Raw genomic sequence first — 57671 nt, 5'->3', positions numbered from 1 at the left:
CTCAGTACCATCAGGCGTAATATATTTACTTCCTAGAAATTGATAGCCACCACAAATTGTCAAACCAGGCATACCGTCTTCAATTACTTCTTTTAATGTCGTTTTGATTTTGCTTAATTCTTTAGTAGCTAGTGCCTGTTCCCTATCACTACCGCCACCAATAAAGAAAATATCACATTGATCAAAAGTAACACCCTCTGTTTCATTTATATCTACAACATTTAATTTAATATCACGCATTTTTGCACGTTGTCTTAGCGCGATAATATTCCCAATATCACTGTATAAATTTAATTTATCAGGCATAAAATGATAAACAGTTAATTCATTCATCTAGCTTTGTCCTCCTCAAAAGAGTGATTTAATTGTTCTAACATAGGTGCTAGAGAAGTATAGTTAGGAATAGCTACTGTAAAGCTTTCCTTATAGTCCATCGTTTTTGCTGTCGCTTTATATATGTCTCTCTCTAAAATGATTGGTGCTTCTACACCTGCTAATTTTAATCTTAACTGCAATTCTTCTGCACGTAGCCCTGTAACAATAATTACTTCGACTTGTTGTTTGGCTAATTTTTCAAAATCAGCATCATAAATCCACGAAGTATCTCTACCGTCAGCTGCATTATCATTCAACCCTAAAACATAAACTTTACTACCTTCTAGTTGTTCTCCTATAGAAAGGCTAGCATTCATTCCGGCAGGGTTTTTGGCAAGGTTAATCATTGCTTCTTTACTGTCTTGTTTAAAGTACTGCATACGTCCATTATTCGACGTATATGTTTCAAATCCACGTTTTATACCTTCATCATTGAGTCCTAATTCTTTTAGTACTGTATAAGCTGCAATCGCATTATAAGCATTAAAGTCTCCCGCAATTTTCATATTGAATGTGGCAGTTCCTACATTTAAATTAATGAAGGGATTTAAATTAAATTCAGACACTTCATATTTAGTATCTTCGCGTTTAAATCCACATTCACAATGATAATGCCCAATTTGATTATACTGAATATAATCATAATGTAATAAACGACCGCAATTTGGACAATAGCGACTCTCGTTCATTGTACTTTGTTCAAATTCATGTGCATGTGCTTTCATCCCATAATATACAACTGTATCACTAGCTATCTTCAATCTACTCACAAATGGATCGTCCGCATTTAACAATAACTTAATCCCTTTATTATTAATTGCATTTGCAATATTATTTACCATAATATCTATTTCCCCAAAACGGTCCATCTGATCACGGAAGAAATTAGTAACCACCATCATTGTTGGTGTTACTTCATTGAGTACTCTTGGAATCGAGCCTTCATCAATTTCAATGACTGCAATTTTTGTACTTTGTTTAATTTGCAAAATAAATGCTGAAGTAATACCTGCAGCCATATTTGCGCCTTCATTATTATGTATGATGTCGACATCATTTACTTTTAATGTATGACCAATTAAATTTGAAGTGGTTGTTTTCCCATTTGTGCCACTTATAAAGACAATTTCATCAACTTGTGATGCTAATTTTCTTAAAATATTTTTATCCACTTTTCTAGCAACTTGACCTGGCAAGTCTGTGCCCTTTTTCCCAGCAGCTTTACTTGCTTGTTTAGCCAATTTTGCTAAGTGGGTTGCAGTCCAATGTCTCATGTACTTCCTCCTTCACTCTTCACTCAAATATTATAACATGATTAAGTTGTATTCCAAACAATTCTCAATTGAAATAATCATGTCTTTTTCCTAGATTATAATTATTATTATTTACTAATGAGAATAGATTTGCTATACTGAAAAAAAACATACATGGAGGCTATTACTTATGTTAAACAAAGAATTGTTAAATGCATTAAATGAACAAATGAACCATGAATATTTTGCAGCACATGCGTATATGGCAATGGCCGCTTTTTGCGACAAAGAATCATACGAAGGTTTTGCAAATTTCTATGTTCAACAAGCAAAAGAAGAAAGATTCCATGGTAAAAAAATATATGATTATATCAATGATCGTGGAGAACACGCTTTATTTGCAACGATTCCTGCGCCAAAATCAGACTTCTCAAGTATCTTGGAAACATTTCAAGATGGCTTAGCGCAAGAACAAGATGTTACACGTAGATTTTATAATTTATCAGATCTAGCTAATCAAGCGAAAGATTATGCCACTATTTCATTCTTGAATTGGTTCTTAGATGAACAAGTAGAAGAAGAAGCGATGTTTGAGACACACCTTGATTACCTAAAACGTATCGGTGATGACAGCAATACACTTTACCTATACGAGAAAGAATTAGCTGCACGTTCATTTGACGAAGAGTAATCTTCATATTAAAACTTAAGTTTATTGTCTCAAAAAACTCATCCCAATATAAATCTGGGATGAGTTTTTATGTTTATTATATGCTTGTAATTTGGCTTGTTAAAGTCTGATTAACTTGACTCTAAGCACATATTTATATAAAGTCATATCATATTCACACATGAGAAAGGAACCTTGCTTAATGAATTCTGACGCATTTATTGCCCTTGATTTTGAAACTGCCAATGGTAAACGTACTAGTATCTGTTCAGTCGGTATGGTCAAAGTTGTTAATCACCAAATCACTGAATCATTTTACACATTAGTCAATCCAAACGATTACTTTTCACAACAAAATATTGCTGTACATGGTATACAACCGAATGAGGTCCATGATGCACCTACGTTTGAAAAAGTATACCCTTTTATGATGCAATTCATTGACGACCTACCAGTTGTCGCACATAATGCTGCTTTTGATATGAGTGTCCTGCATGAAAGTATTAAAGCTATAGGTAGTGATACGCCAAATATGAAATACTTCTGTTCATTACAACTATCAAGAAGAACAATAGAGAACCACCGCTACGGCTTGAATTATATGATGCAATATTATAATTTAGATTTTCATGGTCATCATGATGCATTAAATGATGCAAAAGCTTGTGCAATGATCACATTTCGCCTTTTAAAACACTATGATGATTTAAGTAGTATGCTTAATATTTATGGCAAAGATTTAAAGGATAAAGATTAATAAACTTAGCTTCAAATTTGAACTCACTTTTTAAATATAATCATAAATTGTCATGTTTTCATAAGATGCTTTTTCTAAATTACCTACTGTTACACCTACTAGTCTAATGGGTACATCTGGATCTTTTAATTCTGTATATAAAGTATAAGCTATATTATAAATATCCGTTTCATCTCTGACAGAGTCTCTTAAGCTTCGCTGTTTCGATAATGATTCAAATTTGTGCGTCTTTATTTTTACTGTAACTGTCTTACCGGATTTTTGTAATTTAGCTAAACGTTCTGCTGTTTTATGACTCAATTCCCATATTTTTTGTAATATTTGATCATCATCATTCATATCCGTCGCAAAAGTACGCTCTGTACCAACTGATTTCCTTATTCTTGTTGGTTTAACAGGATTATAATCTATACCTCTCGCTTTGTTATATAGCCCATGGCCTCGTTTACCAAAAAGTCTTATTAATTCTCTTTCGCTTTGTTCGTATAAATCTTTACCATTGTATATTGCGTTATCGTGCATTTTCTGTTTAGAGGCTTTACCCACGCCAGGGAAATCGCCTATATCTAATCCCATTAATATCTCGTGTACATTACGATAATCAATTACTGTTAACCCATTCGACTTGTTCATTCCGCTCGCCAATTTAGCTAAAAATTTATTATAAGATACCCCAGCTGAAGAAGTTAGTTGTGTAGCTTCAAAAATATCTTTACGTATATATTGAGCAATACTTGATGCGGGTAAATCTGCTCTAACTAGATGTGTAATGTCTAAATACGCTTCATCTAATGATAATGGTTCTACAACATCAGTATAACTTTTGAATATCTTCATAATCTTTTCTGAAGCTGCTTTATATGCTTCAAATCTTGGAGTAACATAAAAACCATTTGGGCATAACTTATGCGCTTGTGCAGTGGGCATTGCAGAATGTACACCATATTTTCTAGCTTCATATGAGGCTGTTGAAACTACGCCCCTACCGCTTGCTTTTCCACCTACAATCACAGGCTTCCCTTTTAACTTTGGATTATCTCTCATTTCTACTTGCGCAAAAAAATAGTCCATATCAATATGGATAATACGTCTTTCTGACAATGCACTCACCTCCTTCATCGTCTATATACAATGAATAATATTAGTTTAATCTTACCTTTTAAAATATGTATTTTCTTTAAATTTGCTCAAGTAACACGAAAAAAGAGTCAGTCATCTCTTATCAGAACAAACGACTGCTAAACGCAATCATCAGCATCTCTCTGTAAGTAAACAACTAACTCAGTTTTTAAAATTTATAAATTCAATTATTTCACTTCGTTTTGAGTCTGAATTTGTGGCACTGGACTATCTGAATAAAATATAATACCTTCTTCTGTATCTTCAATATATTGCACTTTGTTATTAAGTGCGCCTGTTAAGAAATACATGTCCATTACACAATATCCAATATGAAGACTCGCAATAAATATCATAGATGAATATGCAAAAAATGAGAATAATATAATCAACACTGTTGTAATAACGACTAAGGGAGCTAACATGATAGTGATATATTGCCATTTTTTAAAATATACATTTGGCATATGGGTAGTAATTAAACCTTGGCGGATTCGGAAAGTAGGTTTGTTGCCTTTTGACAAAAAGCGGAACATTATATTATGAATAAATTCATGTAAGAAATAAACAACTGCAAATCCTAATATACCGTATACTAAATTTAATATAATATTTTGTTCTATAATGTGTGTAAATGAATAAGCAAATTTATAAGATAATAATATACTAACCATCACTATTGTAAATTGAAAAAGTATAAATCCTTCTAACATTTTCTTGCTAGAGAACAAATCAATCTTGAACATGTGTCAACCCTCCGTGTCATCGTCATCGTTATTACCTAGACTATACAACGATTGTAACCACTAATGATGGGCTTTTCAAGTAAGTTAGTTGCTTGTAATTGAATTTTAACAAACTTACTTGTTCTGCAATATTTTGCAATAATTAGTAAACAACTTATTAATTAAATTCACACAAATCCTATATTCACGTATAATCACCTAAATATAAAATATTATAATTTAGCGTCTTTCAAATTGTGCTACTGTTTCAACATGCGTGGTATGTGGAAACATATCTACTGGTGTAATTTGTGTTAATTTATATCGTTGTGCTAATTGTTGCGCATCACGTTGTTGCGTTGATGGATTGCAAGAAATATAGACAATCTTTCTTGGGTTCAATTCTAAAAGTGTTTCCAAGAAAGTTTCGTCACAGCCTTTTCGAGGTGGATCAACCATTACTACATCTGGTTTAATGCCTTGTGCTTTCCATTTTAGAATAACCTCTTCAGCTTTACCACAGACAAAAGTTGTATTTTCGAACTGGTTTAAGGTCGCATTTTGCTTTGCGTCTGCAATCGCTTCTGGGACAATCTCAACACCATAGACATGTTGCGCTTTCGGTGCCATGTATAATCCAATCGTACCTATACCGCAATAAGTATCTAGTATTGTTTCTTCACCTTTAAGTTCAGCATATTCAATTGCACGTTGATATAATTTTTCAGTTTGAATAGAATTGATTTGATAAAAAGATTGATCACTGATTTTGAATGTTACATCTGAAAGTGTGTCTTGAATTTCATCTTTGCCATATAGCGTATATGACGTTTCACCCATGATGACATTCGAATGTGTATCATTCACGTTATGTTTGACACTTACTATTTCTGGAAATGCTGCTACTAATTTTTCTGTAAGTACATCACTTTGTTTGAATTTCTTCCCATTTGTAACAAATACAACCATCAGTTCTCTAGAATGGTGTCCTGTTCTAATAACGACATGACGCATAAGACCTTGCTTTTTACGCTCATTATATATACTGATATTTAATTCATTGAACCATAATTTGAGTTGATTTAGCACGTCTTGATGCATATTGTCTTGTATTAAACATTCATCCATATCTATAATGTCATGACTTCTTTGACGATAAAATCCTGTAATCACTTTATTTTCATTGTTCTTACCTACTGGTACTTGAGATTTATTACGATAAAACCACGGATTATCCATACCAATCGTATCGTGGATAATCGTATCCTTAAAATCTGCTTTACGGTGGAACAAATTGACAACTTGCTCTTTTTTCATATTCAACTGTGCTTGATAGGTCATATGTTGTAGCTGACATCCACCACATTTATGGTAATAAACACATGGTGGTTCTACACGTTCTTCACTCTCTTTTTTAATTTCAAGTAACTTACCTATTGCAAAATTTTTCTTAACTTTTATCACTTTGAATTCTATTGTTTCATTTATCAACGCATTTGGTACAAATATAGGATAGCGATCTAATTTAACAACACCATGCCCTTCATGTGTTAAATCTATAACTTTTCCTTCTATGACCTCATTTTTTTGAATTGCATCCATAACTTCACCCCACACTAAAAGAGGTTAGGATATTTGATGTCTTTACCTAACCTCTCAGTTTATTCTGTATCTTTAATTTTTTCGACTATTCATTTTAACTTGAAATGCTTAAGTTCTTCAAGCTGAATTTGTAATATTATACGAAGCGTACTTTTACTGTTCGACTATTTCATCATTATTAACATCACTTGGCGTAAATACTTCGATATGTTGTTTTAAATTCAAGAAATTACCTGGTAATTTACCACCATATTCACCATCTACGTTTAACTGCATATCTACAAATGATGATACACTAATAGATTTAGCTTTCTTATAATGAATCTTGGGATGCTTTATATGTTCTCCTCTAGAAGCTAGTGTCATTATATGTCCTAATTCAGCAAGGTTTGCTTTTTCAACGATAATCAATGTAAAATAACCATCATCTAATTTAGCATCTGGCACTAATTTTTCAAAACCAGCCATTGAATTCGTTAAACCTAATAAGAACAACAATGCTTCCCCTTGAAAAACTTCATTGTCATATTCTACACGAATATCAACAGCTTTCATTTGGGGTAACATTTCAAAGCCTTTTATATAATAGGCAAACGGTCCAACAATGGATTTCAATTTACTTGGCGTCTCATAAGAAACCTGTGTTAATTGACCACCGGCTGCTAAATTTATGAAATAACGACTATTCATCTTGCCAATATCAACCCGAGTTGTATGGCCTTCTATAATCACATCAATTGCACTCATAATGTCATTTGGTAAATGTAGCGCACGTCCAAAATCATTTACTGTACCCATAGGTATAATGCCTATACTTGGTCTGTTCGGCTGCTCTGCAATACCATTTACGACTTCATTAAGCGTACCGTCACCACCGGCAGCAATTAATACATCATAGTTTTGTTCTAAACTGCGTTCTGCTTCAGAAGTTGCGTCTCCAACTTTTTCAGTTGCATATGCACTTGTCTCAAACCCTGCTTTTTCTAATTTAATTAAAACATCTGGCAAGGTACGTTTAAACAATTCTTTACCAGATGTTGGATTATAAATGATTCTAGCTCGTTTTCTCATATTTTATCCCTCGACTTCTTATACTCAATATCTATATTATATGATTTAGATAAATGATAAAAGCATTTAGGCCAAATTTTACAGAATATATATAATATCGTATGAATAGTAAAAGAACCTGTAGACAAAAACGTTCTACAGGTTCTGCTATATCTATTGATGTAATGCATTATCTAATCCTTACATTACACTAAAATCCAACGCGGTTTTAATTATCTTTTATCTAATTCTTGTTTTAACAATTGATTTACTAATTGAGGATTGGCTTGGCCTTTTGAAGCTTTCATAATTTGACCGACTAAGAAGCCCATTGCTTTACCTTTACCATTTTTATAATCTTCAACTGATTGTGCATTATTATCTAACGCTTCATTTACGAATTTTAAAAGTGTAGCTTCGTCAGAAATTTGAACTAAACCTTTATCTTCCATAATTTGTTTGGCGTCCCCACCATTCTCAGCGAGTTCTGGGAATACTTTTTTAGCGATTTTACTGCTCATTGTACCGTCTTCAATTAACTTAATCATTCCAGCTAAGTTTTCAGGCGTTAATTTTGTATCTAATAAATCAATTTGATTTTTATTAAGATACTCATTCACGCCGCCCATTAACCAGTTAGAAGTTAATTTAGCATCTGCACCTTCAGCAATAGCACTTTCAAAGAAATCAGACATCTCTTTTGTAAGTGTTAAAACATGTGCATCATAAGCAGGTAAGCCAAAGTTGTTCACATATTTTTCTTTTCTTTCGTCTGGTAATTCTGGGATTGTTTGACGCACACGCTCTTTCCAAGCTTCATCCACATATAATGGCACAATGTCTGGTTCTGGGAAGTAACGATAGTCATCAGAGCCTTCTTTAACACGCATTAAAATTGTTTTACCAGTTGACTCATCATATCTACGTGTTTCTTGTAGGATTTCCCCACCATTTAACAGTTCTTCTTCTTGACGTTTTTCTTCATATTCAAGACCTTTACGTACAAAACTAAATGAGTTTAAGTTTTTCAACTCTGCTTTTGTACCAAACTCTTCTTGACCATATGGACGTAATGAGATGTTAGCATCACAACGTAGTGAGCCTTCTTCCATCTTACAGTCAGAAACACCAGTATATTGAATAATAGAACGTAGTTTTTCTAAGTATGCATATGCTTCTTCTGGTGAACGAATGTCTGGTTCAGAAACAATTTCAATCAATGGTGTACCTTGTCTATTTAAATCTACTAAAGAGTATCCATCTTTATGCGTTGATTTACCAGCATCTTCTTCCATGTGAAGACGTGTAATGCCTATACGTTTTGTCTTACCGTCAACTTCAATATCAATATAACCATTTTCACCAATAGGTTGATCAAATTGTGAAATTTGATATGCTTTTGGATTATCTGGATAGAAATAGTTTTTACGGTCAAATTTAGATTCTGTTGCAATATCCATATTGATTGCCATTGAAGCTCTCATAGCCCAATCAACAGCGCGTCTATTTACAACCGGTAACACACCAGGATATGCAAGATCAATTACGCTTGTGTTTGAGTTAGGTTTTGCTCCAAAATGTGCTGGTGATGCAGAGAACATTTTAGATTCTGTTTTTAACTCAACATGGACTTCTAGTCCAATAACTGTTTCAAAATGCATGATTTCCACTCCTTATAATTTTTCGTATTCATTATGAAAATTGAATTTTGTTTCATATTGATAAGCGACACGATATAACGTCTTTTCATCAAATGGTTTTCCAATAAATTGTAAACCAATTGGACGTCCGTTTGATTTACCACAAGGAACAGAAATACCTGGTAATCCAGCTAAGTTTACTGGTGTTGTTAATAAATCATTCGCATACATTGTAAGCGGATCATCAATTTCTTCACCTATATTAAACGCTGGTGTTGGTGTCGTTGGTCCTACAATAACATCGTAGTTTTCAAATATGCGGTCAAAATCATTTTTAATCAATGTTCTTACTTTTTGTGATTTTTTATAAAATGCATCATAATAACCAGAACTCAATGCAAAAGTACCTAAGAAAATACGACGTTTAACTTCGTCACCAAAGCCTTCACTTCTAGACATTTTGTATAAGTCTTCTAATGAGTTCGCTTCAGGTGAATGGTAACCATATCTAATACCATCAAAGCGAGATAAGTTTGATGAAGCTTCTGATGAAGCAATAACGTAATAAGAAGGGATACCATATTTAGTGTTTGGTAATGACACTTCTTCAACTGTTGCACCTAATTCTTTTAGTGTTTCAACAGCTTGTTTAACAGAAGCTTTAACATCTTCTGATACACCTTCACCAAGGTATTCTGTTGGTAACGCAACTTTAAGACCTTGAATATCTTTACCGATATCAGTAGTGAAATCTGACTCTTCAACTGGTGCACTTGTAGAGTCATTTTCATCTAAACCAGTAATTGTTTCTAATACTAAAGCATTATCTTTAACATTACGTGTAAGTGGTCCGATTTGGTCTAATGATGATGCAAACGCAACTAATCCAAAACGTGATACGCGGCCATATGTAGGTTTCATACCTACGATGCCACAGTAAGCCGCTGGTTGACGAATTGAACCACCAGTATCTGTACCTAAACTGAACGGAACTAATCCTGCTGCTACGGCTGCTGCTGAACCACCTGATGAACCTCCAGGTACTGCAGTGTGATCAAATGGATTAACTGTCTTTTTAAAGTATGAAGTTTCAGTTGAACCACCCATAGCGAATTCATCTAAGTTTAGTTTACCAATAAGTATTGCTTGTTCATTTCGTAATTTATTCATTACTGTTGATTCATAAATAGGCACAAATCCTTCTAACATTTTACTTGCGCAAGTTGTTTCAACGCCTTCAGTAATAATGTTGTCTTTTATACCCATAGGAATACCAAAAAGTTGACCTTCCATTTGGTCTTTAGCTTGTAATTCATCCAATTCTTGCGCTTGTTTAACTGCATTTTCTTTATCTAATGCAAGAAATGATTTGATTGTTGGATCAGTTTCTTCTATTGCATCATAAATATCATTCACAATTTGTGAAGGCTTAATTTCTTTGTTTTTTATTAAGTTGATCAAATTTTCCACAGATTCATAACGGATGGTCATCTTAAGCGTCCTCCTCATTCATGATAGATGGGACTTTAAATTGTCCATCTTCCGTCTCTTTAGCATTTTTTAATGCAAGCTCTTGAGGAATACCCTCATCTGCTTTGTCTTCACGTAATACGTTTTGTAAATCTAATACGTGATATGTTGGTTCTACTTCACTTGTATCTGCTGAATCTATATGATTAGCAAAGTTTAAAATACTTTCTAATGTTTCTTGCATCTCTGCAGTTGCATCTTCAGTAATTTCAAGTCTAGCTAAATTTGCTATATGCTCTACTTCTTCACGTGTAACTTTAGCCATTAAATAAAAGCCTCCTTTTTACTCATTCATTACAAAATTGTACCAAAATTCCGCCCAAAAATCTAAGCTTTTCGATAATAACAGTAAATTACAGTGATTTATTTTTAAACTTTTTCAAAAACTATATATTTTCACAACCCTTTTATAGCTATGTTTTCAATATGGATATAAGTATTTATCACTTTTATATGTATAATAATTCTATTATTTCTAAAAAAAGAACTTAGTCTATAAAAATTGTAAGCGTTTAACACTTAGCAAATATCGAGTGAAATCATAAAATTACTTAATATTTATCTTTACGCTATTATGAATCCTCTTGTATAACCATTCATGTTTCAAAAAAAGAGCGGGATAGAAATCAAAATATAACCCTTCATTGTTAGTGATTAGTATCTCAGTTCCAATGATAGTATCTATTGAGTCAGATTATAATTCTAAAACATAAGCCATCTCGTTTTAAAGATATGTTAAGGTAACTTCTCTATACTAAAATTTTTTGTATAAATTTATGTAATAAACCGATTTTGTAAAGGGCTTACGCCTAGGGGAATAGTATGAGCGAGAGACTACAGGCTCGATCCATACCTCAGGCAAACATGCACTTTCAAAATCGGAAAGCTTTAAAATAAAAAGAGCAGGACAGAAATCAAAATTTTAAATTTGATTTCGTAGTCCCACCCTCACAAAGATGACTAATTGTTGTTTTTATAAATATGAACTTGTGGTTCTTTATCTTCTTTTGTTTTACTGATTAGTGCTTTAGGGTTATTACCATCTTTAATGTGAATTTCATACTCATCTATATCATCGAAATATTTTCTTGCTTGTTCAGTGACATATTGCGTAATACCTATAGTTTCGGCTTTACCATAATAATCAATTGGTACATCTACAGATAATTGCTTAGCTTCTTTATTATCGAATTTAACAGTACCTACTGCTTGAGTGAAATTATTAAAATATGTTTGGAGATTATCATTAAACTGTTTGAAATCAGAGTTTAAATTTTCATCTAAATCTGCAGCCTCTCCAGATGGTAATAAAGCAGTTTTCTGTTGAATATCTTTCCATTCATTAATACGTGTTTTATCACCTTCAACTGTCGTACCAGCGATAAACTCGCCAGGTATAATTGAGTTTTCTCCAGATTGTTTATAAACAGCAAAATGAATTGGAATATCCTTCAGTTCTTTATTTTCGCGTAATCTAGTAAGTATTTCTTCAGACATTTTCTTACCTTGTTTTTTAATTTCTTTGTCATCCAATTTCTTACTATAGGTCTCTCCATCTTTTTCTTTTTGGTAATAATATGTACTGTTCATCGCTAAACCAATCGTCATACCTTTAATTTTTTTACCTTTTGTATCGCCACTATTATAAAAATCTTGTTCTAAAATATTAGAAAGATATGCTGGTGAATTTTCTGCAATTTTTTCAGGATCTGTTTCACCATTATGAGATGGATTTAATCCTAAATTCTCATTTGCTTTTTTCTCTTTACGTTCGTCTTCATCCATATCATCGATTTCAGCTTTAGTATATTTAGGTCCTAAATATGCGTTAATCGTATCTTTATCTAGATATTGGCCATCTTGATATAAATAATCTTCAGTTGGAAAGACTTCTTTACTTAAATCTAATAGACCACTCTCGAAATCTTCACCATTATAACTATTTGCCATATTTTCTTGTAATACACCACGTGCTTTGCTTTCTTTAAATGGTAATATTGTTCTGTAATTGTCACCTGCTACATTTTTATCCGTTGCAATATCTTTTACAGAACCAGAATCTTGCTGCTGTTGTTGTTCATTTTCATTAGATTGTTCTTTGCTTTTGTTATCATCATCATTGCCACATGCTGATAATAAAAAAACTGCTGAGATGAATAGTATAACCTTCCGTTTCATGCATTATCTCCTCTATCCCTCGATTTCATTTTGCTTCTGAACAAAGTCTTCTTCTGACCATATTGCTGTATCAAATTTTTCAGCTTTTGTTAATTTGGAGCCTGCATCCTCACCAGCGATAACTAAGTCTGTACTTTTAGTTACACTGCTCGTAACTTTTGCACCTTGAAGTTCTAACCATTTTGAAGCTTCGTTTCTAGTCATTTGATATAACTTACCAGTAAGTACAATTGTCTTATCTTTAAAGTCTGGGTGGCCTTCTAAATCACTTGTCTTTATACCTTTATATGTCATATTAACATTTTTTTCTTTTAATTTATTAATAAGTGCACGAATATCTTCATTTTCTAAATACGTGACTACAGATTGGGCTACTTTGTGCCCGATGTCATGTATACCAACAAAGTCTTCTTCTGTTATTTCGAATAATTTATCCATTGTGCCGTATTTTTCAGCTATGACTTGGCTTGCTTTTACGCCAAGATGTCTGATACCTAAACCAAACAATAGCTTTTCTAAAGAATTGTTTTTAGACACTTCAATAGCATTAATCAAGTTATCTACTTTTTTCTCTCCCATGCGGTCAAGCGGTAATAAATCTTCTTTTGTTAAGTAGAAAATATCTGCAATGTCTTTTATTTTTTCATTATCATACAGTTGTTGAATGATTTTTGTACCTAAACCGTCGATATTCATTGCTTGTCGAGAAACAAAATGAATCATGCCTTCCACAAGTTGTGCTTGGCACTTAGGATTGATACAGCGCAAAGCTACTTCGCCTTCTATGCGTACTAATTCATGTTCACAACTTGGACAATGTGTTGGCATATGATAAACTTCCGCATTATCTGGACGTCTATCTAATACACTTTTAATAACTTCAGGTATAATATCCCCTGCTTTTTTAATTACTACACTGTCGCCAATTCTAATATCTTTGTCATGAATCAAATCTTCATTATGTAGAGAAGCGCGAGAAACAGTAGTTCCAGCAACTTTTACTGGTTCAAGAATAGCTGTAGGTGTGACGACACCTGTCCTACCTATACTTAATTCAATATCCACTAAATCTGTAATTACTTCTTCTGCTGGGAATTTATATGCAATCGCCCAACGCGGTGATTTTTGAGTGAAGCCAAGTTCCTCTTGGTGCGCTACCATATTCACTTTAATTACAATACCATCAATATCATATGGTAATGCTTCTCTTTTTTCAGTCCAATGTTCAATATATGCAATCACATCATCAATCGTTTGTACACGTTGACGTTCTTGGTTTGTTTTAAAGCCTAACTCATCTAATTCATCTAACGCTTCACTTTGCGTATTCGCATTAAATTGAGTAAAATCATTGACACTATATAGAAAAACACTTAGTTTACGTTTAGCTGCGAGCTTTGAATCTAATTGTCTAAGTGAACCGGCAGCAGCATTTCGCGGATTCGCAAACGCTTGTTCATCATTCTTAGCTTTTGCTTCATTTAAATTAAAAAATGATTGTCTAGGCATATATGCTTCGCCGCGAACTTCAAATGTTCTAGTTTCTTTGATTTTCAAAGGGATAGCATGAATCGTTTTTAAATTTTCTGTAATATCCTCACCTGTAGTACCATCTCCACGTGTTAACCCTTGTACAAATCGGCCATTTTTATATTTCAAAGATACTGCTAAACCATCTATTTTCAATTCACACATATATTCTACGTCACCTATACGTTCGCGTATACGTTGATCGAATTTTCTTAAGTCTTCTTCATTAAACGCGTTGCCTAAGCTGAGCATCGGGGTATTATGTCTTACCTTTTCGAAAGTTGATTGAGCAGAACCACCGACTCTTACCGTTGGAGAGTCAGGCGTTCGATATTCTGGGTGAGTATCTTCAATGTCTATTAACTCATGCAACAATTTATCATATTCACTGTCTGGCACTGATGGATTATCTTGAACATAGTACTCAAAACTATAGCGATTTAACAGTTGATGCAATTCATCGACGCGTGATTGTAAATCAGCCACATTTTATTCCCCCTTTTTCTCAATTGGCGCAAATTGTGCAAGTAAGCGTTTCGGTCCTTCTGATTTAAAGATGATATCTAATTCTACAGAACCATTTTTTTCTTTTACATTACTAACCATGCCTTCGCCCCATGATTTATGAACAACTTTATCTCCAACTTTCCAATCTGAAGACACTTGTGTTTTTTTAGTAGCTGTAGCACGTTGGCTATAACCTCTTTTAGCTGGTTCTTTTGTTGCTGAACGGAAGCTAGTGCCTTGTGTTTTAGCTTTTGCTTTAGATTTAGTTTCATTTTCCAATAGATCTTCAGGTATTTCTCTTAAAAATCTAGAAGCCATATTGGATTGTGGTCGTCCAAATAACATTCTTGATGTTGCATGTGTTAAATATAATGTTTCTTCAGCACGTGTGATAGCTACATAACAAATACGTCTCTCTTCTTGCATTTCATGTTCCTCATCGCTCTTAATTGCTCTAATGTGTGGGAATAAAGACTCTTCCATGCCCATGATAAATACAATCGGAAATTCTAGACCTTTAGCAGAGTGCATTGTCATCAACGTGATACCATCTTCAATTTGCGCTTCATCTATATCTGCAACTAATGATAAATCTGTTAAAAAGTTAATTAATGACTGTTCTTCTAATGGTGTATTCTCTTCATAATCTTTGGGAACAGACATAAACTCATCAATATTTTCAAGTCTACTTCTAGATTCTAACGTTTGTTCACGTTCTAACATATCACGGTAACCTGATTTAACTAGCACTTCTTCAACAATTTCAGTAATTTCAAGAAATTCTTGTTGTTTGATAAGATTTTGCATTACATCATAAAAATTAATACATTCTTGCGTTACTTTTTTAGATAATCCAATAAAGTCTACTTCAGCTAATGCATCAAACATGCTTAAATCATTTTGCATTGCATAAGTTTGAATTTTATCTACTGAAGTTGGTCCAATACCACGTTTTGGAATGTTTATTACACGACGCAAGCTAATATCATCATTACTATTGGCAATGATTCGTACATAACTTAATAAATCTTTAATTTCTTTTCTATCATAGAATTTTTGACCGCCAACCATTGTATAGGGAAGATTTGATTTCATAAACGTTTCTTCAAGTACACGTGACTGTGCGTTCGTACGATATAAAATAGCCATATCTTTATATTTCTTTCCATTACGCTGATGTTTCATAATTTCGCGTACAACATATTCCGCTTCATCTCGTTCAGTTGTTGCTTCATAATAATGTATTTTATCGCCGTCAGTATTGCCCGTCCATAATCCTTTAGGTTTACGCTCTGAATTATTTTTAATTACTTCATTAGCCGCATTTAAAATATTTTTTGTAGAACGATAGTTTTGCTCTAGGAAAACCGTTTTTGCTTCTGGATAATCTTCTTCAAAAGAAAGGATATTTTGTATATCTGCGCCACGCCATCCGTATATAGATTGATCTGAGTCACCTACAACGCAAAGGTTTTTAAATTTATTTGCAAGGAGTTTAACTAATGTATATTGTGCTTTATTCGTATCTTGATACTCATCCACATGAATATACTGGAATTTGTTTTGATAATAATCTAATACTTCTGGAACTCGTTCAAATAGACGTATTGTAATCATAATCAAATCATCAAAATCTAGTGCTTCGTTTCTTGAAAGTTGACGTTGATAACCTTTATAAACAGTAGCAACCATTTGTGCATGATAATCATTTGCTTCTTTTTGTGCATCTTCCGGCGTTTTTAATTCGTTTTTCAAATTACTAATAGCGCCTATAAACATTCTAGGCTCAAACTTTTTGCTATCGATATTTTCATTTTTTAATACATCTCTAATTACTGATTTTTGGTCAGTTGGATCAATAATTGTAAAATTGCGTTCTATACCAATTCTATCTGCATCTCTTCGAAGTATTCTCACACACATAGAGTGAAATGTAGACATCCATAGCACTTGAGCTTGTTCTCCAACTAATGTCTCAACACGTGCTTTCATTTCTTTGGCAGCTTTATTTGTAAATGTGATGGCTAATACGTTATATGGAGACACGTCTTTCTCATCAAGCAAGTAAGCTATACGATGTGTTAAGACACGTGTTTTGCCTGAACCTGCACCTGCCATTATAAGCAATGGCCCCTCTGTTGTACGTACTGCTTGGCTTTGTTCCTCATTCATCTTATTAACTAATGCGTTCATTTATGTGACTCCTTTATCTCAACTGTTTTTAATGCTTTTTCTATATCTTTATATATAATGTCTCCAACTATAATAGTGTCTGCGATTGAAGCCATTTGTTTTGCATCATTATAATCACTAATACCACCACCATAAAATAGTTGTGTATCTGTTAATTGATTTGCTGCTGCTTTTACTATTTCTACTTCTCCATATGTACCACTATATTCTATATACATAACCGGTAATTTGTACATATCATTAATCATTAATGCATAAGCTTCAATATCTTCATCCGTTAAGTTTGTATTTGCTTGCGTCACTTTCGCGACTTTACTATCAGGATTAAGTACGACATAGCCTTCAAATATGACTTCATCAAAATCAATTATTTGTCCGAATGACTTGAGTGCATCTAACAATATGCCATTATGATATTTAACATCTGAACTGTTTAACACGGTAGGCACGAAATAAAAGTCGAAGCCAAGCATTACGCTATCTACATTTGAAATTTCCAATGCTATGGGTAATGAAAATTGGTTTAAGCGTCGCTTTAAATGAAACACATTATCTTCAGTAACTTCATCTGTTCCACCTATGATAATTGCGTCCGTATTAGATAAACAAATTGCTTCTAATTCTTCGTCAGATATTAACTTTGCAGGGTCTAATTTAAAAATATGTTTCCACTTTTTAATGTCATACATGATATGTTACTCCTTTTTTAAACATACATATGATTATATCATTTTTAGTCTGTGAGTTCTAAAATGATGTCGAAAAAAACCACCCCAATATTTCTGAGATGATTTTTATAATTTAGTTTCCTTTTTACGGTAATTATTTAATTTAACTGGTAATAACTTTCTAAATTTGTATCTTGGTTGTCTATAATTCCAGCTAATTCAGGTCCTACATATCGCAAATGCCATGCTTCATATGCATAGCCAGTGTGCTTTGATTGCCCTTTAGGATACCTAATAATAAATCCATATTTAGAAGCGTTTTGAGCTAACCAGTGTGCTTCTTTTGTATGTTCAAAATCTTCGTGGAAATTTTCGAGTGACCTTTGCGTGCCTACATCGAATGCTAATCCTGTTTGATGTTCTGAATGTCCTGGTTTAGCAGTATATTGTTTCGCGACTTTTTTTCCATCATTTTCAAGATATGATTTCACTACTTTTTGTTGATCTTTATAACTTCTATAGCCACTAATATATTTTAAATCTAATTCTTTTTGTTCAGCTTTATCTAACATTTCATTTAATTTACGTCTGGCTTTTTTATTTTCAGCAGGTTTATAGTGTTGCGGTAATTGATATGTTTTGTTAACAATGACATGTCCATTCACTTTCGTCACGCCTTGTCTTCCAACAATAATTGGTAATGCATTTTTAGGTTCGACGATATTTGAATGCATAGGTTGTTGATGATTAGAAGCTATAATAAGCAACATTCGTATGACAATACCGATAAATAATAAAGTCACAATTACAATTATCCACTTCTTAAACACAGTAATTTCCCCTCCAACATGTGTACATATAATAATATTTTCAAAGAATGCATTTAACAAAGATGTAGTTGATACGTCTCAATTACCATTCTATCACTTTACAAAACATAAAGAAGCTGCCGACAAAGTATTATACTCTATCGACAGCTAGGGTTAACTTAAATAGTTAACCTTACTTCTCATATAAAATTATCTAATCAGCCGTTTCAATATTCATGCGATCTAGAATTACGGTATAAGCATCATTGCCCCATTGCAACGATCTTTTCACACGAGAAATTGTTGCAGTTGATGCACCAGATTCTTGTTCAATTGTCGCATAAGTGAAGCCTTGTTTAATCATTTTTGCGACTTGTAATCGTTGTGACAATGACTGTATTTCATTAACAGTACATAAATCATCAAAGAATTCATAACATTCTTCTCTATTTTCAAGCGTCAAAATCGCATCGAACAATTCATCTAATGCTTTTCCTCTTAATTTTTCTATTTGCATTCAAAACAACCCCTGTATCTTTCAATTTAATCTCAGTTTAACGTACTAATACATTAAAGTGTAACGATTTCCCTTGAAAAATTCAATTATTCCTGATTATTCTAAACCAGCTCTTTCAAAAATAGTGTCAACTTGGTTTAAATGGTGTTTTGGATTGAAACATTCATCTAAGTCTGCTTCAGATAATAATGTTGTAATTGAATTGTCTTGTTCTATTAATGTTCTAAATGGTGTTTTAGTTTCCCAAGACTCCATCGCCTTAGGTTGTACTTTATCATATGCTTCTTCACGTGCCAAACCTTTATTAATTAAAGCTAATAATACACGTTGTGAGTAGATTAAACCAAACGTTTTATCAATATTTCCAAGCATATTATCTTCAAATACTGTAAGTCTATCAACAATATTTGTAAAACGGTTCAAGCCGTAGTCTAATGCAATCGTAACATCTGGGAGCATAATTCGTTCAGCTGAAGAATGAGAAATATCTCGTTCATGCCATAACGGAACGTTTTCATAAGCTGTTGTCACATAACCTCTTATCACACGTGCAATACCTGTAATGTTTTCAGAACCAATTGGATTACGTTTGTGTGGCATTGCTGATGAACCTTTTTGTCCTTTAGCAAATGCTTCTTCTACTTCACGTGTCTCAGTTTTTTGTAAATTACGTATTTCCACGGCAAATTTTTCCATTGAAGTACTGATAAGTGCAAGTGTCGCAATATAATAAGCATGACGATCACGTTGTAGCGTTTGTGTTGATACTGGAGCTGCACCCAGGCCTAAATTTTCACACACATGTGCTTCTATTTCAGGTGGTATGTTAGCAAAAGTCCCTACTGCACCACTCATTTTTCCAACTTCAATTTCTTCTCTTACGCGTTTAAAACGTTCTAAATTACGTTGCATTTCTGTATACCAAAGCGCCATTTTGACACCAAACGTTGTTGGTTCAGCATGCACACCGTGTGTACGACCCATCATTAATGTATATTTGTAATCTTTTGCTTTTTTCGCTAATACTTCAATAAATCTTTCTAAATCTTTTTCAATAATGTCGTTTGCCTGTTTAATCACATAACTTAACGCAGTATCTACTACATCAGTTGAAGTTAAACCATAATGAACCCACTTACGTTCTTCACCAAGTGTTTCAGAAACTTGTCTAGTAAATGCGACTACATCATGACGTGTTTCTTGTTCAATTTCCTGTGCACGTTCAACATCAACTTTGGCGTTTTCACGTATTTTTTTGACGTCTGCCTCAGGTATATCCCCTAGTTTACTCCAAGCTTCACAAGCAAGTATCTCTACTTCCAACCAAGCTTCATAGCGATTTTGATCAGTCCAAATATTAGACATTTCTTCTCTAGAATAGCGTTCAATCATTGAAATTAGCTCCTATCTTACATAAGTTTTAGTTCACAAACCTCAAAACATGCACATTTAAGTTCATTTTCACTTTAAAGTTCGTGTTTATTCTTTTCAATACTAGTTTAACAGAATTACTTTGAAATGTATAAGCCTTTTAAGCCTACTATAGAAATTATTTAGAATCAAAATATTAAAAAAAGAGCCCGAAACATAAATACATGTATCAGGCTCCCATATTTATCATTCTTGTAATTTGCCTACGAACTCAATTTCTTGTTTAAGTACCTCTACGCTGCCGTCTTTATTTTCTTTGTAAACAGGCTTTTCAAAACGTTTAACTGGTGTATAGCCAGCTTCACGCATGCGACCCAAACAATCTTGAATTGACTCGTGTTCTTCGACTTTGAATTTTTGTTGTTTTTTCATATGCTTTCAACTTCATCCGTATCATATTGTTTAAGTTTTTTACTTTTAACACCTTTCGCCCAGAACCCTCCATGAATTGTACGCGGTTCATATGCGACCATAAATGCTTTTGCATCAATTTGTTTAATCGTCTCAATTAATTTAGCTTCAAAACGTCTCGGTGTAAGTATTTGTAAAATCAAGCGTTTGCCATCTCGGCCGTATGCAGTATTATGTGTCACACCATACCCTAAATCTCTTAATTGTCTTGGTAAGTCTAACTCATACTCAGATGAAGTTACATTGACTACTGTATAACCAAGTGCTAGTTTTTCTTCAATCTTCATACCAACAATAATACCTATTGAAAAACCAAAGGCGTATGCAAGTACATTTTGGATTTGATCCAAACTAGACATTACCATACCTAAACCAATAACATATACAAGGACTTCCAAGAAGCTCACGATTGCAGCAACATAGCGATAACCTTTAAGGGTTAATATTGTTCTCATCGTTAAGCATGTTACATAAGCAACGTTGATTATAAAAATGGCTAAAACCATTAACCATGGCGTAGATGTTATCACTGACATGTCCATTTTCCTTTCTGTTACATTAAATTCAAGTAATTCTATCAGTAAGTTTATATTTTGTCACTAAAAACTTACGGTTATAGTAGTTAATTTTTAGGCCATGTGTGTCTTGTATAAGCTAATTCTCTTTTATGTGCACTCTTAATATAATGACGCTCAATAACTTCTTGTGCATCATCTGGTACCGATTTGCCTTCCAAATAATCATCTATGTGATCATAACTCACACCTAGTGCCTCTTCATCTGGTAATTGTGGCTTGTCTTCTTCTAAATCTGCAGTAGGCACCTTTTCATATAAGTGCTTCGGCGCTTCTAAATACTTTAATAATTGTCTACCTTGGCGTTTGTTCAAACCAAATAGCGGTGCAATATCAGCAGCACCATCACCATATTTCGTATAAAAACCCGTTACACTTTCAGCCGAATGATCCGTACCGATTACTATACCTTGTTTATTTGCAGCAATTGAGAATTGTACTTTCATACGTTCACGTGCTTTTTCATTTCCTTTTTGAAAATCAGTAAGTGAAATACCAGCACCTTTTAGTGATTGCACACTCTGATCTACAGCTGATTTAATATTAATCGTTACTACTGCGTCCGGTTGGATGAACTTCAATGCATCTTCCACTTCGGCTGCATCTTTTTGTTCACCATATGGTAATTTAACAGCAATGAATTGGCAATGAATTTTTTCTTCTTTTAACTCATTAACTGCAGTTTGACACAGTTTACCAGCTAAAGTGGAATCTTGGCCACCTGAAATACCTAACACTAAAGATTGGATAAATGAGTGAGATTGTACATAGCTTTTAATAAATTGAATTATGCTACGCGCTTCTTGTTCACTGTCAATCATTGGTTGGACATTCATTTCTTTAACAATGATTTCTTGTAAATTACTCATTTTCTTCCATCTCCTTTACATGTTCTGCGACTTCAAATATACGTTTATGTTTATTTTCCCAACATGCTGTACTTAAATCTACAGGGTATTCTTGTGGGTTAAGATGACGCTTATTTTCATCCCATAAATAGGTAAGATTTTCTTTCAAATAAGTTTGTGCTTCTTGTTCACTTGGTAAATCATATACTAATTTACCGTCTTTATAAATATCATGATGCAAATCTTTCGCTATAAATGATTTTATAAATTTCATCTTGTAGGTATGGACAGGATGAAAAAGTTTAAGCGGCGTCGTTTCATATGGATCTTCATGATCCAATGTAATGTAGTCTCCTTCAGCTTTGTTCGTTTTTTTATTAATGATACGGTATACCTTTTTCTTGCCTGGCGTCGTTACTTTTTCTGCATTATTTGAGAGTTTAATACGATCAACATATGCGCCAGAACTATCTTCAACAGCAACGAGCTTATAAACTGCACCAAGTGCTGGTTGGTCATAGCCTGTAATTAATTTAGTACCTACACCCCATGAATCAACTCTTGCACCTTGTGATTTCAAACTCGTGATTGTCTGTTCATCTAAATCGTTTGAAGCAATAATTTTGGCATCTGTAAATCCAGCTTCATCTAACATACGTCGCGCTTCTTTAGAAAGGTAAGCAATATCTCCTGAATCTAATCGAATACCTACGAAATTAATTTTGTCCCCTAATTCTTTTGCAACTTTAATTGCTGTTGGAACACCAGATTTTAGCGTATGGAATGTATCTACTAAAAACACACAGTCCTTATGTCGCTCGGCGTATTTTTTAAAAGCAATATATTCATCACCATATGTTTGCACCATTGCATGGGCGTGTGTACCAGATACTGGAATGCCAAATAACTTTCCTGCTCTTACATTACTTGTAGAATTGAAGCCACCAATGTATGATGCTCTGGCTCCCCATAATGCTGCGCCCGCTTCTTGCGCACGGCGTGTACCAAATTCCATTAACATATCATCCAGCGCAACTTGTCGAATACGACTCGCCTTTGTTGTAATCAAAGTATGGAAATTCACTATATTTAATAGCATCGTTTCTATTAATTGAGCTTGTATTAGTGGCGCCTCTACTCTCATTAATGGTTCATTACCAAAACAAAGCTCACCTTCGTGCATTGAGCGAATATTACCAGTAAATTTCAAGTCTTTTAAATAACTCAAGAAATCCTCTTGATAGCCAATAGATTTTAAATATTCTATATCTGATTCTGAAAAATGAAATTGATTTATATATTCAATCACACGCTTTAATCCATTAAAAACCGCATAGCCACTGTCGAATGGCATATTTCTAAAATACAAATCAAAGACTGCTAATCGTTCATGAATACCATCATTCCAATAACTTTCAGCCATATTTATTTGATATAAATCATTATGCAATACTAATGTATCGTCTTCGTATTGGTACACAAAAATCTCTCCAATCAGCTTTTCTATTAGTTTAGCATAAAAGAAACGTTGTTAGCACCTGAAATACCATCCTATTTAATAGCATTCGTGCAACATTTTCAGTTTGCTATTGTTCATTATTTTAAATTTTGATAAAAGTGTGACATTACTAACGACAAAGTAGTGACATTTATAGTTTTATAATTATAAATTAACTGTAATCACTTATAATACTAAGTGAGGTGTTTATATGTTAAATGAAGCTAAATCATTTATTAAAACAATGCATAAAGAATTAAGTTACGATGAACATGTTACATTAGATAGAATTAAAGAAATTGAAATTGCTATTCAAACAAATGGCACGTATGAACATACAATTGAAGAACTTACTTATGGTGCTAAATTGGCTTGGAGGAATTCTAATCGTTGTATTGGTCGATTTTTTTGGAATTCATTAACTGTAGCAGACGCAAGAGATATTCAAACTGAAGATGAATTTATAGCTACAATTGAAAATCACATAACAACTGCAACAAATAATGGAAAAATCAAACCTTATATCACTATCTTTTCACAGCACCAACCACCACAAATTTATAATAATCAATTAATCAGATATGCAGGTTATTCAGATTTAGGCGACCCTGCTGAACGAAGTATAACGCAACTCGCTGAACATCTTGGATGGACAGGAGAACATACTCACTTTGATGTCTTACCTTTAATTTATAAGATGCCTGAAGGTAATTTAAAATATCATACTTATAACCCAGAATTAATTAGGGAAGTTCCTATAACACATGACCGCTATCCAAAGTTAAAACAACTCGGTTTAAAATGGTATGCCGTTCCTATTATATCAAGTATGGATTTAAAAATTGGCGGCATTACATACCCAACAGCACCATTTAACGGTTGGTATATGGTAAATGAGATTGCTGTTCGTAATTTTACAGATAGTTATCGTTATAATTTGCTAGAAAGTGTTGCAGAAGCATTTGAATTTGATACACTTAAGAATAATTCTTTCAATAAAGATCGTGCACTTGTCGAACTAAATGATGCAGTGTATCATTCCTTTAAAAATGAAGGCGTCTCTATTGTTGATCATTTGACTGCTTCTAAGCAGTTTGAACGATTTGAAAAGAATGAAACAAAAGAAGGAAGAGATGTTACTGGTAAATGGTCATGGTTATCACCTTCGTTATCTCCAACATTGGTGGCAAATTATCATCATGGTTATAAAAATGAAATTCGAGAACCTAATTTCTTTTATAAGAAATCAACATCTACGGGTTGTCCATTCCATTAAACACTCTATCCTTACACATATAAACAAGGGGTAACGTCACATGAAACTTTATTATTTAGGCCCAAAAGGGACCTTTTCATACTTAGCAGCAAAACAATATAAATCAGAATCTGAAATGGATTTTGAAGCCAAATCTAACCTGTACGAAGTAGTACAAGCTGTTTCTAACGATGATAACAGTATCGCCGTAGTACCAATTGAGAATTCAATTGAAGGGACGATTAATATTGTCGCAGATGCATTAACACAACAAAATATTTTTGCACAAGGTGAACTTCATTTAGATATTCAATTCGCGTTGTATGGTTCTCAAGGTGCTACAGTAAATGATATCTCAAAAGTTTATTCTATTGCGCCTGCGATTAGTCAAACGAGTCAGTACATACAAAAGCAAGGGTTCACGTATGACTATGTAGACAGTACAATCAAAAGTTTGGAAAAAATAACTAATCACGTTGGTGCCATTGCACCTTTAGGTAGTGGTGAAGCATACGGCTATTCACCTATTGAGGAAAACATACAAGACTTCCCACATAATGTAACGCGCTTTTTAGTCGTTAGTAACCAACCGAGTAGCATCGAGGATGTAGAGGATGCGAGCGATACATTATTGCTCATCACGCCTCAATTTGATAAACCTGGTTTATTAGCAAGCATATTAAATACTTTTGTTTTATTTAATATTAACTTGTCTTGGATTGAATCTAGACCTTTAAAAACACAACTCGGAATGTACCACTTTTTTGTACAAGCAGACACACCAATCAATGAAGATTTGGCTAAGGTTATTAAAATTTTAAACACGCTAGACTTCCAAGTCTCAATTATTGGTTCATTTAATAAATTAAGTTAAGTTTATTTTTATATAACTCAATTAAACAAACCAAAAACTCTCCATTTCATTATTTAGAAATGGAGAGTTTTATTTATCTATATTATTATTTAAGTGGCAATGGCTTGGTTACATCTATACCTAATACTGGTGGTACTAGGAAGTAAACAACGAGTACTATAACGATAATACTTAGTATGTTTATCCAAAAGCCGACAGACGCCATTCTTTTAATACTAATACGTCCTGTACCAAATACAATTGCATTCGGTGGCGTACCTACTGGCAACATAAATGCACAGTTCGCCGCCATTGCAGCAGGTGCCATCAGCAATAACGGATGAACGTTTACTGCAACTGATAATGTTGCAAGAATTGGTAATATCATCGTTGCAGTTGCAGTATTAGATGTAATTTCAGTTAAGAACAGTACAAATACGGTAATGACTATTACAATGATTAAAGGACTCACACCTTCTATCAGTTTCAACTGATCGCCAAGCCATGCTGCTAAACCACTTGATGATATCCCTTCCGCTAGCGCTAGACCCCCACCAAAGAGAATTAATACACCCCATGGTAAATCTTTAGCCACATCCCAATCTATAATACGTTTATGTTGTTCTTTATTTTTCGCAGGAATTAAAAAGAGTAAGACTGCAATAAACATAGCTATAGTTCCATCATCTATTTCTGAAGTATATGTCCAATTTTTCAGTAAAAACTCTCTGCTTATCCATAAGAAACTAGCAAGCACGAACACAGCTTGAACTACTTTCTCTTCATATTTCATCTTGCCTAATTCATCTAATTTTCTTTTAATTAACGCTTTACCACCTGGTAATGCTTTCATATCATGTCTAAAAGCTATATATCGTATGTATGCCCAAACTAAGAATAGTAAAACAATAACCGTTGGTACACCAATAATCATCCATTTAGCAAAACTAATTTCTTCACCAAATGCAGATTGATATTGTCCCTTTAAAATAATCAGAGGCGGTGTCCCAATTAACGTGCCAAGACCACCGATTGTACCGGCATAACCAATTGCTAAAACTATGGATTGCTCAAACTTAGTAATACTTGAATCTTTAATGCCTTTATCTTTTAATTCACTGGCTTCTTTAATAATTGCTAAACCAATCGGAATCATAATCATAACAGCGGCAGTGTTCGACACAAACATGGATAAAAAGGCTGTCGCAATCATAAATCCTAGTAAAATCTTTCCTGTACTTGTCCCTAATGTATTGATAATCGTTAGAGCAACTCGGGTATGTAAATTCCATCTTTCCATGGCAATCGCTAAAATGAAACCGCCTAAGAATAAAAAGATAATATCATTACCATATTGTGATGAAACTTCTTCTGGACTTAATACATGTCCAATTGGCATCAATATTAATGGTAACAAACTCGTTGCTGCAATCGGAATAGCTTCAGTAATCCACCACGTTGCAATCCAAAGTGTTATTGCTAAAACAAATATACCTTTACTTGATAAACCTTCAGGCTGTAAAAATAGTAATGTTAAAACAAATAATAGTGGCCCCAATATTAAGCCTATTAATTGTCCACTGTTATAAGACTTCTTTTCTTTCTTGTTAGAAAAAAACATTAAATATTGTGACCTTCTCATATCCCCTTTGTTCAAATTGTTCATATTCGTCCCCCTCTAAAGTTACTTTTCTGAATATTCATAACATTTCTTAGTTTATAACATAATATAATCTTAATGAAATATCAATGCTAAACCGCTTACAAACACATCCTTTATAATGTCAATGTAGCATTCTAATCCTGTTTAATTAGACTTAACATTATTTTAAATTTTATCATCATAAGATAAAAATAAATTTTTAATGTCTTTCAAATACATTTTAGGTGGCGATTCATCAAACTCATTTTGAGCAATAAAAATATTTTTATGTTTTATATTATTATAACTTTGAATCCGAATTGCATATTTCTCTATCGTTCCAACAAATTTATTTTGATAAATATTTAAATTACACCCTGCTTGAGTTGATCTTTGTTTCCCTTTTAAATCTTTTGCATTTTTACCATCTTTAACTGCTAAAAAACGAACACCACCAGCACAGTTTTTAAAAATATTATGATGAATATACGTATCTTTATATTTTAAAGGTGTTAGTGCATATTGCTTTATCCCTTCAAATGTATTAAAACGAATATGGATATTTTGATAAAATTGATTATAACGACTTGCATGAGAACCAATCGCCCTGTTCCAGGACTGCATCGTAGGCGTATCTGAATTGCCAAAATAACAATTTTCTATTATTACATTTTTTGTAATCGTTCCGTCTGTCGTCCCAAATTTAGGAAACGCACCTGGTACTTGAATATCTAACTGAATTGCTTCTGAAAAAGTTCTTGTCCCATCACTATCATTGAATCCTAAAAATTTACAATTATTTATATATAATCCATTTACCCCACATGCATCCAGTCCATGACCACCTATAATATCTTTAAAGGTCACATCGACAATTTGAATATCTTGGGCATGTCCTATACACATTGCTGTATTATTATAAGGGAAATCATAGCCATTCATATCAAATGTTCCTCCTGCAATATAAATATGGCTGTTGCCGTTATAACCATAGTAAGGTTTAAACCTTCTACCATTTTTTAGTAAGGCATCTTTCCCACATCTTTTAAGAACTGCGCCTTTATCTAGCAATAATGTTGTAGACTCATAAATAACCAGTGACTTGCGTATATGAAACTCACCTTTAGGTACATATATTGTTATCGAAGGATATTTTTTTGCATAATTCAATGCACGTTGCATTGCTCGTGTATCTGCGCTTTTACTTTTACCTTTTAATCCAAATTCCTTTGCATTAATCATCATAGGACAATCCCTCTCTTTCTCAATACTTTATAATAAACTTAATTAAGAATTTTCAAACGCGTTTGTTGTAGCTTTATTGATTTATCTACTTAGTATATAATACTTATTATCTTTAATATTAGGAGTGTTCACAAATTATGAAAAAAAGTGCACTTATTGTAGTGGATTATTCAAATGATTTTGTTGCAGATAACGGAAAAATGACTTGTGGCATTCCAGCCCAGCAAATTGAACATTATATTGTGGAAAGAATTGAAGTATATAATAAAAAACAACAGAACATTTTCTTTATGATGGATTTACATTTTGAAGAAAATAGTTATCATCCTGAGAACAAGCTCTTCCCTCCTCACAATATTCTAGGAACATCTGGGAGAGAACTTTACGGCAAAGTAAATGATATCTATCAAAATATATTATTTAATGATCACATACATTTTTTAGATAAAACACGTTATGATGCTTTTTGCGGTACTTCGTTAGATATTTTGCTACGAGAAAGAAATGTAACACATTTAGAAATTGTTGGTGTATGTACCGACATTTGTGTATTACATACAGCGATTACTGCCTATAATTTAGGTTATTCTATCAGTATTTCTCATAAAGGCGTTGCTTCATTTAATCCAACAGGTCATGATTGGGCTTTAGATCATTTTAAAAATTCCTTAGGTGCTGAAGTAGAATAACTATGCAAACTCATGATAAAATAATATTAACTATATAAATAAGGAGAATTTAGATATGGCAAAAACTTATATTTTCGGACATAAAAATCCAGATACAGATGCTATTGCATCTGCCATCATCATGGCAGATTTTGAACAACAAACAGGTAATTCGGAGGCTGCGTCTTACCGTTTAGGCGAAATAGGTCCTGAAACGCAATTTGCTTTAGATCATTTCAAAGTAGAAGCGCCAGAATTACTTAACGATAATCTAGCTGATCAAAATGTTATTTTAGTTGACCATAATGAATTCCAACAAAGCGCAGATTCAATTGCTGACGCTACAATTCAACATGTCGTAGATCACCATAGAATTTCTAATTTTGAAACTGCAGCACCTTTATATTACCGTGCTGAACCAGTTGGTTGTACAGCAACAATTTTATACAAAATGTATAAAGAACGCGGTTTTGAAATTAAACCTGAAATTGCTGGCTTAATGATTTCTGCAATTATCTCAGATAGTTTATTATTCAAATCACCTACATGTACTGAAGAAGATGTGCAAACTGCAGAAGCATTGAAAGCGATCGCCAATGTTGACTTAGAATCTTACGGTTTAGATATGTTAAAAGCAGGTGCGTCTACAACAGACAAATCAATTTCAGATATCTTATCTATGGATGCAAAATCTTTCAACATGGGAGATTATTCAACTCATATTGGACAAGTTAATACTGTGGATATTGATGAAGTCTTTGCACGTCAAGAAGAATTAACAAAAGCTATGTTAGAAACAAGTGCAAATGAAAAATATGATTTATTTGTGTTAGTCGTGACTGACATCATTAATAGTGATTCTAAAATTTTAGTAGTAGGACCTGAAACAGACAAAGTAGGTAAAGCTTTCAATGTTGAACTTGAAAACAATACTGCATTCTTACCTGGAGTAGTTTCTCGTAAAAAACAAGTTGTACCTCAAATTACAGAAGCTTTAAACGAAGTCGTTTAATAGTATATGATAAACACTGAGTGGACAAAGAAACTAAACACCTAACCGCTCAGTATTCTGGAACATAGTAAATATGTTCCAGTTTTTTATCCATTTGCATAAGCATAGCGACATCTCATACTAGGAGGAATATCATTTGAATTCAATAGAGCAAACTTTCCATAATAGTAAACAATATTTTAATACTCACGAAACCAAAGATCTTAAGTTTAGAAAAAAACAACTCAAACTCTTGGGTGAAAGTATTAAAAATCATGAAAATGAATTACTCGACGCACTTCAAAAAGATTTAGGAAAAAACAAAGTGGAAGCTTATGCAACCGAGATTGGATTCACTTTAAAAAGCATTAAGTCAGCACGCAAAGAACTTAAAAATTGGGCGAAAAGAAAACAAGTTAACACGCCCCTTTATTTATTCCCTACTAAAAGTTATATCATGAAAGAGCCTTATGGTACGGTCTTAATTATCGGGCCTTTTAATTACCCTTTCCAATTACTCATTGAACCATTAATTGGTGCAATAGCAGCGGGAAATACAGCTATACTTAAACCATCAGAATTCACACCACACGTTGCAGATATAGTACAGCAAATTATTGAAGATGTATTCAACCCTGAATATATTAGTGTATGTCAAGGCGACGCAGAAACTACACAATCGCTCATACACCTACCTTTTGATTATGTCTTTTTCACTGGCAGCGAAAAAGTAGGACGTATTGTCTATCGTGCAGCTAGCGAAAACTTAACGCCTGTCACTTTAGAATTAGGGGGTAAATCTCCTGCGATTGTAGATGAATCAGCAAATATCAAAGTAGCAAGCGAACGCATTTGTTTTGGAAAATTTACGAACGCTGGTCAAACTTGTGTGTCACCAGACTATATTTTAGTTAACCGAAAAGTCAAAAGCCAACTCATCGCGGCACTCAAAAATACCATCACTGAATTTTACGGTAAATCTATACAAGATAGTCCAGATTTCGGTCGTATTATTAATCAAAAACATTTCGACCGTTTAGACCATTTATTAAATGTTCATAAAACAGAAATTGCATTTGGCGGTCAATCTGATGCAGATGATAAATACATCGCTCCAACCATTTTAGATGGTATTACTTTCGATGCTAAAATAATGGAAGATGAGATTTTCGGCCCTATTTTACCAATCATTCCTTATGATGACTTTGATGAAGCAATTGATTTAATACGCACTAAACCTAAGCCACTCAGCTTATATTTATTTAGCGAAGATGAAAATGCAACAGAACGTGTACTTCATGAAATTTCATTTGGTGGTGGCGCGATTAATGATACGCTGATGCACCTCGCAAACCCAAACTTACCTTTTGGTGGTGTCGGTGCCTCGGGGATTGGACAATATCATGGTAAATATAGTTTTGATACGTTTAGTCATGATAAATCTTATGTATTTAAATCTACAAGACTTGAATCAAGCCTCATATTCCCACCATATAAAGGGAAATTTAAATACATCAAAACATTTTTCAACAAATAGAAATTAACCTAGTATGGCAGTGTATTATCCATACTAGGTTATTTTTTTAATTTTTTTCAATTGTCTTTATTTTAAAAATTGTACACAAACGCCTTCTGGTGCTGATTCATGATGATCAACTTTTTCTAATTGTCCTGTAATTTTATCACGTTTGAAAACTGTCAGTGTATAGTCACCTTCTTGGTGTGCACAAACTAAGAAATCGTCTGAGTCAGTAATGTTGAAATCACGTGGGAATTCGCCACCACTTGATACAATATCAACGAATGAAATCGTTGAACCATCATCACTTACTTTAAAAATGGCAATACTATCGTGCCCTCTATTCGTGATGTATAAGAATTTTTGATCGTGTGACTGTCTTACTGCCGCTAATTTTGTATCACCTTCAAAATTTTCTGGAATTGTTGAATGTCGTTGGAGTTCTGTGAATTTTCCGTCTTCATATTTTACTGTACTTACGACATTTGATAACTCATGGACAACATAAGCAAACTTCCCATTTTCATGAAAAGTAATATGTCTTGGTCCATCCCCTGGTTCAAAATCACTCACTGCATGTTCACTAAAACCATGATCATTAAATTCGTATGTTACTATTTTATCTGTACCTAAATCGATTGCAACAACATATTTTTCATCTGGTGTTGTACTAATAAAATGCACATGTGGCTGATCTTGTCTTTCGTGTGGCCCAGTTGGATAATTGTGCTCTAACTCTTGAATCAAACGTATGATTTCACCTGTTTCAGGATTCGCTTCATATAAGCGCGCTAATCCAGCACCGTAAACAGACTCAAAAATAAACTTTCCGTCTGGTGACACATCTACATAACAGCCGCTACCTTTTGTAGAAGCAAGACATTTATTAATTAATTTGAGTTTACCATCTTCTTCTATTTTAAGACTAGCAACACCGCAATTATCTCCTTCACGTGTTACAGCATATAAAAATGAATTATGTTGATTTACATAAGTGGATGCTTCTAATTCATATCCTGTTTCAACTTCTGTTACGCTTCCAGTTTGTTCATCTAATTCAAAACGATAAACACCTTTGCCCTCTTTTTTCGTATACGTACCAATATAACCTGTTGTCGTCATGTAAACCCCTCCATATTATTGTAGTTTCATTTTAATAAATATCTATACTAAATGACAATATAACGATTATTATCAATTTCTATCAAATTAAGATTCATGCTTTATTAACTTAAAATAAGGAAAAACTTCTTGCAATAACACGAACATATGTTCTATCATTGTGTTGAGGTGATTTTATGATTCCGAAAAAATATCAAAATGAAAATGACTATAGAAATATACCAAGAGAATTTCTTAATGCCAATATCCCGCAAGGTCGTGGCATGGTTAAATGGGCAGCTTTCATTATATGTATTTAATTAATACAAAAGCCGAATTAACAGTATTTTCAACATAGTATTTATGTATTATATGTTAAAACAATCTTAAAAAGGATACTGATTATGAAACCAGTATCCTTTTTAAGATTAACAGCATTTATTATTATCTTTTTCTTTTGCTTCCTCTTTTTCTTTTTTATTATCCGTGTTTTCTTCAATTTCTACTGAACAACATGACTGCTCTTGAGGTTTTAATTTTTTTAACGCGTCTTTGATACCCATTTACTTCACCTCCTTAAATGATTAAGTTAACAATTAGGCCTGTAGCAACTGCCACTACTAAAATTGCTATAACAAAAGATATTACAAATTTCTTTTTAAATAATTTAGATAACAATACAACTTCAGGAATACTTGCTCCTGCGCCACCTATAATTAATGCTACGACTGTTCCCAGTGACATACCTTTAGATACTAAAGCTTCAGCTATAGGAAGCATTGTTTCTGGTCTAATATACATAGGTATACCAATAACAGAAGCAATAATAACAGAGATAATACTATCGCCACTCGCATATTGTGTTATAAAGCTTTCTGGAATAAATCCATAAATAAATGCACCGATAAATACACCAATAATTAAATAAGGTAACATTGGATATAGGAAAGCCCAAGCATCATTTAGCGCTTGCTTAACACGAGATCCTGATTTATTAGTGAAAAATCCATCACCTTTGACATTAACGCCTTTATAACTCTCTGCTAAATTCACTTTTGAAAAAACAAGGCCAGTTAAAATGCTGAATATCGCTAATACAACAAAATAAACAACAGCAACTTTCCACCCTAATAAAATCCATAGCATAAATATCATGAGTGGATTCATGAGTGGCGAAGCGATTAAGAAACTCATAGCTGGACCAAACGGAACTTTAGAGTTTAACAAACCTGCAAGTATAGGAATAGTAGAACAAGAACAAAATGGTGTTATAGCACCAAAAATCATTCCTAATACATAGTTGGTTGCTTTATTTGGTTTGCTTAAAAGCTTTTGTATTTTATCTTCTGATACTACTTGTTGAATTAAACTTACAATAAAACTTACAACTATAAATAATGCTAACAATTCAAAAAATAACATTAAAAATGTTTTTATGAATTCGATGATTGAATCTGTCATTAGCATAACTCCTCTGAATTTATTTAATCAACTTTTTTTGATATATAAATTAAAAAAAGTTGATTAATATGATGTGTAAGAAGATAAATCCTATAATATTTTACAGCAAGTATCTTCAGTTAATACAACTTGAATTTGTGCTTCATTGATTTTGTAGTAGTTCCAAGTACCATATTTTTCAGGTATTAAAATCTGTGCACTTACTAATTTTTTTAAATGATAAGAAATTTTAGATTGTTTTAAATCTAATAACGCTTCTAAATCACACACACATAATGATTTATTAGAACTCTGGCTAATTTGATTTAGTATTTTCAATCTGTTTTTGTCGGCAAGTGCATTAAACATGTTTTCATAAAAATCTAATTGTTGATCTTCATTCATATCAGTTTTTGCTTTAATAACTTCCATAAAAAGAACACCTCTTTTTTATAATATTTGATTAGAGTTTATATTATCTTTATTTCAATTCTTGTATTGCTTGTTTGTAGTTATTTTCTGTTGATTCACCATACTGATGAATATTACCTTTAAAGAACTCCTTCTCCATATATATTGTAGCTTCTTTTAAAGTGACTTCTCTTGATACCATAACAAGATTTAAATAACTTACAAAGTAACCAACAGATAAAGTACTTGCGTGGTTTACTCGCAATCAGGCACACCTCCTTATTGTCTAAATAATTTTATTCCATTTAATATATCAACTTTTTTTGATATATTAAATATAAATCAATATATACATTATTGCAAGATTAAAAAACTATAATTTTACATAAACTTAGACATGCTCCACAGCAATAGTAAAAATATTTTCTTCCTAGCTATATTATTAGAAACTCAAATTAAGTAAAATTTTAAAAATCCAAATCAATACATAGACACTAATCTATATAGATGTTAATCTATGGTAGTAAAATAATTAATGAGGTGAGTATAATGTTAAATATTGAAATATACGAAGAAGCTATGTGCTGTTCTACTGGCGTATGTGGTCCAGAACCGGATGAAACACTAATAAAGACGAACCAAATCAATGAATATTTAAAATCAAATCAAATAGAAGTTCAACGTTATAATATGAGTAATAATCCGAATGAATTTATTAAAAATAAAGAAGCTATTCGTTTAATTCAAGAAAAAGGTAATGAAGTTTTACCAATCACTTTTATAGAAGGCAATATAGCTAAAACGGGTACTTATATTACCCAAGAAGAAGCCGATGAAATTATTACGGTTAATCAGATGAGAAATGGAGGATGCTGTGGTGGAGATGGATGCTGTTAAATACTTAAATAAATTGAATTTAAATAATGTTGAGTTAACAAAATATTTGTTTTTTACTGGTAAAGGTGGCGTAGGCAAAACGACGATATCAAGTTCTATTGCTTTAAATTTAGCGAAGAATGGAAAGAAAGTAGCTTTAGTAAGTACTGATCCAGCTAGTAATTTACAAGATGTATTTCAAATGGAATTATCTAATAAATTAACTACATATCAACCTATACCTAATCTCTCTATAGCCAATTTTGACCCGATTGCTGCAGCAGACGATTATAAAGCACAAGCTATAGAACCTTATGAGGGCATTCTACCAGAAGATGTACTTTCTGAGATGAAAGAACAGTTAAGTGGTTCGTGTACAGTTGAAGTAGCAGCATTTAATGAATTCACTAATTTCTTATCCGACGAAACTTTAGAACAGGCATTTGATTTCATTATATTTGATACAGCTCCGACAGGTCACACACTGAGAATGCTTGAATTACCTTCTGCTTGGACAGATTATTTAAATACAACGAGTAATGACGCTTCTTGTTTAGGTCAATTATCGGGTTTAAATGAAAATAGAAGCAAATATAACTTAACACTTGAAAAATTACGCAACCAAGAAGATACGACAATGATATTAGTTGCTAAACCTAACCAATCATCTATATATGAAATTCAAAGAGCGCAACAAGAATTACAACAACTATCAATTTCTAAATTCAAAATAGTCATTAACAACTATATAGAAGAAAGTCACGGTTTAATTTCGAGTCAAATGAAATCAGAACAAGATAAAAATATTAACCATTTTACTGAATGGTTAAATAACAATCATGCCTATTACGTTCCATATAAAAAACAGAAAGCAGAAAGTATAGAAAGTTTATCTAATCTATTAAATGATGATAACTTAATTGAAAATGATGAATTTATTGTTGAAGATCATCCGCAATTCAATAAATTAATAGATGAAATTGAAAATGGTAAAGTTCAATATTTATTTACAATGGGAAAAGGTGGCGTTGGTAAAACGGCAGTAGCAACGCAATTAGCTACAGCATTATCTAATAAAGGACATCGTATTCTTTTAGCAACGACTGACCCTACTAAAGAAATTAATGTTGAAACCACAAGTAATTTAAATACTGCTTATATTGATGAAGAACAAGCATTAGAAAAGTATAAAAAAGAAATACTAGCCACAGTGAATGATGATACACCACAAGACGATATTGATTATATTGTGGAAGATTTAAAATCACCTTGTACAGAAGAAATAGCATTTTTCAAAGCCTTTAGTGACATTATGGAGAATCAAGAAGACATGGATTACGTAATTGTAGATACAGCTCCTACAGGCCATACCTTGCTGTTACTTGATTCTAGTGAAAATCATCATAAAGAACTAAAGAAAAAATCAACTCAAACTACCAGTAATGTTGAAACATTATTACCCAAAATTCAAAATAAAAATTTAACACAGATGATAATCGTAACACTAGCAGAAAAAACACCTTATTTAGAATCTAAACGTTTAGTAGAAGATTTAAATAGAGCTAATATAGGCCATAATTGGTGGGTTGTTAATCAATCGTTAGTTACGCTAAATCAACGTGATGACCTTTTTAGTAACAAAAAAGAAGATGAATCAATTTGGATAAACAAGATTAAAAATGAAAGTCTTGATAATTATTTTGTCATACCTTATGGAGGGTTATCATAATGAAAAAAATTGTAATCATTGGTTCAGTTGCTGCCGGTACAAGTGTCGCGGCTAAAGCAAGAAGAAATAGTGAAGATGTGGAAATTACCGTTTTTGATAAAGATAGTGATATTTCGTATTCAGTATGTGGTATTCCCTACTATATAGGCGGTAATGTATCTGATATTGATGAACTCACGCCACGAAATGCTAAATGGTTTAAAGAGCGCTTTAATATAGATATTTATACAAAATATGAAGTGAATCAGATAAATGATACTGATCAAACAATAACAGTTACCAATTTAGTAAATGATGAAAAGATGATTCAAGAATATGACGAATTAGTATTAGCAACAGGTTCATCGCCTAAAGAACTTCCTCAATTAAATAGCGAAGAATATAACAATGTGTTTAAAGTTAAAAATATTAATGATGCGAAAGCAATTTATAATTATATTGAGGGCAATGATGTTCAGAATATAACAATCATTGGTGGTGGATTTATTGGTCTAGAGATGTTAGAACAATTATCTAATTACAATACTTCAATTGTTCAACGTAGTACTTTTATGCCTCATTTAGACTACGATATCAGTTTTATGATTCAAGAATATATTGAAGATAAAGCTAACGTATATACCTATAATGAAATAGATATTATTGATTATGATGAAAATCATACAATAAATAGAGTGAGCTTAAAAACTGGCGAATTAATTGATACAGATTTAATCATTATTGGGATTGGTGTCACACCAAATACTAAATTAGCTAAAGAAATTGGTATTAATATTGGAAAATCTGGAGCAATACAAACCAATAAGTATTTTGAAACAAATATTCCTCACATATATGCAATTGGTGATGTAGCAGAAAGTTATAATTTAATTACTGGTAACCCTATATATAGACCGCTAGGTTCTACAGCAAATAAAATGGGACGTATTTTAGGAGATCGATTAACTGGTGGAAATCTAGAACATAAAGGTATTTTAGGAACAGGCATTGTTCGTATATTTGATATGACAATTGCCCAAACAGGCTTAACTGAAAAAGAAGCTATTGATTTAGATATTGATATTGACGTATTACACAATGTGAAACCGAATCGTCCAGAATATATGCAAGGCCAAGAAATGGTAATTAAAGCTATATTTGATAAAAACAATTCTAAATTACTTGGTGCCCAAATTATTGGGTATGAAGGTGTAGATAAGAGAATAGATGTACTAGCTACTGCTATAACGTTTGGTGCCAATGCAGAAGATTTATTTCATTTAGATTTAGCATATGCACCTCCTTTTTCTACAACTAAAGATCCTGTTATTTATACAGGGATGATTGGACACAATATTACTCGAGGACGCAAAATTATAACGCCTGAAGAAGTTATAAAACAAAATAATGATTTATTGATTTTAGATGTACGTTCTCCAAAGCAATTTGAAGTTGATCATGTTGATGGAGCGATTAACGTCCCATTGAAAACGTTGAGAAGTTATGCAAAAACATTAGATGAAAATCAAAAGATAGTGACTTATTGTAATAAAGGTACTACTGGGAATGCTGCACAAAACGTACTTATTAATTTAGGTTTTAAACAAGTGTTTAATTTGTCAGGTGGTAATAAAAATTATCAACGTTATAAAAGGTTTCAAGTAGAAAGGAAGAAGAAAAATTGAATTATAAAGAAATATCACAATACTTAAAAGTGATTGCTGATAGTAGCCGTCTTGAAATATTAGATTTGTTATCTTGTGGTGAATTATGCGCTTGTGATTTATTAGAGCATTTTTCTTTTTCTCAACCCACATTAAGTCATCATATGAAAGTATTAAAAGACAATAATTTAATTACATCCAGAAAAGATGGTAATAAAAATTTATACAAATTGAATCATGACGTATTAGATGACGTTACATCACGACTGACTCTATTGGGTTCCAGTACAGTCCCATGTATATGTGAAACAGTAGAGAAAGGTGAGTGTTAATTATGATGATATTAGCAATCACAATATTTGTATTAACGTTAATTTTTGTTATATGGCAACCTAAAGGTCTAGATATTGGTATTACTGCATTAATTGGTGCTGTAGTGGCTATAATCACTGGCGTTGTAAGCTTTTCAGACGTACTGGAAGTTACTGGAATCGTTTGGAATGCGACTTTAACGTTTGTTGCAGTTATTCTTATTTCACTCATATTAGATGAAATTGGCTTCTTTGAATGGTCTGCTATACATATGGTGAGAGCATCAAAGGGTAATGGCTTGAAAATGTTTATCTTTATCATGCTCTTAGGTTCAGTTGTAGCAGCCTTCTTCGCAAATGATGGTGCGGCTTTAATACTGACGCCTATTGTTTTAGCAATGGTACGTAGTCTAGGTTTTGATAAAAAAGCGATATTTCCATTTATTATTGCTAGTGGTTTTATTGCAGATACCACATCATTACCACTTATTGTTAGTAATTTAGTTAATATTGTTTCTGCTGATTACTTTGATATTGGATTTGTTGAGTACTTCAGTAAAATGATTATACCTAATATATTCTCTTTAATCGCAAGTATTCTTGTCTTATGGCTTTATTTTAGAAAGTCTATCCCAAGAAAATTTGATGCAGTAAATATTAGAGAACCAAAAGAAGCGATTAAGGACAAAAAGCTTTTTAACATCTCGTGGATTGTACTCACTGTATTGCTAGTTGGTTATTTAATAAGTGAGTTTATAAATATTCCAGTATCAATTATTGCTGGTATCATTGCTTTAATATTTGTATTATTAGCACGTAAATCTAAGGCTGTTCATACGAAACAAGTAATTAAAGGTGCACCATGGAATATTGTTTTATTCTCTATTGGTATGTATCTTGTGGTATTTGGTCTAAAAAATGTGGGCATTACAACGCTTCTTGGTGATGTACTAACAAATATTTCAAGTTATGGCTTATTTAGTAGTATCATGGGCATGGGTTTTATAGCTGCATTCCTTTCATCTATTATGAACAACATGCCAACTGTTTTAATAGATGCAATAGCGATTGGTCAATCTCAAACAACAGGCATACTCAAGGAAGGTATGATTTATGCGAATGTTATCGGATCTGATTTAGGACCTAAAATAACACCCATTGGTTCGTTAGCAACACTTCTCTGGTTACATGTACTTACTCAAAAAGGTGTTAAAATTTCTTGGGGAACATACTTTAAAACCGGTATTATTATAACGATTCCGGTATTATTTATTACACTGTTAGGGTTATATCTAACACTTATTATTTTCTAAAAAGAGAGGAAACTATTTATGGATAAAAAAACAATTTACTTTATATGTACTGGTAATTCTTGTCGCAGTCAAATGGCTGAAGGTTGGGGTAAACAAATACTTGGCGATAAATGGAATGTATATTCTGCCGGTATTGAAACACATGGTGTAAATCCTAAGGCAATAGAAGCTATGAAAGAAGTGGATAATGACATATCAAACCATACTTCTGATTTAATCGATAATAAAATTTTAAAACAATCAGATCTCGTTGTTACACTTTGTAGTGACGCTGATGAAAATTGTCCAGTCATCCCACCTAATGTAAAAAAAGAACATTGGGGCTTTGATGATCCAGCTGGTAAAGCTTGGTCAGAATTTCAACGTGTAAGAGATGAAATTGGCGATACAATAAAACAATTTAATCAATAGCATAATAAAAAGACTATCCAGAATGATAGTCTTTTTTCACTTGAATTAATAGAACATATGTTCTACTATTGATATGAGGTGATCTTTATTATTCCAAATCCTAATGCTCCAGATAAATATAAATACGAAACAGATTACAGAAAAATACCAAGAGAATATTTAAATCCTAAAATCCCACAAGGTCGTGGAAAAATCAAATGGCAAGCTTTTGCCACGCTCCCCCAACAATTCGAAATTTTAAATAAGTTTATCAAAGACCAAAATAAGGATGACAAACCTTTATTAACAGAGGATACTTTGACTAATATAAACTATGTTTTCCAATATAAATTACATACTGGTGAATTAAGTTCTATTGATTATTGGAAAGATGGGTATATTTTTAATTATACTGGGAAAATTTTACAAATTGATACAATCAACAATTCTTTTACTTTACTTGATAAAAAAAATAAAGTCCATAAATTATCTAATAATAACGTTTGTCATATTATTTAAAGATATGACAAACGTTATTATTAATAGGATTATTTTAAATTTCCTCATACATCTTGGAGTATAAAGTACTAAGTTCTTCTTTTAGAGACTTTTTCTCTTTTTCTAATGAATTTACTTTCCTCTTCAACGAAGCAATTAATGCATCTTTTCCGTCACTTTTATTTTTATTCACAAATATTTCTTTGTTTTTTTCACGTAACTCTTCGATTCTTTTACGAATTTCATTATTGTTATATAAAGTGGCTTTAGAGACACTTGAATGTTTTGAAACAATATTAAAATTAATTTCTTCCTTCCTTTGAATCAAATCGTTTATTGCTGTAGTAACTTTTCTCTCAGTGTTAGCTTTCCGCTCTGCATGTAACTGTTTCAATTGTTCTTTCCTGTTAAAATTTTCCATATTAACCTCTATACTTTTAGTCTATTACTTCTACCAAATATAATACTTCCATCCTTTATACTACCTAAGATTTCTTCGTATTTATTTAATATATTAGTATGCTTTTCAACCATGTCTTTTCTATTATAATTTTTAGCTAATTCTATTGACTTAACTGTTGATTTGATATGTAATTCATATTTTTCAACGTCTAAATCAGAAAAGCCAATAGCTAAATCCTTACATGGTTTACCAGAATTACATGTTAAACATGGGGGTGCTTCCATATAAGGACAATCACCATTCAATCTAGCATGACATGTGCCATAAGGGTTGTCCATTGCGTTTAATTTATGTTCTTGCCATAAAGAATTTAATGTTTTTTCTGATAGTTCACTACTATGCTGTATATTTTTGATTTTACCATCGACATCGAAACTAAAGGCACCTTGATCAATAACTGATTCAAAAGCCTTTCTTTTTGTATCATCAAGTAATTTAGCATATCTAAGAGTCATTTCAGGTGAAGAATGTGCTAATAATTCTTGTATTGTTAATATATCTGCTCCGCCATTTAATAATTTTACTGCATAAGTATGTCTAAATTGATGAGTTTTAAAATGAAATATTTCACCTTGCTCATCAACAATATTTTTAGTTTTTGCTAAATGATTTAAATGAGCCCTAACCATATGCTGTGTGAAAGGCATCCCTTTTCTTTTTCCTTTGTAAATAGCGAAAATGTAATTATTGGGATTATTATCTTTTGTACTATTTATTTTAGAATTAGCTATTAAAACTGCTACTATATCAGCCAATTTGTCATCAATTGGTATTCTATGTCCTTTTACAAAGGTTTTAGCAATATCAGTAATTATTGAAAATTTCCCATTAACTTTTGCAAGGCAACTATTTTCTAAAGTTAATACATCAGAAATTCTCAGACCCGTTTTAAAAGCTACCCAAACCACTGGTATTAAATCTTTATGCAAATCATTTATATGCTCAAAAAGCTGTTCAAGTACAAAATCAGGAATATAATCAATTTGGCTATTGTTTTTCTTTTCATACCTAGGAAAGTCTTGTGGGTAAATTAAAAAACGAATGTCCTGTGATGGAGCTATATTATAATTTTGCATAGTGATATCATTTAGGAACCTTCTAATTGCTTTTAATTCTTCTTTTACAAAATTATTCGAACTTTTTACATTTTTGCTATTAGCATATTCAAATAAAAAATCTATATATGATTCGATATGATATCTATCTAATTTATTTAAATCAGACCATGTTTTTTCTTTTTCAGTTATACTTTGGAAAAATCTAGTTAATATTCTTATATAATATCTTGCAGTACCAAATGCTATGTCACCAGTTAGCAAACGATTTTTCAAATATTTTTTTGTTGCTTCTCGTATTTTGATTGAATCAATTTTTTCAAAGTTCAAATAGTGACCAGTAAGTGTTTTATTATAACTCAGTCCATACTTTTCTAAGTTCCTAATATCCCATTTATCTTTTTCCCATTCTTCTCTCTTATCAATAAATTTTTTCAGATTAATATACATGTTCTTTAAAAAAGAAGCTAAACCACTTTTATATTCATATTCACCAAAAACGATTGTTGATGATTGTCTTTTTATTGGAATATTATTTTTGGTTAACCATTTAAACCAGTCTTTTTCTAATATATTAATATCACAATCTAGTAAAGAATTTAAATCAGGATAAGCATCATTAAAGAACTCAGTGACTTTATTGAGTTTCACAGCTCCAGAATTAAATACACTACCTAAAGACCAATCCTCTTTAACCAAAAGTTTCAAAAAAATGTATTTAAATTCTAAATTCAAATTTTTATTATTAATCCTAAAAAATATATTTTTCCTTTTGTCTTTATAGCTTTTAAGATTATCTTGAAATTGCTTGAATTTATTAAAAGATGAAATATGCCATACATCATGTTTAAAAAAGTAATCATCATAAATTTCAGTTATTAAAATTTCTCCTTTTATATTTATCGTTCTACTTTGTATTGTGCATAATTCATCAACCAAAATGTTGTTTGTAGGTAAATTAAGTGGCATTGACATAGTTATTCCCCTTTATTAAAAACTTGAAATTGATGTTTTACTTTATCCCAATCATCACGTATATCTTCTTCGGTTGGGTGAACATATAAATTAATGGTAGTTTGTATATTACTATGACCAAGTCTTTCTTGAACTTGCTTAATATCTTTCGTTTCATTGTAAAAAATAGTTGCATGTGTATGACGGAATAAATGAGGATGGACGTTTATAGATGTTTTATATTTTAATCTTTTAAATAATGAAGATATATCATTATAATGCATAGCTTCTCCCACATTCTTACCTTTTAATTTTACAAAAAGATAATCAGAACATATGGAAAGATCATCAATTATTTCATATACATAATCATCATATAGATCAATTAAAGATTGAGATATAAAAATTTTCCTCTCTCCAGTTTTTAAATATGAATCGTTACTATTGTTTCTGTTTTTCAAAACTATTTGGTGGCCTTTCCTAAAATCAAATTTGATATCACCAATACGTAACGATAGTACTTCTCCAATGCGTAATCCAGTTTCATATAATAATTGGATTAAAAATTCATCTCTTATATTATTAGCTGCTTCTAATAATATCTTTATTTCCGCCTTAGTTAGTACTTCTAATTTTCTCTTTGGTTCTTTAACTTTCAAAATATTTTTTAACGTTCCATAATCTTTGTTTACATGATGCATAAAACTTTTATATTTTTTATGATGTTTACCTTTAGTATTTAAAAAATCATAAAAATTAACTTCTAATTTTTTACTTCTATAAAGATAGTCGTAAAAATTGGACACTACAGTAATAGTCAGATTAATTGTCTTGGCACTACTTTTTGATTCTTTTTGGTTATAAGGAAGAACATTTTCATATTCAAAAGGTGCTCTCATCCATCTTACAAAATCAACAAAATCATCAAAACTAACATCTCGATGTTTTATTTCCTTATACTCTAGATATATAAAAAATTTTTTTAGTGCGTAAGCATAAGTTTTCTTAGTATTCCGACTTTTCTTGACACTATCCAGATATTTCAAATAGCGTACTGCATCTATTATAGGTTCATTATTACTATCTAAAATCATAAAATTAATACCATTCTTAGATTTCACTTCTACTATTTTCATAATAATCTCATTTCTAATTTTATTAGAATAAGTATACACTATTATGGCACGCTTTCATATTAAACATATTGAACGTAATAAAAAAGAACTGCTTAATATTTATAATATGTTTATTTCTTCTTAAAAATACAACCATATTATACAAATTAGTCTATATTTTATAAAATACACATAACCATTTGCAACTTTGCCAGAACAATTCGAAACAATTCAACAATATTTAGTAGATCAAAATAAAATTGACCGTCCTATATTATCAGACGATCAATTAAATGACTTAAATTTACATCTTCATCAAGCGTTACATACAGATTCCTATATTCACATCGAATACTATAAAGCAGGATGGTTGGAAACGACTCATATAAAAATTAAAAATATAGATATGACTCATATGTTTTTAGAAGGTTACCTAATCCATACACAGGAAACAATTAAACTTTCATTATTTGATATAACTAGAATAACTCAAGACAATAGTTAACTGCTTTTCTATACTTGAAGAACGGGATTTATGTTCGCAGTCTTTCCGACTGCATTAGCCACCGTAACAACTTCGTTGAACGGTGGCTAAAAAAAATACTGCCAACAAAAGCCCTAAGACTTTGTCGACAGTATGAGAACACTCTAAAGTGCTCTATCAATAACTTAATTATTCGTTTCAATATCTGAAACTATTTCTTTTGTTTTACTTTCAATATCTTCGAAATCTTTTTTAAAGATATAAGCGAAAACTACTGCACCAACACCTGCTGCTATTGACACAGTAAGAATTGTACCTAATACAAATTTAAATAAACCTTTAATAAAATTACACATTCTGATTCACCTCAATAAATTATTAACATATCTATCAATAATGATAGCATACTTGAAAGCATCAATAAATATATACCCACTTTCCATTACTTTAATCTAAATATTAAAAAGTGAATTTATGATATTATTGGAGTAATGCAAAATCAATAATTTTTAGTCAATATGTCTTATTTATTTTAACATTTTCTTCTCATCAGAATAAAGATAGATGTTATATTTATTACCAATATATGTAAAAAAGGGCTAATATCGTTAAATATTAGCCAATTCAATGTTAGTTATTCTCATCTTATTGACCCCACCAAGTGGAGACTGCATCTTTGAAAGCATCATAATAATTTGACATAATAATCACCTCATTGAATTTGTCTATCTGAATCGTCCCTTGATGTTAATTTAAGCATAACTACTGGTCATACGTAATGCAATTAACAGAGCGTTACAATGAAGTTACATTTTTGTAAGATTACACACATAAATAGGAGTTTTAAACTATGCAATTAGTAAAATCAGACATCTTAACACATCGAGGTTCACACTTTGATTTAGGTGTACAAACAGCACAGTGGATGCAGCAAACACCCTTACTCAAAAATAGAGAGAAAGAATGGAAAAAACGTATGCCCCGCTTTGATATCCATATCAAAGAAACATATGACATTTTCCAAACGTACGCACCGCAAATTTGGGAAGAAATTAGAGGTATGCAAGAAGTACTTAATCTGCCTACTCGCCAAATGATTCTTAACTTTGCTCACTATCGATTCACACCGTTGAAAAACAGTGGCTGTACGGTCTTTTTAGGTCAAGATTATATGGTTCGAAATTATGACTACCACCCTGCAACTTATGATGGTCGTTACTTATTGTTCCAACCTACTGATGGCGGATTAGCACAAATAGGTCCTACATCACGTGTAACCGGGAGAATGGACGGTATGAATGAATCTGGTCTATCCATGGGCTACAATTTCATGCACAGAAAGCACCCAGGTGATGGCTTCGTCTGCTATATGGTCGGCAGGCTTATATTACAATATTGTAAAGATGTAACTGAAGCCATACAATTACTAAAAGAACTTCCACATAGAAGCTCTTTTAGTTACATTGTCATGGATAAACATTTGAATCATGCGATTATCGAAGTTTCTCCTCGCTCCGTTGATGTTCGTTACGATCGTACTTGTACGAATCATTTCAAATTATTAACACATGAGAATAGAAATTTTACAAAAGAATCTAAAGAACGTTTAAATCGCCTTCTAAAACAAGCACCTACATCACTAGATAAAATGAGCGCATTTAATTTATTTAATAATCCGGAATATGAAATTTATAGTAAATTATTCAAAAGTTGGTCCGGTACAATTCATACAAGTATGTATGAACCACAATCATTAACAGCACATATCACTTTAGGGGAAAATAAAGTACCTACCATAATATACTTTGGCAAATGGCTCGATGGCGAATCATTAGATATTACTTCAATTAACGGCCATCTTGACACTGATTTAACCTTTGCCACATATTAATATTTATCATTTTAAATCATCACACTATAAAAAGAGCCAGAAAGCACTTAATTAAAGTGATTGCATTTATATTTTGTCAAATCCTTTCATTTCAGCATTCTTAGTATGTGTGGATAACTTAAAACCTCATAATATTACGTACAAATTCAATATTAAGGTGGTATATACGTAGTATTCTGATATATAATTTATGCACTGTATCGAATTTATTAACTAAGTTAAATGATAAGCATGGTCAAATGAATCATTTGCTTTTGAGAACACGCAATATAAAATAACGCCTCTATAAGAATGGGTTAGATTTAAAATGGTACAAGGTATAGTGGGAGCGCCAATAAAATTAGTACAACAAGTACTTGGACACATAAATATAACAACCACATTAAACATCTATACTCATATAACTGAAAAAATGGAATTTGATGCGTTATCAAATTTAGATAGTTATATTGAATCATTTGACCCTTTGTTGTTATGATTAATCAGTGGTTAGTTTGTGGTAATTTGTGATTATTTCCAAATTAAAAATAGCTGTATCCTTTTAATATAAAGGGCTATAGCTATTTTTACATGCAGTTATATTTAAACTTTATATCTATTATTTGGGGCAATATACAAGCTTTTAAACTCAATAAATCCATAAGTTGTTTGGTGGTTATAATCTTTAATCTGCCAATTATTATGCTCATCATTCTTTTTAAAGGATTCTAAAAAGCCTTCTAATGATAAAGTTGTAATATTTGCTCCTAAACAACGATGAACTCCATAACCAAACGATAAACTATCTTTTTTAGAATAGGTACAGGATAAATTATTTTGATTACTTATTGACTTATCATTATTATTACTAATATACAAAATCATCATCACCCTATCACCTACACTAATTGATTTATCAGCTATCATAGACTGTTTTATACATTCTCGAGCACAATATGAAAATGGTGGCTCATACCGAATGCTTTCGTGAATTAAATCTTTACTATTTAATTCACGAAATCCTCTCTCTCTATTGTGAATGTGATAAAAAATTAAATTAGTCAGACTCGATTGAAAAGGCTCATGACCATCAATAAGCATATTAACTAATGCAACTATAAACTCATTTTCTTCTGATATACTATCTAACATCAATTTAAAAAGTCCTGCATCATCATATCTTTTTTCAGAAATTATATTATCAATATAATTGGTAGTTTTTAGTATTGAATCAATAGTTTTTTGAAATTTCACTCTCAGTAGGATCTGCTATCCATAAAAAATTTACAGCCTCTGTTGAAATATTTAAGATGTTTATGTAATCATCAATCGAAAGACCAAAAATTTTGGAAAGACAAGTGTTACTAAAAGGTTTAGTAATTTCTTCTACAGCATTCAACTCTCCATTTAAGTCCTGCAGAATTTCATTAGATACTTCTTTACTAATTCCAGTTACCTCTTTTTTTATTTTGTTAACAGGTTTTTGCATTTTTTTGCGTAAAGCAATATGTTCCGTACCGTCCATATACATTAGCCAGTTTAAATAAAAATGCTCGAGAACTATTTTTTGTATATTTGAAACATTGAGCCTTTTGAAAAAATCTTTTTTCTATTTGCAGTAAAATTTGAGCTAGTTAGTATTTTTTCGATATATCATTATCAATAACTATCCATGACCTTAATGACTCTTCCCAAAAGAGTCCGGTTTCAAAGTTATTTGTTTTTTCTCTAACTATTTCTTTAACCATACTTCTACTTTGTTTCATTGCATCTTTCAATTCTACCGTCATTAATAATCACATCCTTAATTTAATAAGATTTTAATGAATCAGTAACTGCTCGAAAATCACTATTTATGACTTCCACACTAGCAAAAGGATTACTCTTTTTATTTCCCCCAACAAAATAAGCCTTCTCAGCATGTTTAAGTAACTCATAATCATTTATATCATTGCCATAAGCTATATAAGAATCTGTATTAATAATCTTTCTTAATGTAGAATATTTATTTATATTTTTAGCAGTAATATCAATGTTATTTTCGCTTTTATGATAAATTATTGAGAGAAAATCTTCATGTTTTTCTAAATGTTTTTTTATATATTCAAACATATTTCCTCTTAAATTTATTAATATAATTTTTATTGGGTCAACTATTTCTTCTATTTTTCGATTTTTTGCCAGTCTATCAGGGTCTAATTGTCTAAATATTTTATTATTAGGACTCACTTTCGCCGAATAATCAAAAGAGCCATCGATAATATATTCTAACTCATTTTCATGAATAAGACTTTTTATCTTTTTAAAATCATTTTCTGGAATACTTTTTATCACAGATAGTTCTTTATTGTTAGAAACTATCGAACCATTCCCCCCCTATCAAAATGTTATTTTCGAATTCTTTGACAACAGGAACTAAATCTCTTATTGGTCTAGCTGATGCAAAAATAAGTTCGTGTTTTTTTCCAATTCTCTCTATTTCGTTAAGTAAGCATCTCTCTATAGACCTGCCATTAAAGCAAATAGTTCCATCTACATCCATCACAAATATCACATATAAACCTCCTTTTTACACCGTAATATTACCACATATAAAAATTGATTCAAAAATTAATAAAGATTACCCGTCTTTAATTATTTTTAAATGAGTTTATCACCATAAATATTTTTCGATTTTTTACTATGAAGTTAATCAGGCAATTCAAAAATTTATCTGAGTATTTTAATAAATAAGAAATACTTATTCTTCTATTGTTCTTTCAGTATTTTTTAGTTCATTTAATCCATATTAAATAATGATCTCAAAGCTTGGAGTATATCCTCATAATAAAAAGCTGACATGAATATGTCGACTTAAAAATTTGATAATATTTTTATGTTGTGGTAATTTATATATAGAAAAAGGGCAACACACCATAAGTGTATCGCCCTAATGAGCCCGTTAAAAAGACGGTGGCTGGAATTTAATAATGATTAAATAATCATCTCATCCTCGCCAAAGTTAGAGATGGTTATTTTTTATGGCTTAATTTAACAATTGCAACCACTAAACCTAATAAGGTAACGATGAAAGTACCGAAACCTAACATTAAGTGTAGTGCTTCTACAATTGGAACCACACAAGGCGTCTCCTTTCTAAAGATTTTGTCGGTACTTTCATAAGCGCCACCTCACTTTATACTAAGATTAGCCACCATCTATCCAACTTTCTCATTTTTTTATTCTAACATATTTTTATATTATTTTATTAGTCATTTACTTTCACCATTTTGCTGTTGGGTAACTTGATTTAGATCGTTCATTATATCTAACATCGACTCATTATTTTTAAGTGGTTAGTTTGTAGTAATTTGTAATTATTTCCAAATTAAAAATAGCTATATCCTTTTAATTTAAAGGGATATAGCTATTTTTTTACTTTAAGCATTTCAATTAAATGTACTTTCTGGCTCTTTCTATTCATGACAGTATAAATTTAATTTATATAAATATCCCCATGATCTGTATAGAACTCTAAAATATGCTTTCCTGAGCCTACTTTATTATCTTCAAAATTGTTATTGATAACTTCAGAAGTTCCATCAGATGGATTCAATCTTAGCAACGTATCTTGAGGGTCCTCATTATATGACATGAAAATATCACCATATTGCGTAGAAGCTCTAAAATGTGATGCAATATCCATTCGACTCAAATCAATTTTACCATGGTCAGCTAACAACACTGACTTTTCAATCAATGATTTTTTACTCGTTATACTCGCCTGTTTCGTTTTAATATTCGCATTAGTAATTTGACTTCGCTTTATATCAATGGGTGAATTCAAACCTCTATAATACAGTTTGTCTAATGCTACATTACTTAAAAACACACGTGCTGCACCAGTAGATTTCATTGAAATATATGCATCTTTTACATTAATACTATCAATATTTATAATATTCGTCTTACTAGATACATTTAAATGATTTAGTTTTTTATCTGGCACTGTTACTACCATCTCATCATCAAACTGTCGGAACGGATTAAAATTCAATCCATAATGATCATCTGTATTATCAGTCTCATGAACATGTAATGTCTTGTTTTTATGCGTAATATCAATATTCTTTTTCCCTTTATAGGTCACTGAAAATTCGTCACCTTGCTTAACTTGAACCTCACTATTTTGACTATCTATGTTTAAATTTTCTATATTTTTATCATTAACTTCTTTATCAACAGAATTGAGTTGGTTGTTTTGTTTTTCAAATCCAAACCAAGCGACACAAGCTAAAAGAAAGCACACGAGAAATAATGTTAAGCCGCTTAAAAATAACTTCTTCATTCGACTGCACTTCCTTTAATTGTTTTAATATTCCAACGTAAGTATTTTAAAATCACTCTATAAACGAATTGAGCAAATTTTGCAATAATGACAAATAATAAAAGACCTAACCCTGTATAGGAAATCGCAAATAAATAGTTACTTATAGCAAAACTAAAATTATCATTAATTATGCCGTTGATAATCAATAATAGCGGGCTAAGCGAGAAAAATAATGCAACTAGTAATAGTATAAACATGAAAATGCCAACAAATATCATAGGGATTAAAATAATGATTAATGATAATATCCCCATACCCAGAGATGCCATAATTGCTCTCACAATTGTATTTATATTAGGGCGAAATTCCGCAGATACAATCGCGTTTCTAGCCATTAGCTCTTTGCCTATCTTTTTAGGTGATTCAAGGGCGCCAATAATTTGATATTCATTTTTACCTTCACTTTCTTGATCAAAAAAATATTCCTCATATTCATACATCACTTTATCGCGTTCACTTCTTGGTAATTTATCTAATTCTTGCTCTAATTCATTTAAAAAAGTGATTTTATCCAAAATATCTACCGCCATTCAAACTTAAGATTCGAAGCAAAATGTATATGTAAAATCAAAAATGACATACCCTATAGGAATGTCATTTTTAATTTTTTATTTCTTATATATTTCAACTTTCTTTATTTTATCATGTTTATAAATAATAAATAACTTTATTTGATTTTTCTTATCTTTATATATTATAGCATTAAAGCCTTTGCGCAACTTTTTTTGTTTATAACGTGTTCCTAGTATCTGTGTAACTTTTCCAACATTATTATTGATTGTTCCATTAAAATTAGTTTGAACTGTAATATCGTTAGTTAAAGTTATACCTTTAAGTCGTGGGTCCTTTTTATTCACTTTGAAAATTAAATTAGGATGTTCTCTTTTTAAATAAAGACGATACTTTTTTAAAATGACTTCGTCTTGTTCAACGTATTCGTCAATATTAATTTCAGACCCTATTTTGACACGATTAATAGATAGTTTTGATAAATCAGTCGAGTGTTCTTGCTTGATATAGTTAACCAGTAACAATGTTCCAAAAGCCATTGTTATAAACACACAAAATATAAGACGCTTATGTAGTCTATGCATTTTCAATGTTGTCACCACACTCTACTTTACTAATTAAATATAGCATAGGTATTTGTCACTTTCATCCCTGAAGAAATCTTAAAACATATTACTTTTATATGTATTAATAATTTTCTTTCATATTAAAATATTGATATAATAATATCTAATCAATTAAAGGGGGAACTATTATGACAAGTTTAGAAACGTATTTCAAAAACAGTCAACCGCTTGATCAATATATTGAAGCAATGACTGAAAACAAAGAGAATTTACTATCAATATATAATTCATTCTCAACACCAGAGGATGATGGTCGTCTTGAAAAAATTAAAGCATCAAACTATAGCAAAGTTCTAGTTATCACTGAAGACTGGTGTGGAGATGCTATGATGAACATCCCTATTCTTAAACATATTAGTGAAGCATTAAATTTAGAAGCTCGTGTTTTTCATCGTGATGAAAACACTGACTTAATCGATCAATACTTAACAAATGGTACTGCGAGATCGATACCTATATTTGTATTTTTAAATGATGATTTTGAACAACAAACAGTTTGGGGACCTCGCGCAAGACAAGTACAACATTTTGTAGAGGAAACACGTTCCAAACTGCCTGCAAAAGATGATCCTACATTTGAAGATAAATCGACTGAATCATATGCAATTATTTCTAATCGCTTTAAAACAGACTCACAAATGTGGAAATATGTTTATGATTCAATTCTAGATAAACTAATTATAAATTAATAAAAGACGTATGAATTAAGGTATTATAACCGTTAATTCATACGTCTCTTTTTTTATGACTCAAACTTCGGTTATCTTTATTTTAAATATCTTTTTTAGATACATAGAATATATTAACGATAAATAATACTACAATAGATGCTGAAGTAATAAACCATTGCCAATTAGAGAATGTATAATCACCAGTTGTCGTTTTAGAAGTTAAGTAACTAAATGGAATATATTTCAATGCATCTTGAATATTGTCACCAAATTTAGGAATCATAGGTATAAATGGTTCAGCAAAAGGAACAAGTAATATTAAGAATATACCTAAAGTAAAGATTAATGCTGTTTTTGGTACAACTAATGAAAATAAATATAATAATAATCCAAAGAATAAATGGAATAGAATGAAGAACCAAAGTAACTCAAAGATTTTATCAACTTTTATATTTTCACCGTCAACAATTTGTTGCACGATTAATACAAATCCAACAAGTATTGCTGTAATAATTATGGCAATCAGTATAATTGAAATCACTTTTGCGATAACGTAGCCCACACGACTTGATGTTTTATTCATATATAATTGAATCGTACCTTGTGAAATATCACGGGTGATTGTCTTGATTACAAATAGTAAGCCCATGATAGAAAAGAACCAACTACCTATAGAAAGTAACATATTGCCGTCTATTTTATCAGATTGCTGAACAAATAAAACTGTAAAACCAATTAATGGAAGTATTGTTAAGAGTAATGCTAAATATGTTAATGGACTTCTAATAATGCTATAAATGTCGTATTTTACGAGTTGTAAACTATTCATTATTGGCCACCTTTCTGATTAATATTGAAGTAAGTATCACGTAAGGAACTCTTACGTGTTTCAATAAACTCAGGGAAAATATCAATATCTGATAAACCTTTAAGCACTTTTTGATAACTTGATTGTGCTTTAATAATGATTTCTCCATTTTCTCTTTTAGATTGAATCACATCGAAATTTTCATTTAAATATTCTAAAGCACTATTGAAATTGCTTTGTTCTAAGATTAATACTGTAGAATCCGTTGGTGCCCCTTCTTTCATATCAACATCTTGAACAAAATCACCATCTCGTAAAAACACTGCTCTATCGCAAATTAATTCAATATCCTCAAGCTTATGACTAGAAATCAAAATTTTCATATCCAGTTCTTGCACAAGTGATTGAATTGTTTTCAATACATCAATTGATCCGTCAGGGTCCATACCATTTGTTGGCTCATCTAAAATGAGGTACTTGGGTTTGTTCATTAATGAAACAGCTATGGCTAACTTTTGTTTCATTCCCATTGAATACTTTTTAACTTTTTTCTTCACATAAGGTCTCATACCAAAAGCATCAATAATTTGATTTGCATATTTTTTATCAAAACCCTTACCTAATACATTGGCAAATAATTTTAAATTATATAAACCTGATTTATTATCATACAATTTAGGATGTTCAATAAGGTAACCGATATTGTCTTTATTACCTACCTTTACCTCCCCTTTATATTTGATAATATTTCCATTCATGACTTTCATTAATGTTGTTTTGCCGACACCATTTTTACCAATTAGACCTACAATTTGGCTTTGTCCAAAATCAAAATTGATATGGTCTAAAACATTGTTATTGCCATACGTTTTTGTTATATCTTTTAATTCCATAAATGCGCCTCCTTTTATTATTAAATTAATTTTTTATATTGAATGATGTAGCTAGCTACAAAACAAAAAATACTTAAAGTTAAAAATCCATAATTAAAAATAGTTTCAAAATAATTTAATATACCCAGACTATAATTAAATAATGTACATATTCCAACTACAAGTAGCACGATTATGACAGGTATTAAAATAACCATTGTAAGTAAATAAATTATATAAGAAATGTAATCAGATTTTTGTTCTGTATATTTTTTGAAAGCTATAGGTACTGCAAAGAAATTTACCGCAATGTATGAAAATGGCATTGAAATGTTAAAATCAATATTACTCGTTGATACATGAGAATTCGGCATAGTATATAAAGATAATATTGCTGCCCCAACTAATGTAAAAATAACAACTGTTAAATAATTAGCATTCAATAACGACTTTTTAGAAACTGGTAAACTGCCAAAAAAGTCATAAGCCATTCTGTGCCCAAGCTTACTATTAAAACGAAAAACATGACCAGAATCTAGTATAGAAACAAAAAGTAATATCATCGCAACTGCAGAATATAACGCATTAGTAAAAATACTATTAGGTATTATGATTAATTGCAGTGGGGAAAACAATAATAACATTGCATATATTACGATTGTCCATTTACGTAATTTTAAATTTCTAATAAGTAAATTTTTCATCTAATGCCCCCAGTTGTTAACTCTCATAATTTTTTTGTTCAGTCTTCTGGGTTCCTTTTTCAAGGTAAACCATTAAATCTTCAATCGTTGGCTTAGTTATTGCAATCTTGTTTCCAAAAATTTCATTAAATATATTAGCATGTTCTGTAAGGGCGATATATCCTGTTTTGTTTTCTTCTATATAGTGTGTTAATTGAATTAATTCTTCATCCAATTGCTGCATGTCACCTTTAACTACTTTGAATCTATTCAAAATGTCATCCAAAAATTGATTTAGTACAATTTCACCATCTTTTAAATACACTAAGTAATCAGCGATTTTTTCTAAATCCGAAATGATATGAGTGGAAATAAATACTGTTTTATTTTCATCAATGAGTTCTTTTTGGATTACATCCAAAACTTCGTTTCGAACGATTGGGTCTAACCCTGATGTTGGCTCATCTAAGATAAATAATTCAGCATGGTGGCTAAAAGCAATAGCAATAGACAACTTCATCTTCATACCAGTTGAGAATGTTTTGATTTTGCGCTTATAAGGTAAATCAAATTTTTCAAGATAATATGTAAATAACTGATGGTCCCATGTACTATAAAATGGTGAAACATACTGTTCAATTTTTTGGATATTCCATTTATCATTGAGGTACAATTCGGAATAAACAAAACCAATTTTATTTTTAATAGCTTCAGGTTGCGCTTTCATTTTTTGATTAAAGATTAAAACATCTCCGCCATCAGGCTCAATTAAATCCATAATCATTCTAATAATGGTCGTTTTACCAACACCATTTGCGCCAATAAATCCAGTTATAAATCCTTGAGGAACACGAAAACTAATATCATTTAACTTGAATTCTTTATACTGATAATTTACAGCATTTAATTCGATTGCGTTCATTCATCGTCCTCCTCAAAAATCATTTCTAAGATTTCTTGTAATTCTGAAAGTGGCATGCCTATGGTTTTTGCTTCTTTGCTTATTGATTTAGCCATTGTTTCAATCACCATGAATTGTTTTTCTTTTAAAATTGAACTATCTTGCTCTTTCACATATGTACCCTTACCTCTAATAGTAAAGACAAAACCATCTTTTTCTAAATCTTCATATGCACGCTTTGTAGTTATAACACTAACGCTCAAATCATGTGCTAATTCCCTCATCGAAGGTAAGTGTTCACCAGGAGCAACGTATCCTTTTAAAATATTTTCTTTGATTTGTTGCTTAATCTGTTCATAGATTGGCTGTTCACCACTATTTTTCAAAAGTATTTTCATGGACGTCCTCCCTTACAACTGTATATACACACTATATACAATGTATACACACTTGTAAAGTATAAATGTATTCAAACATCCATATAATTACTCATTGAAAAGGACGAGTTAACATAAAAAA

Annotated in this window: 63 protein-coding genes and 1 pseudogene (1 of these 64 only partly in view); 19 read left to right on the top strand and 45 right to left on the bottom strand. The window is 31.6% G+C overall.

Translation table 11 applies throughout. The features are described from left to right. Together NSR03_RS03125 and NSR03_RS03120 are read right to left on the bottom strand one after the other, a co-directional pair. On the bottom strand, window positions 1–333 hold the 5' portion of the coding sequence (locus NSR03_RS03125; protein WP_002507200.1) for a type 1 glutamine amidotransferase. The gene continues 387 nt to the left of window position 1, outside the view; the window shows 333 of its 720 coding nt (coding positions 1–333); the start codon lies at window positions 331–333; its stop codon lies beyond the left edge, outside the window. Continuing rightward, window positions 330–1649, bottom strand: coding sequence for a Mur ligase family protein (locus NSR03_RS03120; protein WP_069821044.1), 1320 nt, complete (start codon window positions 1647–1649; stop codon window positions 330–332). The genes NSR03_RS03125 and NSR03_RS03120 overlap by 4 nt, the downstream gene beginning before the upstream one ends. Window positions 1650–1818: 169 nt before the next feature. Here NSR03_RS03120 and ftnA point away from each other — a divergent pair, with 169 nt between their 5' ends. Continuing rightward, entirely contained in the window at window positions 1819–2319 is a 501-nt protein-coding gene (gene ftnA / locus NSR03_RS03115) for an H-type ferritin FtnA (RefSeq protein ID WP_002507198.1), read from the top strand. Between the two features lie 181 nt (window positions 2320–2500). Continuing rightward, window positions 2501–3055: a 3'-5' exonuclease gene (locus NSR03_RS03110; protein ID WP_002507197.1), complete on the top strand. Its 555-nt coding sequence runs from the start codon at window positions 2501–2503 to the stop codon at window positions 3053–3055. Window positions 3056–3085: 30 nt separating this feature from the next. Here the strand turns inward: NSR03_RS03110 and dinB are convergent, their stop codons facing one another. From dinB to NSR03_RS03020, 18 genes are all read right to left on the bottom strand, one after another. Further along, the gene (dinB, locus tag NSR03_RS03105; RefSeq protein WP_340719178.1) at window positions 3086–4156 is read right to left on the bottom strand and encodes a DNA polymerase IV; all 1071 of its coding nucleotides are present in this window, start codon (window positions 4154–4156) and stop codon (window positions 3086–3088) included. Between the two features lie 206 nt (window positions 4157–4362). Beyond that, the gene (locus NSR03_RS03100; RefSeq protein WP_002507195.1) at window positions 4363–4920 is read right to left on the bottom strand and encodes a DUF3267 domain-containing protein; all 558 of its coding nucleotides are present in this window, start codon (window positions 4918–4920) and stop codon (window positions 4363–4365) included. A 219-nt stretch (window positions 4921–5139) separates the two neighbouring features. After that, window positions 5140–6501, bottom strand: a complete 1362-nt coding sequence (gene rlmD / locus NSR03_RS03095; RefSeq protein ID WP_002511395.1) for a 23S rRNA (uracil(1939)-C(5))-methyltransferase RlmD — start codon at window positions 6499–6501, stop codon at window positions 5140–5142. A 153-nt stretch (window positions 6502–6654) separates the two neighbouring features. Beyond that, window positions 6655–7572 (bottom strand): diacylglycerol kinase, encoded by a 918-nt coding sequence (locus tag NSR03_RS03090; protein ID WP_002507193.1) that lies wholly within the window; start codon window positions 7570–7572, stop codon window positions 6655–6657. A 212-nt stretch (window positions 7573–7784) separates the two neighbouring features. Continuing rightward, a complete protein-coding gene (gene gatB, locus NSR03_RS03085; RefSeq protein WP_002507192.1) occupies window positions 7785–9212 on the bottom strand; it encodes an Asp-tRNA(Asn)/Glu-tRNA(Gln) amidotransferase subunit GatB in 1428 nt (475 codons plus the stop codon). Between the two features lie 12 nt (window positions 9213–9224). Further along, a complete protein-coding gene (gatA, locus tag NSR03_RS03080; RefSeq protein WP_002507191.1) occupies window positions 9225–10682 on the bottom strand; it encodes an Asp-tRNA(Asn)/Glu-tRNA(Gln) amidotransferase subunit GatA in 1458 nt (485 codons plus the stop codon). 1 nt (window position 10683) lies between these two features. Further along, window positions 10684–10986 (bottom strand): Asp-tRNA(Asn)/Glu-tRNA(Gln) amidotransferase subunit GatC, encoded by a 303-nt coding sequence (gene gatC, locus NSR03_RS03075; protein ID WP_002507190.1) that lies wholly within the window; start codon window positions 10984–10986, stop codon window positions 10684–10686. A 695-nt stretch (window positions 10987–11681) separates the two neighbouring features. Further along, window positions 11682–12899, bottom strand: a complete 1218-nt coding sequence (locus NSR03_RS03070) for a CamS family sex pheromone protein (protein ID WP_056935768.1) — start codon at window positions 12897–12899, stop codon at window positions 11682–11684. A 12-nt stretch (window positions 12900–12911) separates the two neighbouring features. Then, the gene (ligA, locus tag NSR03_RS03065) at window positions 12912–14915 is read right to left on the bottom strand and encodes an NAD-dependent DNA ligase LigA (RefSeq protein ID WP_069821045.1); all 2004 of its coding nucleotides are present in this window, start codon (window positions 14913–14915) and stop codon (window positions 12912–12914) included. A 3-nt stretch (window positions 14916–14918) separates the two neighbouring features. Beyond that, window positions 14919–17129 (bottom strand): DNA helicase PcrA, encoded by a 2211-nt coding sequence (pcrA, locus tag NSR03_RS03060; protein WP_069821046.1) that lies wholly within the window; start codon window positions 17127–17129, stop codon window positions 14919–14921. After that, window positions 17126–17818: a heptaprenylglyceryl phosphate synthase gene (locus NSR03_RS03055; RefSeq protein WP_002507185.1), complete on the bottom strand. Its 693-nt coding sequence runs from the start codon at window positions 17816–17818 to the stop codon at window positions 17126–17128. Before NSR03_RS03055 ends, pcrA begins: the two co-directional genes overlap by 4 nt. A 137-nt stretch (window positions 17819–17955) precedes the next feature. Next, window positions 17956–18627: a M15 family metallopeptidase gene (locus NSR03_RS03050; protein WP_069821047.1), complete on the bottom strand. Its 672-nt coding sequence runs from the start codon at window positions 18625–18627 to the stop codon at window positions 17956–17958. Window positions 18628–18820: 193 nt separating this feature from the next. After that, entirely contained in the window at window positions 18821–19123 is a 303-nt protein-coding gene (locus tag NSR03_RS03045) for a YerC/YecD family TrpR-related protein (protein WP_002507183.1), read from the bottom strand. Between the two features lie 96 nt (window positions 19124–19219). Beyond that, window positions 19220–20515, bottom strand: a complete 1296-nt coding sequence (gene purB, locus NSR03_RS03040) for an adenylosuccinate lyase (RefSeq protein WP_002507182.1) — start codon at window positions 20513–20515, stop codon at window positions 19220–19222. Between the two features lie 225 nt (window positions 20516–20740). Next, window positions 20741–20926 (bottom strand): NETI motif-containing protein, encoded by a 186-nt coding sequence (locus tag NSR03_RS03035; protein ID WP_002507181.1) that lies wholly within the window; start codon window positions 20924–20926, stop codon window positions 20741–20743. Next, entirely contained in the window at window positions 20923–21501 is a 579-nt protein-coding gene (locus tag NSR03_RS03030) for a DUF2179 domain-containing protein (RefSeq protein ID WP_002507180.1), read from the bottom strand. Before NSR03_RS03030 ends, NSR03_RS03035 begins: the two co-directional genes overlap by 4 nt. 86 nt (window positions 21502–21587) lie before the next feature. After that, on the bottom strand, window positions 21588–22409 hold the full coding sequence (gene nadE, locus NSR03_RS03025) for an ammonia-dependent NAD(+) synthetase (protein WP_002507179.1): 822 nt from the start codon (window positions 22407–22409) through the stop codon (window positions 21588–21590). Next, complete coding sequence (locus NSR03_RS03020) at window positions 22402–23868, bottom strand: nicotinate phosphoribosyltransferase (protein ID WP_002507178.1); 1467 nt, start codon at window positions 23866–23868, stop codon at window positions 22402–22404. Before NSR03_RS03020 ends, nadE begins: the two co-directional genes overlap by 8 nt. Window positions 23869–24097: 229 nt before the next feature. Here NSR03_RS03020 and NSR03_RS03015 point away from each other — a divergent pair, with 229 nt between their 5' ends. Both NSR03_RS03015 and NSR03_RS03010 read left to right on the top strand, forming a co-directional pair. Further along, a complete protein-coding gene (locus NSR03_RS03015) occupies window positions 24098–25162 on the top strand; it encodes a nitric oxide synthase oxygenase (protein ID WP_002507177.1) in 1065 nt (354 codons plus the stop codon). 40 nt (window positions 25163–25202) lie between these two features. Further along, window positions 25203–26015 (top strand): prephenate dehydratase, encoded by an 813-nt coding sequence (locus tag NSR03_RS03010; RefSeq protein ID WP_002507176.1) that lies wholly within the window; start codon window positions 25203–25205, stop codon window positions 26013–26015. 85 nt (window positions 26016–26100) lie between these two features. On the opposite strand, the gene NSR03_RS03005 is transcribed toward NSR03_RS03010, so the two are convergent. Then, a complete protein-coding gene (locus NSR03_RS03005; protein WP_069821048.1) occupies window positions 26101–27660 on the bottom strand; it encodes an SLC13 family permease in 1560 nt (519 codons plus the stop codon). A 162-nt stretch (window positions 27661–27822) separates the two neighbouring features. Then, window positions 27823–28881: a glycosyl hydrolase family 28-related protein gene (locus NSR03_RS03000; RefSeq protein WP_002507174.1), complete on the bottom strand. Its 1059-nt coding sequence runs from the start codon at window positions 28879–28881 to the stop codon at window positions 27823–27825. A 137-nt stretch (window positions 28882–29018) separates the two neighbouring features. Between NSR03_RS03000 and NSR03_RS02995 the strand changes: the two genes are divergently transcribed. The 3 genes from NSR03_RS02995 to NSR03_RS02985 all read left to right on the top strand — a co-directional run bounded on the left by NSR03_RS02995 (window position 29019) and on the right by NSR03_RS02985 (window position 32077). Next, window positions 29019–29570 (top strand): cysteine hydrolase family protein, encoded by a 552-nt coding sequence (locus tag NSR03_RS02995; RefSeq protein WP_002507173.1) that lies wholly within the window; start codon window positions 29019–29021, stop codon window positions 29568–29570. 55 nt (window positions 29571–29625) lie between these two features. Then, entirely contained in the window at window positions 29626–30561 is a 936-nt protein-coding gene (locus NSR03_RS02990; RefSeq protein ID WP_002507172.1) for a manganese-dependent inorganic pyrophosphatase, read from the top strand. A 136-nt stretch (window positions 30562–30697) separates the two neighbouring features. Then, window positions 30698–32077, top strand: a complete 1380-nt coding sequence (locus tag NSR03_RS02985; RefSeq protein ID WP_069821049.1) for an aldehyde dehydrogenase — start codon at window positions 30698–30700, stop codon at window positions 32075–32077. A gap of 66 nt (window positions 32078–32143) precedes the next feature. Here NSR03_RS02985 and pglS read toward each other — a convergent pair whose 3' ends face one another. Next, window positions 32144–33181: a 6-phosphogluconolactonase gene (pglS, locus tag NSR03_RS02980; RefSeq protein WP_002507170.1), complete on the bottom strand. Its 1038-nt coding sequence runs from the start codon at window positions 33179–33181 to the stop codon at window positions 32144–32146. Between the two features lie 176 nt (window positions 33182–33357). On the opposite strand from pglS, the gene NSR03_RS02975 reads away from it, so the two are divergent. Further along, window positions 33358–33480 carry a hypothetical protein gene (locus tag NSR03_RS02975; protein ID WP_256092624.1) on the top strand — a complete coding sequence of 41 codons (123 nt, stop codon included), beginning with the start codon at window positions 33358–33360 and terminating at the stop codon, window positions 33478–33480. 108 nt (window positions 33481–33588) lie between these two features. Here the strand turns inward: NSR03_RS02975 and NSR03_RS02970 are convergent, their stop codons facing one another. From NSR03_RS02970 to NSR03_RS02955, 4 genes are all read right to left on the bottom strand, one after another. Then, the gene (locus tag NSR03_RS02970; RefSeq protein ID WP_107517768.1) at window positions 33589–33723 is read right to left on the bottom strand and encodes a hypothetical protein; all 135 of its coding nucleotides are present in this window, start codon (window positions 33721–33723) and stop codon (window positions 33589–33591) included. 13 nt (window positions 33724–33736) lie between these two features. Then, window positions 33737–34621, bottom strand: a complete 885-nt coding sequence (locus tag NSR03_RS02965; protein ID WP_069821050.1) for a permease — start codon at window positions 34619–34621, stop codon at window positions 33737–33739. Window positions 34622–34711: 90 nt separating this feature from the next. Beyond that, window positions 34712–35032, bottom strand: coding sequence for an ArsR/SmtB family transcription factor (locus NSR03_RS02960; protein WP_069821051.1), 321 nt, complete (start codon window positions 35030–35032; stop codon window positions 34712–34714). 49 nt (window positions 35033–35081) lie between these two features. Then, window positions 35082–35276, bottom strand: coding sequence for a hypothetical protein (locus tag NSR03_RS02955; protein WP_002509689.1), 195 nt, complete (start codon window positions 35274–35276; stop codon window positions 35082–35084). A gap of 284 nt (window positions 35277–35560) precedes the next feature. Between NSR03_RS02955 and arsD the strand changes: the two genes are divergently transcribed. The 7 genes from arsD to NSR03_RS02920 all read left to right on the top strand — a co-directional run bounded on the left by arsD (window position 35561) and on the right by NSR03_RS02920 (window position 41792). Beyond that, window positions 35561–35908 carry an arsenite efflux transporter metallochaperone ArsD gene (gene arsD / locus NSR03_RS02950; protein WP_069821052.1) on the top strand — a complete coding sequence of 116 codons (348 nt, stop codon included), beginning with the start codon at window positions 35561–35563 and terminating at the stop codon, window positions 35906–35908. Beyond that, entirely contained in the window at window positions 35889–37616 is a 1728-nt protein-coding gene (gene arsA / locus NSR03_RS02945; protein WP_176721778.1) for an arsenical pump-driving ATPase, read from the top strand. The genes arsD and arsA overlap by 20 nt, the downstream gene beginning before the upstream one ends. Next, window positions 37616–39280, top strand: coding sequence for an FAD-dependent oxidoreductase (locus tag NSR03_RS02940; protein ID WP_069821054.1), 1665 nt, complete (start codon window positions 37616–37618; stop codon window positions 39278–39280). The genes arsA and NSR03_RS02940 overlap by 1 nt, the downstream gene beginning before the upstream one ends. Further along, window positions 39277–39591 (top strand): ArsR/SmtB family transcription factor, encoded by a 315-nt coding sequence (locus tag NSR03_RS02935; RefSeq protein ID WP_013730040.1) that lies wholly within the window; start codon window positions 39277–39279, stop codon window positions 39589–39591. Before NSR03_RS02940 ends, NSR03_RS02935 begins: the two co-directional genes overlap by 4 nt. Next, window positions 39591–40883, top strand: a complete 1293-nt coding sequence (gene arsB, locus NSR03_RS02930) for an arsenite efflux transporter membrane subunit ArsB (protein ID WP_176721779.1) — start codon at window positions 39591–39593, stop codon at window positions 40881–40883. Before NSR03_RS02935 ends, arsB begins: the two co-directional genes overlap by 1 nt. An 18-nt stretch (window positions 40884–40901) precedes the next feature. Beyond that, a complete protein-coding gene (gene arsC, locus NSR03_RS02925) occupies window positions 40902–41294 on the top strand; it encodes an arsenate reductase (thioredoxin) (RefSeq protein ID WP_069821056.1) in 393 nt (130 codons plus the stop codon). Window positions 41295–41381: 87 nt separating this feature from the next. Continuing rightward, window positions 41382–41792, top strand: a complete 411-nt coding sequence (locus tag NSR03_RS02920; RefSeq protein ID WP_069821063.1) for a YolD-like family protein — start codon at window positions 41382–41384, stop codon at window positions 41790–41792. A 34-nt stretch (window positions 41793–41826) separates the two neighbouring features. Here the strand turns inward: NSR03_RS02920 and NSR03_RS02915 are convergent, their stop codons facing one another. From NSR03_RS02915 to NSR03_RS02905, 3 genes are read right to left on the bottom strand one after another with little or no spacing between them, the layout of a single operon-like run. Beyond that, on the bottom strand, window positions 41827–42192 hold the full coding sequence (locus NSR03_RS02915; protein ID WP_069821057.1) for a DUF6262 family protein: 366 nt from the start codon (window positions 42190–42192) through the stop codon (window positions 41827–41829). Between the two features lie 8 nt (window positions 42193–42200). Further along, complete coding sequence (locus NSR03_RS02910) at window positions 42201–44264, bottom strand: tyrosine-type recombinase/integrase (RefSeq protein ID WP_069821058.1); 2064 nt, start codon at window positions 44262–44264, stop codon at window positions 42201–42203. Between the two features lie 2 nt (window positions 44265–44266). Continuing rightward, a complete protein-coding gene (locus tag NSR03_RS02905) occupies window positions 44267–45379 on the bottom strand; it encodes a tyrosine-type recombinase/integrase (protein WP_069821059.1) in 1113 nt (370 codons plus the stop codon). A 175-nt stretch (window positions 45380–45554) separates the two neighbouring features. On the opposite strand from NSR03_RS02905, the pseudogene NSR03_RS02900 reads away from it, so the two are divergent. Then, window positions 45555–45863, top strand: a pseudogene (locus NSR03_RS02900) (YolD-like family protein); the annotation flags it as partial. A gap of 164 nt (window positions 45864–46027) precedes the next feature. Here NSR03_RS02900 and NSR03_RS02895 read toward each other — a convergent pair. After that, window positions 46028–46198 carry a hypothetical protein gene (locus tag NSR03_RS02895; RefSeq protein WP_002507168.1) on the bottom strand — a complete coding sequence of 57 codons (171 nt, stop codon included), beginning with the start codon at window positions 46196–46198 and terminating at the stop codon, window positions 46028–46030. Between the two features lie 494 nt (window positions 46199–46692). Between NSR03_RS02895 and NSR03_RS02890 the strand changes: the two genes are divergently transcribed. Then, window positions 46693–47733 (top strand): C45 family autoproteolytic acyltransferase/hydolase, encoded by a 1041-nt coding sequence (locus NSR03_RS02890; RefSeq protein ID WP_069821060.1) that lies wholly within the window; start codon window positions 46693–46695, stop codon window positions 47731–47733. A 307-nt stretch (window positions 47734–48040) separates the two neighbouring features. Beyond that, window positions 48041–48211 (top strand): tyrosine-type recombinase/integrase, encoded by a 171-nt coding sequence (locus NSR03_RS02885; protein ID WP_002507166.1) that lies wholly within the window; start codon window positions 48041–48043, stop codon window positions 48209–48211. 104 nt (window positions 48212–48315) lie between these two features. Here the strand turns inward: NSR03_RS02885 and NSR03_RS02880 are convergent, their stop codons facing one another. The 9 genes from NSR03_RS02880 to NSR03_RS02840 all read right to left on the bottom strand — a co-directional run bounded on the left by NSR03_RS02880 (window position 48316) and on the right by NSR03_RS02840 (window position 53130). After that, the gene (locus NSR03_RS02880) at window positions 48316–48966 is read right to left on the bottom strand and encodes a cytochrome P450 (RefSeq protein WP_002507165.1); all 651 of its coding nucleotides are present in this window, start codon (window positions 48964–48966) and stop codon (window positions 48316–48318) included. Next, window positions 48944–49237, bottom strand: a complete 294-nt coding sequence (locus NSR03_RS02875) for a hypothetical protein (RefSeq protein WP_040762580.1) — start codon at window positions 49235–49237, stop codon at window positions 48944–48946. Before NSR03_RS02875 ends, NSR03_RS02880 begins: the two co-directional genes overlap by 23 nt. 109 nt (window positions 49238–49346) lie before the next feature. Beyond that, window positions 49347–49502: a hypothetical protein gene (locus NSR03_RS02870; protein ID WP_002507163.1), complete on the bottom strand. Its 156-nt coding sequence runs from the start codon at window positions 49500–49502 to the stop codon at window positions 49347–49349. Window positions 49503–49521: 19 nt separating this feature from the next. Next, entirely contained in the window at window positions 49522–50046 is a 525-nt protein-coding gene (locus NSR03_RS02865; RefSeq protein ID WP_256092626.1) for an HAD hydrolase family protein, read from the bottom strand. A 16-nt stretch (window positions 50047–50062) separates the two neighbouring features. Continuing rightward, a complete protein-coding gene (locus NSR03_RS02860) occupies window positions 50063–50266 on the bottom strand; it encodes an HAD hydrolase family protein (protein WP_256092627.1) in 204 nt (67 codons plus the stop codon). A 457-nt stretch (window positions 50267–50723) separates the two neighbouring features. Then, complete coding sequence (locus NSR03_RS02855; protein WP_002511402.1) at window positions 50724–50831, bottom strand: putative holin-like toxin; 108 nt, start codon at window positions 50829–50831, stop codon at window positions 50724–50726. A 356-nt stretch (window positions 50832–51187) separates the two neighbouring features. Further along, a complete protein-coding gene (locus tag NSR03_RS02850; RefSeq protein WP_002507161.1) occupies window positions 51188–52039 on the bottom strand; it encodes a DUF4097 family beta strand repeat-containing protein in 852 nt (283 codons plus the stop codon). Then, window positions 52036–52596: an HAAS signaling domain-containing protein gene (locus NSR03_RS02845; protein ID WP_002511403.1), complete on the bottom strand. Its 561-nt coding sequence runs from the start codon at window positions 52594–52596 to the stop codon at window positions 52036–52038. Before NSR03_RS02845 ends, NSR03_RS02850 begins: the two co-directional genes overlap by 4 nt. A gap of 93 nt (window positions 52597–52689) precedes the next feature. Further along, window positions 52690–53130, bottom strand: coding sequence for a hypothetical protein (locus NSR03_RS02840; protein WP_236582952.1), 441 nt, complete (start codon window positions 53128–53130; stop codon window positions 52690–52692). Window positions 53131–53345: 215 nt separating this feature from the next. On the opposite strand from NSR03_RS02840, the gene NSR03_RS02835 reads away from it, so the two are divergent. Next, window positions 53346–53906, top strand: coding sequence for a thioredoxin family protein (locus NSR03_RS02835; protein WP_002507158.1), 561 nt, complete (start codon window positions 53346–53348; stop codon window positions 53904–53906). A gap of 82 nt (window positions 53907–53988) precedes the next feature. Here the strand turns inward: NSR03_RS02835 and pmtD are convergent, their stop codons facing one another. The 5 genes from pmtD to pmtR are packed head-to-tail and all read right to left on the bottom strand — an operon-like array spanning window position 53989 to window position 57550. Beyond that, window positions 53989–54717 (bottom strand): phenol-soluble modulin export ABC transporter permease subunit PmtD, encoded by a 729-nt coding sequence (gene pmtD / locus NSR03_RS02830; RefSeq protein WP_002507157.1) that lies wholly within the window; start codon window positions 54715–54717, stop codon window positions 53989–53991. After that, the gene (gene pmtC / locus NSR03_RS02825; RefSeq protein WP_069821061.1) at window positions 54717–55589 is read right to left on the bottom strand and encodes a phenol-soluble modulin export ABC transporter ATP-binding protein PmtC; all 873 of its coding nucleotides are present in this window, start codon (window positions 55587–55589) and stop codon (window positions 54717–54719) included. The genes pmtD and pmtC overlap by 1 nt, the downstream gene beginning before the upstream one ends. Before the next feature lie 20 nt (window positions 55590–55609). Further along, a complete protein-coding gene (pmtB, locus tag NSR03_RS02820) occupies window positions 55610–56272 on the bottom strand; it encodes a phenol-soluble modulin export ABC transporter permease subunit PmtB (protein ID WP_002507155.1) in 663 nt (220 codons plus the stop codon). Window positions 56273–56288: 16 nt separating this feature from the next. Next, on the bottom strand, window positions 56289–57173 hold the full coding sequence (gene pmtA, locus NSR03_RS02815; protein WP_002507154.1) for a phenol-soluble modulin export ABC transporter ATP-binding protein PmtA: 885 nt from the start codon (window positions 57171–57173) through the stop codon (window positions 56289–56291). Next, window positions 57170–57550 carry a PSM export ABC transporter transcriptional regulator PmtR gene (gene pmtR, locus NSR03_RS02810; RefSeq protein WP_002507153.1) on the bottom strand — a complete coding sequence of 127 codons (381 nt, stop codon included), beginning with the start codon at window positions 57548–57550 and terminating at the stop codon, window positions 57170–57172. Before pmtR ends, pmtA begins: the two co-directional genes overlap by 4 nt. Between the last annotated feature and the right edge of the window lie 121 nt (window positions 57551–57671).

This window comes from Staphylococcus sp. FSL W8-1207, from assembly GCF_038003745.1.
Classification (GTDB): Bacteria; Bacillota; Bacilli; order Staphylococcales; family Staphylococcaceae; genus Staphylococcus; species Staphylococcus equorum.
This window is presented reverse-complemented; position numbering and strand designations above follow the sequence as displayed.

Bases quoted from the DNA above. Each gene is read 5' to 3' on its own strand.
- NSR03_RS02885 (WP_002507166.1), top strand. From the start codon at position 48,041: ATGGTACAAGGTATAGTGGGAGCGCCAATAAAATTAGTACAACAAGTA.
- NSR03_RS03000 (WP_002507174.1), bottom strand. From the start codon at position 28,881: ATGATGATTAATGCAAAGGAATTTGGATTAAAAGGTAAAAGTAAAAGC.
- NSR03_RS03045 (WP_002507183.1), bottom strand. From the start codon at position 19,123: ATGCAAATAGAAAAATTAAGAGGAAAAGCATTAGATGAATTGTTCGAT.
- arsC (WP_069821056.1), top strand. From the start codon at position 40,902: ATGGATAAAAAAACAATTTACTTTATATGTACTGGTAATTCTTGTCGC.
- rlmD (WP_002511395.1), bottom strand. From the start codon at position 6,501: ATGGATGCAATTCAAAAAAATGAGGTCATAGAAGGAAAAGTTATAGAT.
- NSR03_RS02965 (WP_069821050.1), bottom strand. From the start codon at position 34,621: ATGACAGATTCAATCATCGAATTCATAAAAACATTTTTAATGTTATTT.
- NSR03_RS02995 (WP_002507173.1), top strand. From the start codon at position 29,019: ATGAAAAAAAGTGCACTTATTGTAGTGGATTATTCAAATGATTTTGTT.
- NSR03_RS02990 (WP_002507172.1), top strand. From the start codon at position 29,626: ATGGCAAAAACTTATATTTTCGGACATAAAAATCCAGATACAGATGCT.
- pmtA (WP_002507154.1), bottom strand. From the start codon at position 57,173: ATGAACGCAATCGAATTAAATGCTGTAAATTATCAGTATAAAGAATTC.
- NSR03_RS02905 (WP_069821059.1), bottom strand. From the start codon at position 45,379: ATGAAAATAGTAGAAGTGAAATCTAAGAATGGTATTAATTTTATGATT.
- NSR03_RS03090 (WP_002507193.1), bottom strand. From the start codon at position 7,572: ATGAGAAAACGAGCTAGAATCATTTATAATCCAACATCTGGTAAAGAA.
- NSR03_RS02875 (WP_040762580.1), bottom strand. From the start codon at position 49,237: ATGGACGGTACGGAACATATTGCTTTACGCAAAAAAATGCAAAAACCT.
- NSR03_RS02870 (WP_002507163.1), bottom strand. From the start codon at position 49,502: ATGACGGTAGAATTGAAAGATGCAATGAAACAAAGTAGAAGTATGGTT.
- pglS (WP_002507170.1), bottom strand. From the start codon at position 33,181: ATGACGACAACAGGTTATATTGGTACGTATACGAAAAAAGAGGGCAAA.
- pcrA (WP_069821046.1), bottom strand. From the start codon at position 17,129: ATGAACGCATTAGTTAATAAGATGAATGAGGAACAAAGCCAAGCAGTA.
- purB (WP_002507182.1), bottom strand. From the start codon at position 20,515: ATGATTGAACGCTATTCTAGAGAAGAAATGTCTAATATTTGGACTGAT.
- NSR03_RS02915 (WP_069821057.1), bottom strand. From the start codon at position 42,192: ATGGAAAATTTTAACAGGAAAGAACAATTGAAACAGTTACATGCAGAG.
- gatB (WP_002507192.1), bottom strand. From the start codon at position 9,212: ATGCATTTTGAAACAGTTATTGGACTAGAAGTCCATGTTGAGTTAAAA.
- NSR03_RS03005 (WP_069821048.1), bottom strand. From the start codon at position 27,660: ATGAACAATTTGAACAAAGGGGATATGAGAAGGTCACAATATTTAATG.
- NSR03_RS02970 (WP_107517768.1), bottom strand. From the start codon at position 33,723: ATGGGTATCAAAGACGCGTTAAAAAAATTAAAACCTCAAGAGCAGTCA.
- NSR03_RS03070 (WP_056935768.1), bottom strand. From the start codon at position 12,899: ATGAAACGGAAGGTTATACTATTCATCTCAGCAGTTTTTTTATTATCA.
- NSR03_RS02960 (WP_069821051.1), bottom strand. From the start codon at position 35,032: ATGGAAGTTATTAAAGCAAAAACTGATATGAATGAAGATCAACAATTA.
- NSR03_RS02910 (WP_069821058.1), bottom strand. From the start codon at position 44,264: ATGTCAATGCCACTTAATTTACCTACAAACAACATTTTGGTTGATGAA.
- pmtB (WP_002507155.1), bottom strand. From the start codon at position 56,272: ATGAAAAATTTACTTATTAGAAATTTAAAATTACGTAAATGGACAATC.
- arsD (WP_069821052.1), top strand. From the start codon at position 35,561: ATGTTAAATATTGAAATATACGAAGAAGCTATGTGCTGTTCTACTGGC.
- NSR03_RS02940 (WP_069821054.1), top strand. From the start codon at position 37,616: ATGAAAAAAATTGTAATCATTGGTTCAGTTGCTGCCGGTACAAGTGTC.
- pmtR (WP_002507153.1), bottom strand. From the start codon at position 57,550: ATGAAAATACTTTTGAAAAATAGTGGTGAACAGCCAATCTATGAACAG.
- gatA (WP_002507191.1), bottom strand. From the start codon at position 10,682: ATGACCATCCGTTATGAATCTGTGGAAAATTTGATCAACTTAATAAAA.
- NSR03_RS02835 (WP_002507158.1), top strand. From the start codon at position 53,346: ATGACAAGTTTAGAAACGTATTTCAAAAACAGTCAACCGCTTGATCAA.
- gatC (WP_002507190.1), bottom strand. From the start codon at position 10,986: ATGGCTAAAGTTACACGTGAAGAAGTAGAGCATATAGCAAATTTAGCT.
- NSR03_RS02850 (WP_002507161.1), bottom strand. From the start codon at position 52,039: ATGAAGAAGTTATTTTTAAGCGGCTTAACATTATTTCTCGTGTGCTTT.
- NSR03_RS02895 (WP_002507168.1), bottom strand. From the start codon at position 46,198: ATGTGTAATTTTATTAAAGGTTTATTTAAATTTGTATTAGGTACAATT.
- NSR03_RS03015 (WP_002507177.1), top strand. From the start codon at position 24,098: ATGTTAAATGAAGCTAAATCATTTATTAAAACAATGCATAAAGAATTA.
- nadE (WP_002507179.1), bottom strand. From the start codon at position 22,409: ATGAGTAATTTACAAGAAATCATTGTTAAAGAAATGAATGTCCAACCA.
- NSR03_RS02975 (WP_256092624.1), top strand. From the start codon at position 33,358: ATGATTCCGAAAAAATATCAAAATGAAAATGACTATAGAAATATACCA.
- NSR03_RS03055 (WP_002507185.1), bottom strand. From the start codon at position 17,818: ATGTATGACATTAAAAAGTGGAAACATATTTTTAAATTAGACCCTGCA.
- pmtC (WP_069821061.1), bottom strand. From the start codon at position 55,589: ATGGAATTAAAAGATATAACAAAAACGTATGGCAATAACAATGTTTTA.
- NSR03_RS03030 (WP_002507180.1), bottom strand. From the start codon at position 21,501: ATGTCAGTGATAACATCTACGCCATGGTTAATGGTTTTAGCCATTTTT.
- NSR03_RS03035 (WP_002507181.1), bottom strand. From the start codon at position 20,926: ATGAAAAAACAACAAAAATTCAAAGTCGAAGAACACGAGTCAATTCAA.
- NSR03_RS03010 (WP_002507176.1), top strand. From the start codon at position 25,203: ATGAAACTTTATTATTTAGGCCCAAAAGGGACCTTTTCATACTTAGCA.
- pmtD (WP_002507157.1), bottom strand. From the start codon at position 54,717: ATGAATAGTTTACAACTCGTAAAATACGACATTTATAGCATTATTAGA.
- NSR03_RS02840 (WP_236582952.1), bottom strand. From the start codon at position 53,130: ATGGCTTTTGGAACATTGTTACTGGTTAACTATATCAAGCAAGAACAC.
- NSR03_RS03110 (WP_002507197.1), top strand. From the start codon at position 2,501: ATGAATTCTGACGCATTTATTGCCCTTGATTTTGAAACTGCCAATGGT.
- NSR03_RS03100 (WP_002507195.1), bottom strand. From the start codon at position 4,920: ATGTTCAAGATTGATTTGTTCTCTAGCAAGAAAATGTTAGAAGGATTT.
- NSR03_RS03120 (WP_069821044.1), bottom strand. From the start codon at position 1,649: ATGAGACATTGGACTGCAACCCACTTAGCAAAATTGGCTAAACAAGCA.
- NSR03_RS02890 (WP_069821060.1), top strand. From the start codon at position 46,693: ATGCAATTAGTAAAATCAGACATCTTAACACATCGAGGTTCACACTTT.
- ftnA (WP_002507198.1), top strand. From the start codon at position 1,819: ATGTTAAACAAAGAATTGTTAAATGCATTAAATGAACAAATGAACCAT.